We start from the raw sequence: 57352 nt of genomic DNA on the forward strand, positions 1-57352 counted from the left end.
AAAACCCCTTAACTGATTGTTTCCAAAAACCGGGCCGGGTGGGTATTTTTTTGTTGGGGCCCCTTGTGCCCCAAAAACGACTTAATCCCCTCCGTCCCCTTTTTCTTGCTTACAGCTGAATCTGCTGGAAATTCTCGACCCGCTCGTGGCCGTTGGCGGCCTGGCCGGTGCGCGGCAGCGGGTAGTCATCCAGGCGATCAATCAGGCGGGTCTGCAGGCCGGCTTCGCGGGCGGCATCCAGTTCTTCCACCACATCCGACAGGAACAGGATCTCGCCGGCCGGCACGCCAATGGCCTGCACGATGCGGCGGTAGCTGTCGGCCTCGCGCTTGCCGCCGACTTCGGTGTCGAACCAGCCCGACACCAACGGGCTGAGGTCACCGGCGTCGCTGAAGCCGAAGAACAGCTTCTGCGCCGGCACCGAGCCGGAGGAGTACACGTACAGCGGCAGGCCGGAGGCGTGCCAGCCCTTCAGCACCGGCGCCACTTCCGGGTAGAAGTGCGCGGTGTAGTCGCCGCGGCGGTAGCCTTCGTCCCAGATCAGGCCCTGCAGCGCCTTCAGTGCGGTGTGCTTGCGGTCCTGGTCGATCCAGCCCTGCAGCGTCTCGGCCACCAGGCTGTCCTGGCAGGCGCCGCCGATCTCGGTGGCCACCGCATCCAGCCAGCGGCGGACTTCCGGCTGCTGGCCGTGCTCGGCGACGAACGCGGGCAGCGCCTTGCGGGCATAGGGGAACAGCACGTTCTTGACGAACGAGATGCTGCTGGTGGTGCCTTCGATGTCGGTCAGGATGACGCGGGGCTGCATGGATCAGGACGCCTGGGTGGGTACGTAACGGGGGAACTTCTGCGCGATGTCGGTGCCGGTGAAGTGACCGACCCAGCCATCCGGTTCGGTGAAGAAGCGGATCGCCACGAAGCTGGGCTCGTCGCCCATGTCGAACCAGTGGGTGGTGCCATCGGGTACGGCGATCAGGTCGTCCTTCACGCACTCGATCTCATAGACCTTGTCACCCACGTGCAGGGTGAACAGGCCGGAACCCGCGACGAAGAAGCGCACCTCGTCTTCCTTGTGGAAGTGTTCGTCGAGGAACTTCCTGCGCAGCTCGGCGCGGTTCGGGTTGTCCGGGGCGATCGAGGCCACGTCCACGCTCTTGAAGCCGCGCTCGGCAACCAGGCGGTCGATGTCGGCGCGGTAAGCGGCGAACACTTCATCCTGGCTGGCGCCCGGTGCGACCGGTGCGGTGGCCTGCCAGCGCTCGAAGGTGACGCCGATCTTCTGCAGCTCGGCAGCGATGACCGCGCCGTCCTGGGTGTCCAGCAGCGGTGATTCGGGGCGGGTGTCGTCGTAGATGCGCAGTCGGCTCATGGCGGCAGCTTGAACGTCTCGGGGGGAAGACAGGGTAGCAGGGTGGGCACGAGGTGCAGATTCCGGATCGGCATCTGCACCTGCGTGCGGGTTCAGCCGCGCAGCTTGCGCAGTTCCAGCTCGCAGTGGAACAGGAACTCGAACGCTTCCAGGTGGCGGCGTGCCTCGGCCATGTCGCGGCCCCAGGCATACAGGCCGTGGCCGTCGATCAGGTAGCCCCACAGGTTCTGCCGGTCGAGCAGGTCATCGACCTGCTTCGAAAGCACGTTCATGTCCTGGGTGTTGGCGAACACCGGCACGTCGATGGCCATCTCGTGGGTGCTGTTGCCGGCGAAGGCCTTCAGCAGCTCGTAGCCTTCCAGGCGGATGTGGCCCTGCGGCGCGTACAGGCGCGAGGCGATGGTCTGCACCGGCGAGTGGGTGTGCAACACGCAGCCGATCTCCGGGAAGCGGCGATACAGCTGGGTGTGCAGCAGGGTTTCGGCGGACGGGCGCAGCGGGCGGCCGACGGCCAGGCCGTCGAAGTCCACCACCATGATGTCGTCCTCGATCAGGCGGCCCTTGTCCTTGCCGGAGACGGTGATCGCGGCGTGGCGGTCGTCCAGGCGGTGGGAGAAGTTGCTGCTGGTGGCCGGCGTCCAGCCGGCGTGGGCCAGCTCGCGGACGTTGTCGATCAGCAGCTGGGCCAGTTCGCTCAGGCGCGCGGTGTCGTACGGGAAGGTGGGGGCGTTCATGCGGGCGATTTTACTGGATTCGGCCAACGGCTGAGCCCCTCGTGGCTGTCTCGCCGGGCTGGATTTCTTGCTTTGGCCGGGCGGGTGGGCTGTGCAGGGGACGCCGTAGACCCTTCCTTGGGGGCTTGGCCGCGGCATCCATGCCGCGGACACCCCTGCACAACCCACCCGCCCGACCACGGACAGGTTCCGTGCGCGTCAGCCACGGAGTGAAGAAGGAAAGGCAGAAGCGGGTCGCGGCGCTGCGCTTGCTCGGAGCCGAGCATGGCTCGGCTCTACAGAGAATTCATTTCCCAGACCGAATTCATCCACGCATGGCGTGGATCCACCGGACGCGCCGGGAGAGTGTCAGGGGCGGGGAGGCATGGGTTCGCGGGGGTATCCGCGCCATGGATGGCGCGGCTAAGCCTCCATGGACGGATTCACGGCGTCCCCGCGAACCCATGCCTCCCCGCCAAACCTTCAGCCCAGCTGTTGCCGTTGCTCCGGGCGGGTGCAGGGCCGCAGGCCCTGCAATGCAAAAACCTCACTTACCCCGCAGCCGGCTGTGCCTGAAGCCGTAGCAGAAATAGATCACGAAGCCGACGAACGTCCACACCCCCATCAGCATCCAGTTGTGCATCGTCATCGCCGACAGCAGGGCAAGGCAGCTCAGTACGCCCAGGCTGCAGATCAGCCACGCCATCGGCATGCGGAACGGACGCGGCAGGTCCGGCTGGGTGCGGCGCAGGATCAGCACGCCGGCGCACACGGCAGCGAACGCGATCAGCGTGCCCATCGAGGTCAGCTCGCCGAGGATGTCCAGCGGGAACAGCGCCGCCAGCAGCGCGATGCCGATACCGGTGATCACCGTGTTGATGTGCGGGGTACGGTACTTCGGGTGGATCTTGGTGAACACCGGCGGCAGCAGGCCGTCGCGGCCCATGATCATGAAGATGCGCGGCTGGCCGATGATCATCACCAGCACCACCGAGGACAGGCCGACCAGTGCGCCGACCTCGACCACCCAGCGCAACCAGCCCAGCTGCGGATGCGCGGCCACCGCGGTCACCACCGGCTCGTCGGTGCCCAGCAGTTGGAACGGCACCAGGCCGGTCATCACTGCGGCCATCGCGATGTACAGCACGGTGCAGATCACCAGCGACAGCATCATGCCGAACGGCATGTCGCGCTGTGGATTCTTCGATTCCTGCGCCGCCACCGACACCGCCTCGAAGCCGATGTAGGCGAAGAACACCATCGCCGCGCCACGCAGCACGCCTTCCATGCCGTACTTGCCGGGGCCTTCGTTGGCCGGAATGAACGGGGTCCAGTTGCTGGTGTCCACGTACTTCCAGCCGACCACGATGACCAGCACGATCAGGCCGGTCTTGAGCACGACCATCGCCATGTTCATCGCCGAGGACTTGCTGATGCCGACGTAGCACAGCCAGGTCAGCAGCAGCACCAGTGCGGCGGCCGGCAGGTTGGCGATCGCGCCGGTGGGGCGCAGCTGTGCATCGAGTGGGGCACTGACCAGCGCCGCCGGTAGATGGATGTCGAACTGGCTGAGCAGGCTGAGGAAATAGCCGGTCCAGCTGACCGCGACCGCCGAGGCGGAGACGCCGTATTCGAGCACCAGCATCCAGCCGATGAACCAGGCCGAGAGCTCGCCGAAGGTGGCGTAGGTGTAGGTGTAGGCGCTGCCGGAGACCGGCACCATCGAGGCGAACTCGGCATAGGCCAGCGCGCAGAAGGCGCAGCAGATGGCGGCCAGTACGAAGGACAGCATGATGGCCGGGCCGGCGTGGTTGGCGGCGGCCTGGCCGGTGATGACGAAGATGCCGCCGCCGATCACCGCGCCGATACCCAGGGCGGTCAGGCCCCAGGGGCCGAGGTGGCGGCGCAGGCTCAGGCCGTTGGCGTCTTCATGGGCGGCATGCGGGTGCTTGGTGGCCCACAGTTGCTTGAACATGTGTGGTGGTCTTGTCGAAGCGCGCCACGGGCGGCGCGCGGGGAAAACGGACGGGCCGGCACGAGGCCGGCCCGTAGGCGGATCAGGGCGACTTGGCCAGCTTGCTGTTGCGGATGCCGTAGCCCAGGTAGATCAGCAGGCCGAGCAGCGTCCAGCCGACGAACAGGTGCCAGTGCACCACGAACGCCTGCCAGAACAGGAACAGGCAGGTAGCCGCGCCGAGCGGGCAGATGATCCACACCGCCGGCACGCGGAACGGGCGGTGGATCTCCGGCTTGGTATAGCGCAGCACCAGCACGCCGATGCAGACCGTGGCGAAGGCCAGCAGGGTGCCCATCGAGACCAGTTCCCCCAGCACGTTCAGCGGTACCAGGCCGGCCAGTGCGGCGGCGATCACGCCGACCACGATGGTGGCGACGTACGGGGTGCGGAAGCGGGCGTGGACCCTGCCGAAGAACTTCGGCAGCAGGCCGTCGCGGGAGATGGTGTAGGCGATGCGGGTCTGGCCCATCATCATCACCAGCACCACCGAGGACAGGCCGGCGATGGCGCCGATCTCGACCAGGGTCTTCAGCCAGGACAGGGTCGGGTAGGGTTCCAGCGCGGTGGCCACCGGCTTGTCGGTGCCTAGCAGGTGGTACGGCATCATGCCGGTCAGCACCGCGCAGACGATGATGTAGACGATGGTGCACACGGCCAGCGAGCCGAGCAGGCCGATCGGCATGTTGCGCTGCGGGTCCTTGGTTTCACCGGCGGCGGTGGAGACCGCATCGAAGCCGATGTAGGCGAAGAACACGATGGTGGCCGCACGGAACACGCCGCTCCAGCCGAACTCACCCGCCACGCCGGTGTTTTCCGGGATGAACGGCTGCCAGTTGGCCGGGTCGATGTGGGCCGCGCCGATGCCGATGAACAGGCAGATGACGGTGACCTTGATCGCCACGATGATCGCGTTGACGAAGGCCGATTGGGTCACGCCCACGTACAGCAGGCCGGACACCGCCGCCACGATCAGTACTGCAGGCAGGTTGAACAGCTTGCCTGAGGCGATGAACTCGCTGCCGGTCCAGGCGATCGGGGCTGCGCTGAGCGCATCCGGGAACGGCATGTGCAGCGTGGTGGTGATGAAGCTGATCAGGTACGCCGACCAGCCCACCGCGACCGAGGCCGAGGCGAACAGGTATTCCAGCACCAGGCACCAGCCGATGAACCAGGCCATGCCCTCGCCGAGGGTGGCGTAGGAGTAGGAGTAGGCGCTGCCGGAGACCGGCATCATCGCCGCGAATTCGGCGTAGCACAGGCCCGCCAGGGCGCAGGCGAAACCGGCGATGACGAACGACAGCATCACTGCCGGGCCAGCGTGGTTGGCCGCAGCCTGGCCGGTCAGCACGAAGATACCTGCGCCGATCACCGCACCCACGCCAAGCAGGATGAGGTGTTTAGCCGTGAGGGTCCGTTTCAACGTGGCTTCGCCGTCCAGGCTGCCTTCGATGGGTTCGCCAGCATCGACGTGCCCGGCCGGTTCAACCGGCTTGACCCTCAACAGAGCTTTCAGCATGCAGTACTTCCTAGTGATCGGATTGGGTGGGCCGCCGATACGTTGCCGGCAACCCTGGAATGGTGAAGGCCGCGCGAACGGCCCGCTGTACCTTAGCCAAAGCTGAAGCCAACGCACAAGCGCAATCGCAACAATGAACGGCGATAATGAGCAGTATTTTTCCAAACGCCGCCCATTCATGAGCCAGACCGCCGAAACCCTTGCCGTGCTTGACGATCGCCTGCGTGGCCTGCTGCGGGACTACGCCCGCCGCGAGCCCGCCCACGACGCATTGGCTGCCGAATTCGGCACATTGTTGGACGATCCGGAAGATCCGTTCCGGCGCGAACGGCTGGCCGGCCACTTCACCGCCAGCTGCTGGCTGGTCAGTGCCGACGGCCAGCGCCTGCTGCTGACCCATCACCGCAAGCTGCAGCGCTGGCTGCAGCTGGGCGGCCACGCCGACGGCGACCGCGACCTGGCCCAGGTGGCGCTGAAGGAAGCCGAGGAGGAGTCGGGCCTGAGCGGCCTGGTGTTGGAAGACCCGGCCATCTTCGATCTGGACAAGCATTGGATTCCGGAGCGCAAGGACGTGCCGGGGCACTGGCACTACGACGTGCGTTTCGTGATCCGGGCGCTGGGTGGCGAGGCCTTCGTGCTCAGCGAGGAATCGCTGGAGCTGGCCTGGCGGCCGGTGACCGAGGTCGCCGCCGATCCGGAATCGGACGAATCCATGCAGCGCATGGCGCGCCGGTGGCTGACGCGCTGAAGAAAAAGGGGACGGAGGGGATTAAGTCGTTTATGCCGCATGTGCCGCAAACGACTTAATCCCCTCCGTCCCCTTTTCTCAGTACAGGATGCGCGTGCGCAGCGTGCCCGGAATCGCGGCCAGCTCGTCGCGCACGGCGGCGGCTTGTTCCTCGCTGGCGGTGATGTCGATCACCACGTAGCCCACCTTCGGGTCGGTGCGCAGGAACTGGCCGTCGATGTTGACGTTGTGGCGCGAGAAGATCTCGTTGACCTTGGACAGCACGCCCGGCACGTTCTGGTGGATGTGCAGCAGGCGCAGGCTGTCGGCGTGCTCGGGCAGGGTCACTTCCGGGAAATTGACCGCCGACAGGGTGCTGCCGTTGTCGCTGTAGCGCACCAGCTTGGCCGCCACCTCCACGCCGATGTTGTCCTGCGCCTCCAGCGTGCTGCCGCCTACGTGCGGGGTCAGGATCACATTGTCGTGGCGGGTCAGCGGCGATTCGAAGATATCGCCATTGCCCTTCGGCTCGACCGGGAACACGTCCAGCGCGGCGCCGCCGACGTGGCCGCTGGCCAGCGCCGCGTCCAGCGCATCGATGTCGACCACGGTGCCGCGCGCGGCGTTGATCAGGTGCGCGCCCTTGCGCATCTTCGCCAGCTCGGTGCTGCCGATCATCCACTGCGTGGACGGGGTCTCCGGCACGTGCAGGGTGACGATGTCGGCGCGGGCCAGCAGGTCGTCCAGGCTGGCCGCAGCACGCGCATTGCCCAGCGCCAGCTTGGTTTCCACGTCGTGGAAGATCACCTGCATGCCCAGCGATTCGGCCAGCACGCCGACCTGGGTGCCGATGTGGCCATAGCCGATGATGCCCAGGGTCTTGCCACGCACCTCATGGCTGCCGCTGGCCGACTTGGACCAGCCGCCGCGATGGCACTCGGCATTCTTCTGCGGAATGCCACGGGTCAGCATGATGGCCTCGGCAATCACCAGCTCGGCCACGCTGCGGGTGTTCGAATAGGGCGCATTGAACACCGGGATGCCGGCCAGCTCGGCCGCGTCCAGGTCGACCTGGTTGGTGCCGATGCAGAAGCAGCCCACCGCGATCAGGCGCTTGGCCTCGGCCAGCACTTCGGCGCTGAGCTGGGTGCGCGAACGGATCCCGACGATGTGCGCCTCGGCGATGCGCGCCTTCAGTTCGTCCTCGGGCAGCGCCTTGGTGTGCGCTTCGATCTGGCTGTAGCCGGCGGCGCTGAATACCTCCACGGCGGTCTGGCTGACCCCCTCCAGCAACAGCACGCGGATATCCTGCTTCGGGAACGAGGTCTTCTTCGGCGACATGGGGCGACACGGCCAGTGGGACAGGGGCTGACCACTATGCCAGATCGCAGCGACCATGGTGCAGTGCGCAATTGGTTGCATCCGTAGCTATCTGCACGGCTGCGGGGCTGGACGCTGGCGCGTGCCGCTGGCACGCTTGCCCGTTCTTCACGCACCGCGCTGGACCGTCATGACCGATTCCCGCATTGCCTCGCTGCAACAAGCCTGCCCCGGCCTGAAGCTGAAGACCGATCCGTCCGACCTGGAGCATTACGGGCGCGACTGGACCCGGCGCTGGACGCCGGCGCCGCTGGCGATCGCACTGCCGGCCACGGTCGAGGAAGTGCAGGCGGTGATGCGCTGGAGCGCAGGCGAGGGCGTGGCCGTGGTGCCGTCCGGTGGCCGCACCGGCCTCTCGGGTGGCGCGGTGGCCGCCAACGGCGAGCTGGTGCTCAGCCTGGAACGGATGAACAAGGCGCTGGCCTACGACGCGGTCGATCGCACCCTGGTGGTGCAGGCCGGCATGCCGCTGGAAGCCGTGCACAATGCCGCGCTGGACCATGGCTTGATCTACCCGGTGGATTTCGCCGCGCGCGGGTCCTGCTCGATCGGCGGCAACATCGCCACCAATGCCGGTGGCATCCGCGTGATCCGTTACGGCAACACCCGCGAGTGGATCGCAGGGCTGAAGGTGGTCACCGCTGACGGCGAGTTGCTGGAACTCAACAAGGGGCTGATCAAGAACTCCAGCGGCTATGACTTCCGCCAGCTGCTGATCGGCTCGGAGGGCACGCTGGGTGTGATCGTCGAAGCCACAGTGAAATTGACCGACCCGCCGCCGGCCAGCAACGTGATGCTGCTGGCAGTGCCGAGCTTTGAAGTTCTGATGCAGGTGTTCGCCGCGTTCCGCGCGCGCCTGCAGCTGCAGGCCTTCGAATTCTTCACCGACCGGGCGCTGGAGCACGTGCTGGCACATGGCGCACAGGCACCGTTCGACGAGGTGCATCCGTACTACGTGGTGACCGAGTTCGCCGCGGGCGACGAGGCCCAGGAAGCGGCGGCGATGGCCGCGTTCGAGGACTGCATGGGCAATGGCTGGGTCAGCGATGGCGTAATCAGTGCCAGCGACGCGCAGGCCGCGCAGCTGTGGCGCCTGCGCGAAGGCATCACTGAGTCGCTTGCCCGTTACAAGCCCTACAAAAACGATGTTTCGGTGCGGATCTCGTCGATGCCGGCGTTCCTGGCCGAGACCCAGGCGCTGATCGGGCAGGCCTATCCGCATTTCGACGTGGTCTGGTTCGGCCACATCGGTGACGGCAATCTGCACATCAATGTGCTCAAGCCGGACGACACCAGCGACGCTGATTTCGTGGCGCAATGCGAGCACGTAACCAAGCTGTTGGCGCAGGTGCTGGCCCGCTTCGATGGCAGCATCTCGGCCGAGCACGGCATCGGCCTGGTCAAGAAGGGCTACCTGGACAGCACCCGCGGCCCGGCCGAGATCGCCCTGATGAAGGCGGTCAAACGCGCGTTCGATCCCCAAGCGCGGCTGAATCCCGGCAAGCTGTTCGACGTTTGAGCCGGGCAAATCCTTCACGCACCCGTTACGCTCCACGCTTCCTAACAACCGGCTTCGAACCGATGACCCGTCCGCTTCTGCTGCTCGCCCTGCTGTCCCTGCCGCTGGCCGGCTTCGCTTCCAGCTTCGCCGGCACGTCGGCCGGTTCGGCCACGGGTGCTTCCTCCGGTTCCTCGGGCAGCAGCTCGGGTGACGACAAGGTGGTGATGGCTGCACGCGACGATGCCGCTGCGTTCGTCGCCAGCGACGGCCAGATCCGTGGCGCTCGCCTGCAGGCGGCGCTTGTCCACCTGCGTGAGCAGAGCACTGCCGCACAGCAGCAGAGCGACCTGGAACTGGCCCGCGCGCTGCTGGCGCGTTGATCCCGCCTTCGGGTAGTGCCGGCCGCTGGCCGGCAACGCCATGACATCTGCACGGAACGCAGCCACGCACGGCGTGGCTCTACTGCTGATCGCTCATGTCGCGCACGCGGCTGATCGCCTGCAGCTCGATCCTGCGGGGCTGAGCCCTGCACAGCAGCAGGTGGCGACGCAGACCCTGACCGACGTACAGTCACTGCTGCCGGAGGGTCTGCTGCGCGCCCTGCCGGCGCAGGTGCAGGTGCGCTGGAGTGATGGCCTTCCCGCCGAGGTGCATGGCCGCGCCTTCGCCGGCCGCATCACGTTGCGCCGCGATCTGCTGGATGATGCCGTGCCCGGTGCGCGCCGCGCACGCCGCAGCGCGCTGGTACACGAACTGAGCCATGTTGCCGACCGTACGGCGGCGAACTGGTCGCGCAGTGTGCGCTGGCGTGATCTGGCCGGATGGCAGCGCAAGCCCTGGCATCTCGGCCGTGGCGGCAATGACTTCCGAGACCGTAGTCCCGATGCGTATGAACTGAAAGATCCGGCCGAGTACCTGGCAGTGAACGCCGAGCATTTCGTGCTCGACAGCGAGTTTGCCTGCCGGCGCCCGGCACTGGCGCAGTGGTACCAGGCCCATTTCGGAACCCCGCCATCGCTGCCGCAGTCGCACTGCGCGACCACGCTGCCGTTGCTGCAGGCTGAATCGGAAGAGGGCGCGGCGTCGTTGCTGCAACTCGACCCGGCACGCGTCTACGCGGTGGACTACCTGTTTGCCGAAGGCAGCGCGCAGCCGATGAGCCGCTGGGGCCACAGCATGCTGCGGCTGGTGATCTGCCGGCCGGGCCGTGCGCCGGGGCCGGACTGTCGACTGGACCTGGAGTACCACCGGGTGCTGTCGTTCCGTGCCTTCGTTGGTGACGTGCAGATTTCCAACTGGCGTGGCCTTACCGGTGGCTACCCGTCGCGACTGTTCGTGCTGTCGCTGCAGCAGGTGGTGGATGAGTACACCAAGGTGGAACTGCGCGGGTTGCAGTCGCTGCCGTTGCAGTTGTCGCCCGGCGAGATCGCCAGCCTGCTCGAGCGCACTGCGCAGGTGCACTGGAGCTATGACGGGCGCTATTACTTCGTCAGCAACAACTGCGCGGTGGAAACCGCCAAGCTGCTGCAGGCGGGTGTGCCGCGGCTGGGGGAGGCCGGGCTGGCCCAGCTGAGTCCGCGTGGTTTGAAGCGTCGGCTGTCGCAGCTGCATGTGCTGGACGAGCAGGTACTCACGGACCGCAATGCAGCACAGGCGCAGGGTTACTACTTCGCCTCGGCACGCGATCACTACCAGCAGTTGTTCGGCGTGGCGGCAGCCCAGCTGGCATTGCCCGCACGCGACGTACGCGGCTGGTTGAAGCTGCCCGCACAGCAGCGTGCGCTGTGGTTGCTGCAGGGCGACCTGCGCGCAAGCGCCGGCCTGCTGCTGCTGGAACAGGCTGCGCAACGCCGCGCCGAGCTGCGCGCGCGCGATGTGCTGAAACGGCGCCTGCTGGCCGCACCGGACAGTGCCGAGACCCGGGGCCTGCGCCAGTTGCTGGAGCAGGGTGGGCAATGGCTGCGCCCGGGTACGCTGCTGGCGGACGGCGGCTACGGGTTGCCGCTGGCCGATGAGCAGGCGGTGCTGGCCGAAGCGGTTGCCACCGCCAGCGCACAGGCGGTACCGGCCTGGCAGGCGCTGCGCGTACAGCTGCGTCAGCAGCTGCCGGAGAAGCAGCGCAACGAAATGGATGCGATCGACGCCAACCTCGCTGCGCTCGGTGCCCGCCTGCGGGAACAGGCCGCTGCACCGGCTACTGGCGCGGCAGTTCGATGACGAAACGGCTGCCCCCGGCACTGCCCGGCGAGCAGTAGACGCGGCCGCCGTGCGCGTCTGCGATGGCCTTGACCACCGCCAGGCCCAGCCCGCTGCCGCCGCCCTGGCGTGAGCGCGAGCCATCGGCGCGCATGAACGGGGTGAAGATGTCGGCGTGCAAGGTCGGGTCGATGCCCGGGCCCTCGTCCTCGATCGCCACCTGCACATGGCCCGGTGTGTCATGCACGGCAATCCGCACCTTGCCCGGGCTGGCATAGCGGCGCGCGTTCTCCAGCAGCGCCAGCAGCGCCTGGCGCAGGCGGGTCGGGTCGCAGTGCGCGTTGTGTTCTTCGCGGCTGGTTTCCAGCTCCAGCACGAAGCCGGCGGCGCGGAACTGGGGATCGACCAGGGTCATCACCGAATGCACTTCGGCCACCACGTCGGTACGTGCGCGGCGCACGTCCAGCCGCGCATTGTCGGACAGGCTCAGCACGCGCAGATCCTCGATCAGTCTTGACAGGCCCTCGACCTGGGCGAGCAGGCTGCGGAACTGTGATTCGTCCGGCTGGAAGACGCCCTCGGCCAGGCCCTGCAGGCGGCCGCGCAGGATCGTCACCGGCGTCCGCAGTTCATGGGCGATGGCTGCATGCCACATCGCACGCTCGCTCTCCACGTGCTGCAGCCGCCGCGCCATGGCATTGAAGTCCTCGACCAAGGTGGCCACTTCGCCCGGCGAGTTTTCCTCGACGCTGGCACGAGCACCGAGGTCGCCGCCCGCGAGCGCGCGCACGCTGTCCACCAGCGAATTCAACGGCGACAGGATGCGATGGGCAAGACGGAACGAGGCGGCGATGGCCAGCGCCAGGCCGGTCAGGATCACGCCGACCATCCATGCCAGTTCAGGGCCGGTCGGCAGCCAGCTTTCCGGTTCCTCGGTAGTGCCGGGGAAGAATTCGACCAGCACCGCATACAGCAGCCAGGACGACAGGATCATCATCACGATGACGCCGATCACCATCAACGACATCGAGACGATGATGTGGCGGCTGAGCCCGGAGCGGCGCAGGCGGGCCATCAGCGGTCGGCCATCAACCGGTAGCCGACGCCACGCACGCTGGCCGGCACGTTGACCATGCCCACTTCATCCAGCTTGCGGCGCAGCTTGCTGACATGGCTGTCGACCGTGCGCTCCAGCGCCTCGCTTTCCGGCAGGCATTCGTGCATCAGTTCACTGCGGCTGAAGATGCGGGTCGGCGCCAGCGCCATGCAGTGCAGCAGCTTGAACTCGGTGAGCGTGAGCAGCACTTCGTGGCTGTAGCCTTCGCCTTCCACGTGTACGGCGTGGGTGGCCGAGTCGATCAGCAGCGGGCCCGCCCGCAGCGCGGTCGGGGCGTCCACGCGCGAGGCGCGCAACGTACGCCGCAGCACGGCGCGCACGCGCGCCGCCACTTCGGCCGGATTGAATGGTTTGACCACGTAGTCATCAGCGCCCATGCGCAGTGCGGTCAGCTTGTCCAGGTCCTGGTCCAGTGCGGTCAGCATGATCACCGGCGTCTCGCCGCGCTGGCGCAGCTGGGTCAGCACGCTCCAGCCATCCAGCCGCGGCAGCTGCACGTCGAGCAGGACCAGGTCGGGGCGGGCACTGCGATGCAGGTCCAGTGCGCTGTGGCCGTCGGCGGCGCGCAGCGTACGCAGTCCTTCGCGTTCCAGATAGGCGGTAAGAATGTCGGCGATCTCGGCCTCATCCTCGACGATCAGGACGAGGGCGGCGAGGGCAGGGGCGGCATGCATGCAGGGGCGGGGCCTTAAGGTGCTTGCCTCCATCGTATCTCCACAGTTCCTCCATCGAAACCCCATCATCGCCACGCACACTGGGTTCTTCAGAACCTATCAGCCGCCCGCGCGGCATTGTGCACAGCAATGAGAACCTTCAGGACTCCGGTCGCGTTGATCGCGGCCCTCGCCCTGGCCATGACGGCCTGCTCCACCCCCGAAGCCACGCCCGAAGCCGCACCCCGCGTGAGCGTGGTTACCGTCGGCCCGCAGGTGGTGCAGCGTGACGACGAACTGCCTGGCCGCGTGGCCGCCGTGCGCACCGCGCAGATCCGAGCGCAGGTGGGTGGCATCGTGCAGCGCCGGCTGTTTGACCAGGGCGCGGAAGTAGACGCCGGCCAGGCCCTGTTCCAGATCGATCCGGCGGCCTTCCGTGCCGATGTCGATTCGGCACTGGCCGCGCTGCAGCGCAGTGAGGCCGCCCTGGGCCGCAGTCGCGTGCAGTCGCAGCGCCTGCATGCACTGGCCGCGGCACAGGCCGTCAGCCAGCAGCATCGCGACGATGCCAGTGCCGAGTACGAACAGGCCCGTGCCGCGGTGAATGAAGCGCGCGCGATCCTGGCCCGTCGCCAGCTCGACCTGCGCTATGCCACGGTCAGCGCGCCGATTGCCGGCCGCATCGATCAGGCGCTGGTGACCGAAGGTGCACTGGTCGGCGTGGCCGATGCCGAGCCGATGGCGGTGGTACAGCAGATCGACCAGGTCTACGTCGATGTGCGCCAGCCGGCGGCCCAGCTGGAATCGCTGCAGCGCAGTGCTGCCGGTGGTGGCGAGCTGCCGGTGACGATCATCGGTGCCGCCGGCAAGCCGCTGCCCGAGCGTGGCCAGATGCTGTTCTCCGGCATCAACGTCGATGCGCGTACCGGTGATGTGATCCTCCGCATCCTGGTCGACAACCCGCAGCGCCAGCTGCTGCCCGGCATGTATGTGCGCGCGAAAGTGCCGCGGGGTGCACCGGCCAGTGCGCTGACCGTGCCGCAGCAGGCCGTGCTGCGCAGCGCCGGTGGCCAGGCTTATGCCTGGGTGATCGGGGGCGATGGCAAGGCGGTGATCCGCACGCTGGAGGTCGACGGCAGCGTTGATCGCCAGTGGCTGGTGCGCACCGGTCTGAAGGCGGGCGAAAAGGTGGTGGTCGAGGGCCAGGAACGCCTGCAGGAAGGCGTGGTGGTCGATGCGCGCGACTGGCAGGTGCCGGTCGCCAGCGCCGGCGCGGTGCAGGCCGGCAGCAAGGGCTGAGCCTTTCCCGGGCCAGCCCCTCCAGGAAAATCCAACATGGCACGTTTCTTCATCGATCGCCCGGTGTTCGCCTGGGTGCTGGCGATCTTCATCATCCTGGCCGGCGTACTGGCGATTCCGCGCTTGGCCGTGGAGCGCTATCCGGCGGTCGCGCCGCCCAGTGTCAGCATCTATGCCAGCTACCCGGGGGCCAGCCCGCAGACGCTGAATGATGCGGTGGTCGGGCTGATCGAGCGCGAGCTGTCCAGCGTCAAGCACCTGCTGTACTTCGAATCGTCGGTGGACACCTCCGGCGAAGCCTCGATCACTGCGACCTTCAAGCCCGGTACCAACCCGGAGCTGGCGCAGGTGGACGTGCAGAACCGGATCAAGGCGATCGAGCCGCGCCTGCCGCGCAGCGTGCGCCAGAACGGCCTGTTCGTGGAGGCCGCCGATTCCGGCTTCCTGATGCTGGTCGGCCTGCGTTCGCCGGATGCCAGCGTCAGCGAGGCCGCGCTGGGCGATTTCATGGCGCGCAACATCATCGAAGAGCTGCGCCGCATCGATGGCGTCGGCCGCGTGCAGCTGTTCGGTGCCGAACAGGCGATGCGCGTTTGGCTGGACCCGACCCGGTTGACCGGCTACGGCCTGACCATGGGCGATGTGGCCACCGCCATCGAGCAGCAGAACCTGGAGATCTCGCCCGGACGCATCGGTGATTCGCCGGGTGTTCCAGGCCAGCGCATCACCGTGCCGCTCAGCGCCGATGGGCAGCTGTCCACGCCGGAGCAGTTCGCAGCCATCGTGCTGCGCGCCGGGGCAGACGGTTCACGGGTGGTGCTGGGCGATGTCGCCCGCGTCGAACTGGGCGCGCAGAGCTATGCGTGGGGCACCCGCGAGGATGGCCACCCAGCGACCGCCGCCGGGGTGCAGTTGCGTCCTGGCGCGAACGCAGTGCGCACCGCGTCGGCGGTCCGTGAGCGCATGGCCGAACTGGCGCCGCTGCTGCCGCGCGGCGTGGAGTCGAGCATTCCGTTCGACACCGCACCGTTCGTGAAGATCTCGATCCAGAAGGTGGTGCAGACGCTGCTGGAGGCCATGCTGCTGGTGTTCGCGGTGATGTACCTGTTCCTGCAGAACTGGCGCTACACGCTGATTCCGGCGCTGGTCGCACCGATCGCGCTGCTCGGCACCTTCGCGGTGATGCTGGCACTGGGCTTCTCGATCAACGTGCTGACCATGTTCGGCATGGTGCTGGCGATCGGCATCATCGTCGACGACGCCATCGTGGTGGTCGAGGGCGTGGAACGGATCATGGCCGAGGAAGGACTGCCGCCGCGCGAGGCCACCATCAAGGCGATGCGCGAGCTGACCGGTGCGGTGATCGGCATCACCCTGGTGCTGACCGCCGTGTTTATTCCGATGGCGTTGGCCAGCGGCTCGGTGGGCGCGATCTACCGCCAGTTCACCGTGGCGATGGCGGTGTCGATCCTGTTCTCGGCGCTGCTGGCATTGAGCCTGACGCCGGCGCTGTGCGCGACCCTGCTGCGCCCGAATACCCATGGACACCATGGTCGTGTCGGGCTGTTCGGTGCCTTCAATCGTGGCTTCGAGAAGATGACCGGGCGCTACCAGCGTGGCGTGGCCTCGGTGCTGCAGCGCAGTGGGCGGGTGATGGGCGTGTTCGCCGCACTGGTGGTGGCGCTGCTGCTGGGCCTGCACTGGTTGCCGGGCGCATTCCTGCCGGAAGAAGACCAGGGCTATTTCATGACTTCGATCCAGCTGCCGGCCGAAGCCACCGCCGAGCGCACGCTGGCCGTGGTCGAAGCCTACGAGCGGCACGTGGCCTCGCGTCCGGGCATCGGCTCCAACCAGTCGATCCTTGGCTACAGCTTCTCTGGCTCCGGTCCGAGCGCGGCGCTGACCTACACCATGCTCAAGGACTGGAGCGAGCGTGCAGGCGCCACCGCGGCCGGCGAGGTGGAGGCCGCGCAGAAGGCGATGTCCACGATTGCCGAGGGCGAGGTGATGAGCGTGATGCCGCCGGCGATCGACAGCCTGGGCCGTTCGTCCGGCTTCTCGCTCGCCCTGCAGGCGCGTACCGGGCAGAGCCAGGCCGAACTACGCGCGGCCCTGCAGCAGCTGCTGAAGCTGGCCGAGGCCAGCCCGCTGCTGTCCGAGGTGCATGCCGATGGCCTGCCGGCCGGCACCAGCGTGCGGCTGGACATCGACCGGGCCAAGGCCGAGGCGATGGGCGTGGGCTTCGAACACATCAGCAGCACGCTGTCGGCTGCGATGGGCTCGCAGTACGTCAATGACTTCCCCAACAAGGGCCGGTTGCAGCAGGTGATCCTGCAGGCAGACGCCTCGCACCGGATGGAACTGGAGGACGTGCTGAAGCTGTACGTGCGCAACAGCGAGGGCGGCATGGTGGCGCTGTCCGAACTGGTGACCCCGCACTGGACCGAGGCGCCGCTGCAGCTGCAGCGCTATCTCGGCTTCCCGGCGCTGAATCTGTCCGGCGCCCCGGCCTCCGGCGTGTCGACCGGTCAGGCGATGGCGGAGATGGAGCGGTTGGCGGAGAAGCTGCCGTCTGGCTTCGCCCTGCAATGGACCAGCCAGTCGCTGCAGGAGCGCGAATCCGGTGCGCAGGCGCCGTGGCTGTTGCTGCTGTCGATGCTGGTGGTGTTCCTGGTGCTGGCGGCGCTGTACGAGAGCTGGTCGATTCCGCTGGCGGTGATGCTGGTGGTGCCGCTGGGCCTGCTCGGCGCGGTCGCCGCCGTGTTGTTGCGCGGCATGCCCAACGACGTGTTCTTCAAGGTCGGCATGATCACGGTGATCGGGCTGTCGGCGAAGAACGCGATCCTCATCGTCGAGTTCGCACGCCAGCTGCAGCAGCAGGGCCGTGGCCTGGTCGAAGCGGCCTTGGAGGCGGCACGGCTGCGCCTGCGGCCGATCGTGATGACCTCGCTGGCGTTCGCGCTGGGCGTGGTGCCGCTGATGCTGGCGCAGGGCGCATCGAAGGAAACCCAGCAGGCGATCGGAACCGGCGTGTTCGGCGGCATGGTCAGTGCGACCGTGCTGGCGGTGTTCTTCGTGCCGGTCTTCTATGTAGTAGTGCAGGGTGCGCGGCAGTGGATCGCGCAGCGCCTGCGCAGGCGCCGGCCGATGCCGGAAGGAATCGTGGATGGAACGGAACATCGTTGAAGATCTGCACGAGCAACAGTTGATGGCGCTGGAGCAGCGCCTGTGCGCAGCGCTGCTGGAAAATGATCACGATGCGCTGACCGCGCTGGTATCGCCGGCCTTGTTCATGATGGACGGCCATGGCGGCCGCATGCTCGACCTGCCGTGGCTGGGCGATTGGCTGGCCGGTGGCCTGCAGGTACGGAACCTGCAGTTGCACGCGGTGGAAACGCTGCTGTGCGGACGCCTGGCATTGTTGTCCAGTGACGTGCGCTTGTCGGTGCGCGGGCAGGGCCAGGAGCGCGAGCTGAAACTGCGCCTGCTGCGGGTCTGGACCTGCAGTTCCGGCGACAGTGGCGCACAGTTGCTGTCGATGGCGGTGCTGGCCGCGTGAGTGCGGTCAGGCCGCTTTCAGGCCCCGCTCACCGGCAGGTGGTAGGGTCGAAGATCTCTGTAGTGTCGACAAGGAGTCGAGCCATGCGTGTAGTCCCCAGTCTGTTGGCAGCCTCCCTCGGGTTGGTCCTGGCCGCGTGCCAGCCGGCACAGCCACCCGCTGCGGGCGGCACTGATGCCGCGCCGCCGGCCGCGCCCGAACCGGCTGCCAGCACCGGCGCCGGTACCGGCAGCGAGACCATGTACCGGTGTGGTGATCTGAACGTGCGCGCGACCTTCAATGGCGAGGATGCGGCGACGGTAGTGATCGGCGAACGTACCTTCGCCATGACCTCCGAGCGTGCGGCGTCGGGCGCGAAGTATGGCGATGGCCAGGGCAACAGCTTCTGGACCAAGGGCAGCGATGACGGCCTGTTGAGCCTGAAGGGCGAGGCCGATCGCGAGTGCCATGCGGTCGAAGCCACCGAAGGCGATGGCAGCGCCGGCAATGCCGCGTTCCGTGCCACCGGCAATGAACCCGGCTGGCTTGCAGTCGTTGACGGCGATGCGCCGGGCCTGCAGGTGGAAGTCGATTACGGCGAGCGCCGCTTCGATGTGGCCAAGCCCGCCGAGGGGGCCGACGGATGGAGTGGCAAGGCGTCCGACGGTACCGACGTCAAGCTCAGCTTCCAGCGCACCACCTGCCAGGACGACATGAGTGGTGAGGCGTTCGAGGCCAAGGTGAACCTGACCATCGGCACCCGCCAGTACCACGGCTGCGGCAATTTCGGCGCGAAGCAGCCGTAAGCTACCTGTAGAGCCGAGCCACGCTCGGCTGCAGTCCCTGTCCAACGCACAGCAGCCGAGCGTGGGCTCGGTGCTACCCGACTGCTACATCCGATGGCCTGCCTGCGGCGAGTACGCCGCAGGCAGGGACAGGCAGCCGATCAGCGCGAGGCGCTTAGTCGGCACGGCCAGCGAATTCGCCGGTGGCGGTGTTCACCAGCACGCGCTCGCCGTTGACGATGTACTCCGGCACCATGATTTCGATGCCGGTGTTGAGCTTGGCCGGCTTCGGGCGCTTGGTGGCGGTGCCGCCCTTCAGTTCCGGCGGGGTTTCAATCACTTCCAGCACCACCGAGGCCGGCAGCTGGATCGCCACCGGCTGCTCGTCGATCACCTGCACGTAGATGCCGGTCAGGCCGTCGGTGATGTAGCCGGCGTCGTCGCCGATCACGTCCGCGTCCAGGGTGTACGGGGTGTAGTCCTCGTCATCGAGGAACACGAACGCATCGCCGTCCTTGTACGAATAGGTGGACTGGCGGCGCAGCAGTTCGACCTCGACCAGGTTGTCGTCGGCATCGAAGCTGGCATCGAGCTTGTTGCCGCCCGGCACGCTGTACATGATGAAGCGGAAGCGGACGTTGCCGCCGCGACCCTGCGGCGAGCTGCGCTCGATGTCGCGGATCTGGTACACGCCGTTGTTGTACTCGACGACGTTGCCCTTCTTGATGTCGTTGGCTTTCATGGTGATCTAGGTCGTTGGGGGAGGGCGCCGTCCCGGCGCCCGGGGGGAATCACTTCGGAGCGAGGCGGGTAGCGCCGTCCAGGCGGATGGTCTCGCCATTGAGGTAGGTGTTGCCGAGGATGAAGCCGACCAGGCTGGCGAAGTCTTCCGGCTTGCCCAGGCGCGACGGGAACGGGATCGACGCGGCCAGCGACTGCTGCACCGCCTCGGGCATGCCGTCGACCATCGGCGTCCAGAACACGCCTGGAGCAATCGTATTGACGCGGATGCCGAAGCGCGACAGTTCGCGCGCCATCGGCAGCGTCATCGACACCACGCCGCCCTTGCTGGCGGCATACGCGGCCTGGCCAATCTGGCCTTCATAGGCGGCGATGCTGGCGGTGTTGATGATCACGCCGCGCTCGCCGTCGGTGCCGGCCTCGTTGTGCTGCATGCGGTTGGCCGCGGCCTTTGCAACGTTGAAGCTGCCGACCAGGTTGACCATCACCGTGCCCTGGAAGCCGGCCAGCGGCATCGGGCCTTCCTTGCCCAGCACGCGGCCAGCGCCGAGGATGCCGGCGCAGTTCATCGCCACGTTCAGGCCGCCGAGGAAATCGTGGGCCTGGTCGATGGCTGCCGAAACGGCCGCTTCATCGCTGACGTTGACGTTGAAATAGCGGGCCTTGTCGGCACCCAGCCCGGCAACGGCGGCTGCGCCCTTGTCGTCGTTGAGGTCGAACAGGGCCACCTTGCCGCCCTGGGCGACGAGGTGCTGGGCCACGGCCAGGCCGAGGCCGGAGACGCCGCCAGTGATCACGGCACGTACGGAAGACAGCTGCATTGAACGGTCCTGCAGGTTCGAGAACCGCCGATTCTAACGGAAGCCGTGACCGCCGCTGTTGTGCACTGCGCCGCCGGTGCAGGGCGGCGCAGTGCAGCGGTCAGCCGGCGGCGGCCAGTGCCTGGCCGGTGCGGCTGGCAGTGGCGCGGCCGAGCAGACCGGCCAGCCAGCGGCCGGTCTCGGCCAGTGCCGGCAGGTCTACGCCGCTGTCCAGGCCCAGGCCCTGCAGCAGGTAGACCACATCCTCGCTGGCGACGTTGCCGCTGGCGCCCTTGGCATACGGGCAGCCACCGGCGCCGGACACCGCGCTGTCAACCACGCGCACGCCTTCTTCCAGGCAGGTGGCGATGTTGGCAATGGCCTGGCCGTAGGTGTCGTGGAAGTGCACGGCCAGTGCCGCCATTGGAATCTCGGCGGCAACCGCCTGTAGCATCGCCCGTGCCTTGCGCGGGGTGCCGACGCCGATGGTGTCGCCCAGCGAGATTTCGTAACAGCCCATCTGGTGCAGGGCGCGCGCCACCCGCACCACGTCGGCCAGTGGCACCTCGCCCTGGTAAGGGCAGCCGAGTACGGTGGACACGTAACCGCGCACGCGCACGCCATCGGCGGCGGCGCGGCGCAGGATCGGCTCGAACCGGGCCAGCGATTCGTCGATGCCGGCATTGGTGTTGGTGCGGTTGAACGCCTCCGAAGCGGCGGTGAACACCGCCACTTCCTCCACGCCCACCGCACGGGCGCGGTCGTAGCCCTGTTCGTTCGGTACCAGCACCGGGTAGTGGATGCCGGCCCGGCGCTGGATGCCGGCGTAGACCTCGGCGGCATCGGCCAGCTGCGGGATCCACTTCGGGCTGACGAAGCTGGTCGCCTCGATGCTGCGCAGGCCGGTGGCCGACAGGCGGTTGATCAGTTCGATCTTGTCGGCGGTGGACACCGACTGCTTTTCGTTCTGCAGACCGTCACGCGGGCCGACCTCGACGATGCGGACGTAGTCGCTCATGCGGCCACCTCGTCGGCAGGGCGGTGGCAGACCGCCTCGATGTTGTTGCCATCCGGGTCGAGCACGAAGGCGCCGTAGTAGTCGGGGTGGTACCACGGGCGCAGGCCCGGCGCGCCGTTGTCGCGACCGCCGGCGGCGAGGGCAGCGGCATGGAAGGCGTCCACCTGGGTGCGGCTGGCGCAGGCGAAGGCCACGTGCACGCCGTGGCTGGCGGTGCCGCCATTGCCGAGCCAGAAGAACGGCTTGCCCTCGCTGCCGAAGCCGATGTGGTCGTGCGCGCCGGTCTGTTCGGCGGTGACTTCCATCACCACGCCGATCTGCAGCGGCGCCAGCGCCTGCAGGAAGAAGGTCTTGCTGCGCGCCAGGTCGGCGCTGGTCAAACCAAGATGATCGAGCATGTTCAGGCTTCCGTGACCCAGTGGGGCGCGCGCTTGTCGAGGAAGGCGCCCAGGCCTTCCTGGCCCTCGGCGGACACCCGCAGGCGCGCGATCAGGGCGGCATTATCGCGATCCAGGGCATCGCGGTCATGGCTGTCACGCACCTGCCGCACCAGCTGCTTGGCGCTGGAAGAAGCGATCGGGCCGGCCTTGTCGAGCAGGGCCAGCTGGCGCTGCACGGCCTCGTCCAGGCGTTCCGGCTCGACCAGCTGGTGGACCAGGCCGATGCGCAGCGCAGTCTCGGCGTCGAAATGCTCGCCGGTGGCGAACCAGCGACGGGCCTGGCGCGGGCCGATGGCCTCGATCACGTAGGGCGAGATCACCGCCGGCAGCAGGCCGAGCCGGCTTTCGGTCAGGCCGAAGCGGGCCGCGGTGCTGGCGATGGCGATGTCGCAGCAGGCGACCAGGCCGACGCCGCCACCGAAGGCCGCGCCGTGGACCCGGGCCAGGGTCGGCTTGGGCAGCTCGTCCAGGGTGCGCATCAGCCGCGCCAGGGCCAGCGAGTCCTCGCGGTTGTCGGCCTCGCTGGCGGCGGCCATGCCACGCATCCACTGCATGTCGGCGCCGGCCGAGAAGGAGGCGCCGTGGCCGGCCACCACTACCGCGCGCACCGCGTCGTCGCGTCCGGCGGCTTCGAGGGCGGCGGTCAGCCGCGCTATCAAGCCGGCGTCAAAGGCATTGTGCAGCTCGGGCCGGTTCAGCCAGAGGGTGAGGACGGCGCCGCTGCGCTCGATCTGCAAAGCATCGTTCATGGGATTCCAGGGTCACTCCATACCTGTATGGATCATAGCGGGCCATTGGTCATGGGCCATGACGCGACGCGGGAATGTTAGAATCGAGAACCATTTACATCCAGCAGAGAATGCGCTAGATGACGCTGTCCGAACTGCCGCTGCACGCCTCGGCCGTGGTCGAGTCCGTGCAGGACCTCCATGCCAACGATGCCATCGCCCGTCGCCTGCGCGAGCTGGGTTTCGTGAAGGGCGAGGAAGTGCGCCTGGTGGCCAAGGGCCCGGTCGGTGGCGAGCCGCTGCTGGTGCAGGTCGGGTTCACCCGGTTTGCGCTGCGGATCAGTGAAGCCAAGCGCGTCGTGGTCGACGCCAACCGCCAGGAGCGTCGCGCATGACCGCTGCAACTTCTACCGCGCCCCTGCGCATTGCGCTGGTCGGTAACCCCAACAGTGGCAAGACCGCGCTGTTCAACCAGCTGACCGGCAGCCGGCAGAAGGTTGCCAACTACACCGGCGTCACCGTTGAGCGCAAGGAAGGCCGCCTGCGCGCGCCGTCCGGCCGCGAGTTCGCCGTACTCGACCTGCCCGGTGCCTACAGCCTGCACCCGGCCAGCCTGGACGAGGCGATCACCCGTGACCTGTGCCGGGGCTTCTACCCGGGCGAGGCTGCACCGGACGTGCTGCTGTGCGTGATCGACGCCACCAACCTGCGTCTGCACCTGCGCTTCGCGCTGGAACTGCGCGAGCTGGGCAAGCCGATGGTGGTTGCGCTGAACATGGTCGATGCGGCCCAGCGCCGTGGCATCCAGGTGGACGTGGCCGCGCTGGAGCGCGAGCTGGGCGTGCCGGTGGTGGAAACCGTGGCGGTGCGCAAGCAGGGCGCCAAGGCCCTGGTCGAGCGCCTCGATGCGATGGTGCCGCACCTGGATGCGCCGGTGCCGGGCCCGGAAGGTGGCATCGACTACCACGCCAAGGTGCGCGAGATCCTGTCAGTGGCCGTGCGCATGCCGGCACGGACCGCCAAAGTCGACGACGCGCTGGACCGCTGGCTGCTGCACCCGGTGTTCGGCCTGATCAGCCTGGCGGTGGTGATGTTCCTGATCTTCCAGGCGGTGTATGCCTGGGCGACACCGTTGATGGACGGCATCGAGGCCGGTTTCGCCTGGCTTGGTGCCTTCGTCGGCAGCGTGCTGCCGGAAGGCCCGCTGGCCAGCCTGCTGACTGACGGCATCATCGCCGGTGTGGGTGGCGTGGTGGTGTTCCTGCCGCAGATCCTGATCCTGTTCTTCTTCATCCTGGTGCTGGAGGAATCCGGCTACCTGCCGCGTGCGGCGTTCCTGCTCGACCGCATGATGGCCGCCGCCGGCCTGTCCGGCCGCTCGTTCATCCCGCTGCTGTCCAGCTTCGCCTGCGCGGTGCCGGGCATCATGTCCACGCGCAGCATCCAGGACCCGCGTGACCGCCTGGCCACGATCCTGGTGGCGCCGTTGATGACCTGCTCGGCGCGGCTGCCCGTGTACGCGCTGCTGATCGGTGCATTCATTCCGCAGAAGACGGTGTGGGGCGTGTTCAACCAGCAGGGCCTGGTGCTGTTCGGCCTGTACGCGGCGGGCATCCTCAGTGCGCTGGCGATGTCGTGGATCATGAAGAAGTGGCGCCGCGACAAGAGCGAGCACCCGCTGATGCTGGAGCTGCCGTCATACCGCCTGCCGCACGTGCGCGACCTGGCGGTCGGCCTGTACGAGCGCGGCATGATCTTCCTCAAGCGTGTCGGCGGCATCATCCTGGCGCTGACCATCCTGCTGTGGGTGCTGCTGTCGTTCCCGGCGGCGCCGGTCGGCGCCACCATGCCGGCCATCGATTACAGCTATGCGGGCCAGATCGGCCATGCGATGGCGGTGTTCTTCGCGCCGCTGGGCTTCAACTGGCAGATCTGCATTGCGCTGATTCCGGGCCTGGCCGCGCGCGAAGTGGCGGTGTCCTCGCTGGCGACCGTGTACGCGCTGTCCGCAGCCGATGACGATGCCGCCAGCCAGGCGCTGACCCCGCTGATCAGCGATGGCTGGTCGCTGGCCACCGCACTGTCGCTGCTGGTCTGGTACATCTATGCCCCGATGTGCATCTCGACGCTGGCCACCATCAAGCGCGAGACCAACTCGTGGAAGCAGATGGGCTTCGCTGCGTTCTACCTGTTCGCGGCGGCCTACGTGGCGGCGCTGATCACCTACCAGGTGACCAAGGCACTGGGAGGCGGCTGATGGATACCGGCCTGCTGCTGCAGTACCTGATCATCGCGGTGGCCGTGCTGGTCAGTGCCTGGGTGGTGCTGAAGAAGCAGTTCCCCGGCACCGTGCGCAGGCTGCGCGGGGCGCTGGCGCTGGCCCTGCTGAAGCCGGGCCGCGCTGCCTGGCTGCAGGCGCTGGGGCGGAAAATCGCGCCGCCGGCGACGGGCGGTGGTGGTGCCTGTGGCGGTTGCGACAGCTGCGGGCCGACGCCGCCGAAGCAGCACTGACGCTGCTTTTCCTGCCCTGGTGGGTGCGAACCTTGGTTCGCACGCTTGCGGGCTTCATCCACGCATGGCGTGGATCTACTGTGGGTTTTCCGCCACGCATGGCCGCCACGCATGGCCGCCACGCATGGCGTGGATCTACCGGACCTCGGCTGGATTCAAACCTCTCTACGGATGATCGCGCGGAAACTTCCGTCCTGATTCAATCGCCGCACCGACTCCCTGTTTCCATGGGTTGTCGCGAAGCCCGCCACGTCGGCAAGGGCATCGAGCAGCAGGCATTTCATCCCATCGCGATTGCCGGCCTCCAGCAGATCATCCAGATCCTGCTGGATAAAAGCCCGGCGCAGGCCGGGCGTCTCTTCGATCCGCCAGTCGACATGAGGCGTGGGAATGCTGGAGCGGTATCTGAAGGCGGTTTCAAGGTCGTCAGGCGCGAGGGGATACGCGAGCAGTTCTGGAAAGTAGAGCCCGGCATTCACATAGAAGCCCCGGCTTTCGCTGGCGCGTTGGTGATTGACGACAAGCAGGGCGGCATCCAGCAAGCGGTAGCGGGTCGTCGACGTGCCGGAAAAGCCGGTCTTCCTGGCGCACTTGCTGAAGACAGTCGAGGATTTCATGGGCTTTGCCTGGGCCGTAAGAAGTGCCTACAGCCTTGAGGCGCGGTGCCTGGCGGTCAATTGGCAAACGCGACACATGGAATGTGGCCGGCATTTCATCCACGCATGGCGTGGATCTACCTGGCGCGTGAACCCAGCTCTGCTGCCAACGCCAGCCACTTGCTGCGTTGTGCTGGGGTACTGCTGCGCACCGCACCGAGACGGCTGACCCGCACAGGGCGGATGCCGCAGAATTCCAGGAGGGGGGCGCGGATCTGGGTGATGCCCGGGTCGCGGTAGATCCAGCGGTAGTACCAGGGCGGCGTATCCAGCGTGGTGATCACCCGTGCGCTGCGCCCGGCCAGCAGCCGGTCCCACCACACCGAATCGCGCCGGTAGCGGAAGGCGTACCCCGGCAACAGCACGCGGTCGAAGAAGCCCTTCAGCAGGGCCGGCATCGCGCCCCACCAGGTGGGGTAGACCAGGACCAGATGATCGCAGGCTTCAATCGCATCGGCGGCATCCTGCAGATCGGCTTCCAGTGGCTGGATCTGGCGGTAGCCGTGTCGCAGCACCGGGTCGAATTCAAGGTCGCCCAGTGCGATCAGGCGCACCCGGTGGCCGGCGTTCTCGGCGGCCGTGGCATAGCGCTGGGCGAGCGCGCCGCACAGGCTGTCGCGGTCGGGATGGCCGAGCAGGATCAGGATGGAACGGGACACGGCAACCTCGGGCAATGGAAAGTGCGCGAGGCTGCGGTCTGCCCCAAGGGCAGAGTCAAGCCTGGGTCGTGCAGCCGCTGGGTTCCAGCACGCAGTCATTGCTGCCGGAGAGCAGCCACTGCTGCAGTTCGTCGCTGACCTGCTGCAGGTCGAGCTCGACCTGCGCCAGCCGTGCCCGCTCGCTGGCAATGCGGCTGCGCTGCTGCTCAAGCAGGGTCAGCACTGCCTGCCAGTCGAGCCGCCCGTCGCGGCCCTGCAGGCGCGAGATTGCCGCCAGCGTGATACCCAGCCCCAGCGCCTGGCGGATCAGCTGCACCCAGGCCACGTCCTGTTCGCTGTAGTCGCGGTAGCGGTTCAGTCGTGGCACCGGCGGCAGCAGGCCGCGCGCCTCGTACAGTCGGATGGCCTTGGCGCTGGCACCGGTCAGGCGGCTGACCTCGGAGATGCGCATCGGCTCAGTCCCGCACCAGTCCGCCATCCACCACCAGGTTCTGGCCGGTCACCGCGCGTGACCACGGGCTGGCGAAGAACAGCGCGGCATCGGCGAATTCGGTCGGGGTGGTGACGCTGCGCAGTGGGGTGTTGGCGGCGATGTAGTCGAATACCGCTTCGGGTGTGGCGGCGCTGGCATCGGTGGTGCGCAGCAGGCCGCCGGACAGCATGTTGACGGTGATGCCGTGCGGGCCGAGGTCGCCGGCCAGGGTGCGGGTCAGCGACAGCAGTGCGGCCTTGGCGGCGGTGTAGTCGTGGTAGGGCACCACCGGGTTCTGGAACAGGTTGGTGCCGATGTTGATCACACGGCCGAAGCGGCGGGCCTGCATACCGGGCAGGGCGGCCTGCACGGTGTTCAGCGCGCCATGCACGCTGCCCTCGAACTGCGCCTGGAATGCCGGCCAACCGATTTCCGCGGCGCCGTCGCGGGCATCGCCATTGAACGAGAAAGCGGCCAGCGCGTTGTTGACCACGGTGGTGACACCTTGGCCGAAGTGGGCCAGCGCGTGCTGCAGCATCGCATCGACCTGGGCGCGGTCGGTGACATCGGCCGGCAGCGCGATCGCCTGGCCACCCAGCTCGCTGGCCAGCGCGCGTGCGCCGGCCTCGCTGCGGTGGTAGTTGATGATGACGCGGGCGCCCTGGGCGGCGAAGGCGCGGGCGATGTGCTGGCCAAGGCCGCGACCGGCGCCAGTGACCAGCACCAGCTGTTCGCTGATCTGCATGAAGGAGCTGCCATCCATTGCATGAAAGGGCATGCAGCGTAGCAGCGATGGCGCTTGCCGGAGCGGGCGTGCTGCCGCTAGCCTGCAGGCATGAACCAGACTCCCCTGCGATTGCTCATTCACGGTGCCTCCGGGCGCATGGGCCAGGCCCTGCTGCGGCTGGCCGCCGAACATCCCGAAACCCTGCAGATCGTGGCTGCAGTGACCGGCCGTGCGCCGGCACAGCGCGTGGTCGACGGCGTGCCGTTCTTCGGCGCCAGCGAACTGCCTGGCGCGCCGGTGTTCGATGTGGCGATCGACTTCAGCCTGCCGGAGGGCTTCGACCCGATGCTGGCGCTGTGCGTGGAGCGGGGTGCGGGCCTGGTCTCGGGCACTACTGGCATCTCCAGCACACAGCGGCAGGCGCTGGAGGCCGCGGCGGCGTCCATCCCGCTGGTCTGGGCGTCGAATTTCAGCCTGGGCGTGGCGGTACTGGACGAGCTGGTCGAGCGCGCGGCGCAGGCGCTGGCCGGCTGGGACTGTGACATCGTCGAATCGCACCACACGCAGAAGAAGGACGCGCCGTCGGGCACCGCGCTGACCCTGGGCGCGGCCGCGCAGCGGGGCGGGGCGGAGCCGCATTACGCCAGCCTGCGTGCCGGTGACATCGTCGGCGAGCATCTGGTGCAGTTCACCGGCCTGGGTGAGCGCATCGAGCTGGTGCACCGGGCCACCAACCGCGACATCTTCGCCCGCGGCGCCCTGTTTGCCGCCCGCCAGCTGCAGGGCCGCGCCCCGGGCAGCTACCGGGTGCGGGACCTGCTGGACGGCCCCCGGTAACGGTCCAGGCCGATGGTAGATGCCAACCTTGGTTGGCAGGCTTTCCGGGAAGCGCCAACCAAGGTTGGCGTCTACCAGGGTCATGGCGGCCCGCATACGCCGCCGGATTGAAATGAATGCGCAATCGCCTGTTCATGAAGTGCGATAACCGCTGGCGCGAGCGCCCCGGCAGCGCTACAATTCGCACTCGCCGAATCACGAAAGCCGGACCGGTCCCAGACCGCACGTCCGCGCTTTTTTGCAACCGGATTTCCGTGAAGCGCAGGCGTGACTTCGGCAGCCCCCTCGGTAGCCAAAGTGAGATTCCCGTGACCCAAGCCGCAATCCTCGTCCTCGAAGACGGCACCGTATTCGAGGGCGAATCCGTAGGCGCGCCCGGCCTGTCCGTCGGTGAGGTGGTGTTCAACACCGCCATGACCGGCTACCAGGAAGTGCTGACCGACCCGTCCTACGCCCGGCAGATGGTCACGCTGACCTATCCGCATATCGGTAACACCGGCATGACCGACCAGGACAATGAAGCGTCCAAGGTGTGGTCGGCCGGCCTGATCGTGCGCGATGTTCCCCGCCGTCCCAGCAACTGGCGCAGCCAGGTGTCGCTGCAGGACTGGCTGATCCAGCGCGGCGTGGTCGCCATCGCCGGTATCGACACCCGCAAGCTGACCCGCATCCTGCGCGAGAAGGGCGCGCAGAACGGTGCGCTGATGGCCGGTGACATCGACGTGGAAAAGGCACTGGAAGCCGCCCGCAAGTTCCCGGGGCTGAAGGGCATGGATCTGGCCAAGGTCGTCACTACCGAGAAGACCTACGTCTGGACCGAGGGCCAGCTGGACCTGGATGCCAACGCCTTCGTCAGCGTGCCGGCCAAGTACAAGGTCGTGGCCTACGATTTCGGCGTGAAGACCAACATCCTGCGCATGCTGGCCGAGCGTGGCTGCGAAGTGACCGTGGTGCCGGCACAGACCCCGGCCGCCGAAGTGCTGGCGCTGAAGCCGGATGGCGTGTTCCTGTCCAATGGCCCGGGTGACCCGGAACCGTGCGACTACGCCATCGAAGCGATCAAGACCTTCATCGACGTGAAGATCCCGACCTTCGGCATCTGCCTGGGCCACCAGCTGCTGGGCCTGGCCTCGGGCGCACAGACCATGAAGATGGGCCACGGCCACCACGGTGCCAATCACCCGGTGCAGGACCTGGACAGCGGCCGGGTGATGATCACCTCGCAGAACCACGGCTTCGCGATCGATGAAGCGACCCTGCCGGCGACCCTGCGCGTGACCCACCGCTCGCTGTTCGATGGCACCAACCAGGGTGTCGCCCGCACCGACGTGCCGGCGTTCTCGTTCCAGGGCCACCCGGAAGCGTCGCCGGGCCCGACCGATGTCGGTCCGCTGTTCGACCGCTTCGTGGTGCTGATGGAGCAGGCCAAGGCGTGATCAGTACGCCGCCGGCCCCCCGGTGGCGTCGCGATGGACCGTAAACCCCGCAACGCTGCTGCCGCTGGCGCGGCGCTGCGGATCAAGATTCCTGATCGACAGCGTGCGATCACCCCCCTTGTCACGCTGTACTGACTTAGAGAAGAAAATGCCCAAGCGCACTGACCTCAAGACCATCCTCATCATCGGTGCTGGCCCGATCGTCATCGGCCAGGCCTGCGAGTTCGACTACTCCGGCGCCCAGGCCTGCAAGGCCCTGCGTGACGAGGGTTACCGCGTGGTGCTGGTCAACAGCAACCCGGCCACGATCATGACCGACCCGGAGATGGCCGACGCCGTCTACATCGAGCCGATCAACTGGCAGACGGTCGAGAAGATCATCGCCAAGGAAAAGCCCGATGCGCTGCTGCCGACCATGGGTGGCCAGACCGCGTTGAACTGCGCGCTGGACCTGGCCGACAACGGCGTGCTGGAGAAGTACAACGTCGAGCTGATCGGCGCCAAACGCGAAGCGATCCGCATGGCCGAAGACCGCGAGCTGTTCCGCGTCGCCATGGGTGAGATCGGCCTGGAATGCCCGACCGCCGCTGTCGCCCATACCCTGGACGAAGCGCTGGAAATCCAGACCCGCGTCGGATACCCGACCATCATCCGCCCCAGCTTCACCCTGGGCGGCAGCGGTGGCGGCATCGCCTACAACCGCGAAGAGCTGGTCGAGATCGTCAGCCGCGGCCTGGAACTGTCGCCGACCACCGAAGTGCTGGTGGAAGAGTCGGTGCTGGGCTGGAAGGAGTTCGAGATGGAAGTGGTCCGCGATACCGCGGACAACTGCATCATCGTCTGCTCGATCGAGAACCTGGACCCGATGGGCGTGCACACCGGTGACTCGATTACCGTGGCGCCGGCGCAGACCCTGACCGACAAGGAGTACCAGCGCCTGCGCGATGCCTCCATCGCCGTGCTGCGCAAGATCGGCGTCGATACCGGTGGCTCGAACGTGCAGTTCGGCATCAACCCGAAGACCGGCCGCGTGGTCGTCATCGAGATGAACCCGCGCGTGTCGCGTTCCTCGGCGCTGGCCTCCAAGGCCACCGGCTTCCCGATCGCCAAGGTCGCCGCCAAGCTGGCCGTGGGATACACCCTGGACGAACTGAAGAACGAAATCACCGGTGGCCTGACCCCGGCCTCGTTCGAGCCGTCGATCGACTACGTCGTCACCAAGATCCCGCGTTTCGCTTTCGAGAAGTTCCCGGCTGCCGACGCCCGCCTGACCACCCAGATGAAGTCGGTGGGCGAGGTGATGGCGATGGGCCGTACCTTCCAGGAGTCGGTGCAGAAGGCGCTGCGTGGCCTGGAAACCGGCAAGGTCGGCTTCGACCCGACCGGCCTGGACCTGAGCAATGAAGAAGACCTGCAGACCCTGCGCCGCGAGCTGAAGGCCCCGGGCCCGGAGCGCCTGTTCTTCGTCGCCGATGCGTTCCGTGCCGGCATGAGCGTGGAAGAGATCTACGCACTGTCGTTCATCGATCACTGGTTCCTGGACCAGATCGAGGAAATCATCGCGGCCGAAGCCGACGTCGCTGCCGGTGGCATCGACGCGCTGGACGCCGCCCGCCTGCGCAAGCTGAAGCGCGCTGGCTTCTCCGACGCGCGCCTGGCGCAGCTGACCGGCACCAACGAAGCCGCCATCCGCGCGCTGCGTCGTGCGCACAAGGTGCGCCCGGTCTACAAGCGCGTGGATTCCTGCGCCGGTGAGTTCTCCACCGGCACCGCCTACCTGTACTCGACCTACGAGGACGAGTGCGAGGCCGCGCCGAGCAACCGCGACAAGATCATGATCCTGGGTGGTGGCCCGAACCGCATCGGCCAGGGCATCGAGTTCGACTACTGCTGCGTGCACGCGGCACTGGCGCTGCGCGAGGATGGCTATGAAACCATCATGGTCAACTGCAACCCGGAAACCGTGTCGACCGACTACGACACCTCCGACCGCCTGTACTTCGAACCGCTGACCCTGGAAGACGTGCTGGAAATCGTCGAACTGGAACAGCCGAAGGGCGTGATCGTGCAGTACGGCGGCCAGACCCCGCTGAAGCTGGCGCGCGCGCTGGAAGCCAACGGCGTGCCGGTGATCGGCACCAGCCCGGACTCCATCGACCTGGCCGAAGACCGTGAGCGCTTCCAGCAGCTGGTCGACAAGCTGGGCCTGAAGCAGCCGCCGAACCGCATCGCCCGCAACGACCAGGAAGCCCTGCTGCTGGCCCGCGAGATCGGCTACCCGCTGGTGGTGCGCCCGAGCTACGTGCTGGGCGGCCGTGCGATGGAAATCGTCTACGGCGAAGCCGACCTGGCCCGCTACGTGCGCGACGCGGTGAAGGTGTCCAACGATTCGCCGGTGCTGCTGGACCGCTTCCTCGACAATGCCGTGGAGTGCGACGTCGACATCATTGCCGATGCCCAGGGCAACGTCCTGATCGGCGGCGTGATGGAGCACATCGAAGAAGCCGGCGTGCACTCGGGCGATTCCTCGTGCTCGCTGCCGCCGTACTCGCTGTCGGCTGAAACCCAGGCCGAGCTGCGTCGCCAGGTGGTGGAACTGGCCAAGGCCCTGAACGTGGTCGGCCTGATGAACACCCAGTTCGCGATCCAGACCAGCGATGAAGGTGCCGACACCATCTACCTGCTGGAAGTGAACCCGCGTGCTTCGCGCACCGTGCCGTTCGTGTCCAAGGCCACCGGCATGCCGCTGGCCAAGATCGCCGCCCGCTGCATGGCCGGCAAGACCCTGGCCGAGCAGGGCGCGACCAAGGAAATCGTGCCGGACTACTACTCGGTGAAGGAGGCGATCTTCCCGTTCGCCAAGTTCCAGGGCGTCGACCCGATCCTCGGGCCGGAGATGCGCTCCACCGGTGAGGTGATGGGCGTCGGCCGCACCTTCAACGCTGCCTTCGCGCGTGCGCAGGAAGCCGGTGGCATCAAGGCACCGCCGGTCGGCAAGGCCTTCGTCTCGGTCCGCGATCCGGACAAGAAGCGCGTTCTGCCGGTGGCCAAGGCGCTGCTGGCGCGTGGCTACAGCCTGGTCGCCACCCGTGGCACCGCCGCGTGGCTGCAGCAGCACGGCATGGACTGCGAGATCATCAACAAGGTGGTCGAAGGCCGTCCGCACATCGTCGACTCGATCAAGAACGGCGAGATCGTCTACATCGTCAACACGACCGAAGGTCGTTCGGCGATCAACGACTCGTTCTCGATCCGTCGCGAGGCGCTGCAGCATCGCGTCACCTACTCGACCACCATTGCCGGCGCCAAGGCGCTGGTGGATTCACTGGAATTCCGCGGCACCGGCCCCGTCTGGTCGCTGCAGGAGCTGCACAAGGAGTTGAATGCATGAGAGCCCCCATCACGATGAAGGGCGCGCAGAAGCTGCGCGACGAACTGGATCACCTGAAGTCGGTCAAGCGCCCGAAGGTCATTGCGGCCATCGCCGAAGCGCGTGAGCATGGCGACCTGAAGGAAAATGCCGAGTACCACGCCGCGCGCGAGGAGCAGGGCTTCATCGAAGGCCGCATCAAGCAGCTGGAAGGCGAGCTGTCGCACGCCGAGATCATCGACGTGAGCAAGCTCAATGCCGGCTCGAAGGTGGTGTTCGGCGCCAGCGTGACCCTGGCCGACGTGGAAACCGACGAAGAGAAGAAGTACCAGATCGTCGGTGACCTGGAAGCGGACATCAAGCTGGGCCTGATCGCCATCTCTTCGCCGGTGGCGCGCGCGATGATCGGCAAGCTGGAAGGCGATTCGATCGTGATCGACGCCCCGGCCGGCCAGCGCGAGTACGAGATCGTCAGCGTCAGCTACGTGGACTGACCCGGTGGCAACGGCGACCCTGCTGTTGCCCGCGCGCAGCCGCTTTGCCGCGGCTGCGCTGCCTGATGACGTGGCGCGTGCCCTGGGCCGCGCCAACGCCTCGCAGTTCGAAGCCGGCGAGCGGGCACAGCTGCAGCGCCATTTCACGGTCGCCGCGCCGCACTGGCCGGTGGCCGCACTGAGCCGCCAGCGTGACGTCGGCGATGCTGCCGGCGCGTGCTGGCTGCGTGCCGATCCGGCCTGCATGGTGCCGGACATGCACGGCGCGCGGATGATGGCCTACGGCGAAACGTTGCGGCCGACCCTGGCCGACTGCCTGGCCCTGCTGCCGGTGCTGCAGCCGTTGTTCGCCGATGCCGGGTTCGTGCTCGACGCACCGGACCCTTCGCGCTGGTACCTGCGGCTTCCGATCGACCTGACCCTGCCGGACTTCGACAGTCCGGACGAGGTGCTGGGCGATGACCTGTTCTCGCACCTGCCGGAAGGCGAGGGTGGCCGCCGTTGGCGGGCGCTCATGACCGAAGCGCAGGTGCTGCTGCACAACCATTCCTGGAACCAGCAGCGCGCCGCGCAGGGACAACAGCCGATCAATTCGCTGTGGTTCTGGGGTGGCGGCGTGATGCCAGTGTCGGTCAGCACGGCGCATGCGCAGGTGCGCAGTCGTGATGCCCTGCTGCAGGGCCTGGCTCTGGCGGCGGGCGTGGCCGTGGATGGCGAGCAGGCGGTGGATGCACTGGTCGACCTGCGCCAGCTGCGCTCCCTGCAGCAGCTCGGCAATGATGCGATCCGGCCACTGCTGGCCGCGCTGAAACGCGGCGAGCTGCAGCGACTGGTGCTGGATTTCGAGGATGGCCTGCAGTTCCAGCTGGATCGTGGCCAGCGCTGGCAGTTCTGGAAAAAGCCGCGGCAGCTTCACGATTGAGCGGGATCGGATCCGTTTTCCATCGGAAAACGGCTCTGACCCTGGACGTTTGCCGGGGTTGCCGGCCAGCGGCCGGCACTACCGCAGGAGCCGGGCGCAATCCCGCCAGCCTCTCCCACGCGCGGTATCATCCCTCTGTCTTTCGTAACCGGCGATGCCGATGTCCCTTGCCGCCGATGCTGCGCATTCCTCCTCTGATACGCCGATGATCCGCCGCCGCGATGCGGTCGCGCCCGGCAGCTGGCCGGAGGGCACGCTGCCGCTGCTGGCGCGGCTTTACGCCAGTCGTGGTGCAGGCACACCCGAACTGGCGCTGCCGAAGCTGGGCAGCCTGCATGCGCCCGAGCTGCTGACCGGCGTCGACGATGCAGTGAGCCTGCTGGTCGAAGCCATCGCCAACGACAAGCGCATCCTGGTGGTCGGCGATTTCGACTGCGATGGCGCCACCGCCTGTGCGGTCGGCGTACGCGGTCTGCGCATGCTTGGCGCACGGCATGTCTTCCACGCGGTGCCGAACCGCATGGTGCACGGCTACGGCCTGTCGCCGTCGCTGGTGGAGGAGCTGGCCGAGCTGCAGCCGGACCTGCTGGTCACGGTCGACCACGGCATTGCCTGCCATGCGGGTGTGACTGAGGCCAAGGCGCGTGGCTGGCAGGTGCTGGTCACCGACCATCATCTTCCCGGCCCGCAGCTGCCGCCGGCCGATGTCATCGTTGATCCGAATCTGGATGGCGATGCCTTCCCCAGCAAATCGCTGGCCGGTGTCGGCGTGATCTTCTACGTGCTGATGGCGTTGCGCCGGCAGATGCGCGAGGCCGGTGTCTTTGCCGATGGCAAGGGGCCTGACCTGACCACGCTGCTGGACCTGGTGGCGGTCGGCACCGTCGCCGACCTGGTGGCGCTGGATCCGAACAACCGTGCACTGGTCAGCGCGGGCCTGCGCCGGCTGCGCGCGGGGCAGGGCTGTGTCGGCCTGCGTGCGCTGATCGAAGCGAGCGGCCGTGACGCCACGCGACTGACGGCCACCGATATTGGTTTCGCACTCGGCCCACGCCTGAACGCGGCGGGCCGGCTGGAAGACATGGCGCTGGGCATCGCGCTGCTGCTGACCGAAGACCCGCGCCAGGCGCGCGAGATCGCGCAGACGCTGGAGCAGATCAATTCGGAACGGCGCGCCGTGCAGCAGTCGATGACTGACGACGCCGAGCAGGCGTTGACCCGCGTGGTGCTGGACATGGCCGGCCAGCGACCGGTGGCGGCCTGCCTGTTCGACGCCGATTGGCACCCGGGCGTGGTCGGCCTGGTCGCGTCGAAGATGAAGGATCGCCTGCATCGCCCGGTGATCGCCTTCGCGCCGGCCGAACCCGGTGCCGACACCCTGCGTGGTTCGGCGCGCTCGATTCCCGGCCTGCACATCCGTGACGCACTGGCGCTGGTCGATGCGCGCCACCCGGGACTGATCGAACGTTTCGGTGGGCATGCCATGGCGGCTGGCCTGAGCATGCGGCTGGATCACGTCGATGACTTCAAGACCGCCTTCATCGCCGTGGTGCTGGAGATGCTCGACCCCGCGGCATTGCAGCAGCAGGTTCTCAGCGACGGCGAACTGGCCGCCGACGAGCTGGACCATCGCCACGCCGATGCGTTGCGCCTTGCCGGACCGTGGGGCCAGGGCTTCCCCGAGCCGCTGTTCGACGGCCACTTCGAAGTGGCCAACTGGCGCGTCCTGAAGGAACGCCACCTCAAGCTTGAATTGCGCCTGCCAGGCGTACCCGGCACGATCAACGCGATCCACTTCGGCGGCTGGCACGGCAACGCACCCGGCCGTCATGTGCATCTGGCCTATCGGCTGGCCTGCGATGACTATCGTGGCGGCAGCGCCATCCAGCTGATCGTCGAGCACTGCCTCCCTGCATGAAAAAAGGGGACGGAGGGGATTAAGTTGCTTGTGCCTTGTTTGCCACTTGCGACTTAATCCCCTCCGTCCCCTTTTTCTGTGGCGTCAGCGGACCTCGCTGACCAGCATCGGCAGTTCCCAGGTGCCACCGGGCACGCCCCGGCATAGACCCGGTGCCACCTCGGACGTCGCGATGAAGTTCGTCCCGTCCCACGTCCAGGCAGCGTGCGACATGCAGTCAGCGAGGCCGCGGCCCTTCTGCGCGGCAATGATCTGGCCGTCGGCGTAGTCGATCGCATCGCTGGTCACCCATTGCGCCTGGAACGGCGCCTGCGGGCTGGCGACCCAATAGCCATCGCCGATGTTGTAGGCCCCGCGCCAACACGGGACCGTGACCAGCACATGCTGCGCGTCCAGGCGCCGGACCTGCAGCGGGGAGTTGCTGAGCGGAACGTCGGCATCAGTTTCCTGCAGGCCTTCGCAGCTGTCGTCCTCCAGCGTGGCGCGCAGTGCTGCGCGCAGGGCGGGTGAGGCGGCCAGCCGAGCAAACGCGGGATCATCCGGAGTTGAGTCCAGGGTAGCGGCCTTGCGCACAACCGGCACCGGCAGTGCGGCGGGGACGCTGGATTCAGGCGTGCTGCCCTTGCGCATCACGGCGCCGGGCGTGCCGAGGCGGCCCTGGTACTCATCGATCTTCAGCAGTACCGCCGCGGCACCCTTGTCCGACAGCGGCCAGCGATGGCCAGCGCCATCGGTCACGCTGATTCCACCGCCGCGCACCAATGCGTAAAGCAGTGCGCTGGTCTGCGCAGCAGTCAAGCTGTGCCTGCCTGCGCTCTTCAAGGGAGCAAGGACACCCAGGTCCTGTTGCTGGATGCGCAGATGCAGCGCGCCCTTGGGCTGGGTCTGGCCTTCTTCCGGCTGCAGCGTCAGGCGGCCCTGGATGGCCTGATCCGGGCCGCCCTTGCGGGTGAGCAGCACACTCAGGGTGCTGTCATCGTCGGTGGCGTAGCCGGCGGCGCGGCAGGTCAAGGTGTTGTCACAGGCCACGACCCAGTCGTGGTGCTGGAAATACAGGCTTTTGGCCGGAGCCGCAGCAAGGGCCGTCAGGGGGCAGGCCAGTGCCAACAGAGTGGCCAGCAGGGGCAATCGCATCGGCATCCTTGCGCGTGTGGGAGCGTGGGGCATGGTGCCTGTGGATGGGGGCAAAGAAAAGCCGCGCACGGTCCAACCCCATTCCGGCTGTCCGTGCGTTCAAATGTCCACGATCCCTCTGGAGCCCTGTCATGGTCTTCGTCCGTTGCTGCGCTGTGTTGTTGCTGGCCCTCGCGGCCGGGCCTGTCGGCGCTCAGTCGCCACGCATTGCCAGGCCGCAAGCCACCACCCCGCTGTTGATTGCGCCCGCCGCCGAACAGCCGGTGCAACTGCAGCGCGCCCGCATCGAAGGCGAGGTCCAGGCCGGCGTCGCCCAGACCCGGATCACCCTCGAATTCCATAACCCGAACCGGCGCGTGCTGGAGGGCGAGCTGCAGTTCCCGCTGGCCGATGGCCAGCAGATCACGGGCTTCGCGCTGGACATCAACGGTGAACTGCGTGACGCCGTGCCGGTGCCCAAGGACCGTGGCCGCCAGGTATTCGAGGAAATCGCCCGCCGCGGTGTCGACCCGGGCCTGCTGGAACAGACCGCCGGCAACCAGTTCCGCCTGCGCATCTATCCGCTGCCGGCCGGTGGCAGCCGACGCGTGCAGCTGGTGATTCGCGAACCGCTGGCCTTCGCCGGCCAGGGCTGGCAGTGGACGCTGCCGCTGCAGTTCGCCGCTGGCGCTGCATCGGTTGAGCTGAAGCTGCAGGCGCCGGAAGCGGCCACCGCAGGTACGGCTCCGTTCCGTATCAACGCAGGCCGGCTGCAGTGGCAGGGCAGGGGCGCGCAGTTGCCGGCGCAGCTGCAGTGGAGCCTGCCGGCGGCACGTCAGGCACAGGTGCAGGTGGCACCCTGGCAGGATGGTCACTTCCTGCTGGCGCAGCTGCCGGTGACGGTCAGCCGCACGCCGCGCACGCTTCCCAGCGAAATCGGCCTGCTGTGGGACGGTTCCGGTTCGGCGGGCCAGCGCGATCGCACACGTGAGTTCGCCTTGCTGGATCGCTATTTCGCAGCGCTGGGTGACGGCACTGTGGCATTGACCGTGCTGCGTGACCGTGCCGAACCGATGCGTCGCTTCCGTGTCCGTGCAGGCAACTGGAGCGAGCTGCGTGCAGCACTGCAGGCCGTACGCCCTGACGGTGCCAGCGCGCTGGCGCAGTGGCAGCCGCAACCGAGCGTGAAGGAATACCTGCTGGTCAGCGATGGCCTGCTGACCTATGGACCGGAAGCACTGCCAGCACTCGCACCGCAGCAGCGCCTGTTCGCGGTCAGCAGTGCTGGTGCGCGAACCGATGTAGTGCGCCTGCGCGGCTGGAGCGAAGCGCATGGCGGTCGCTTTGTCGCGCTGGGCAAGGATGTTGATGCGGCCGCTCGCGAACTGCTGTCGTCGCCGTTGGACGTGCAGGTCGATGCGGGCCGTGGCGTACAGGATGTTGTGATCGATCGTCGCAGCGAGGCCGAAGGCTGGCTATGGCTGCATGCCCGCCTTGCGGCGGACGGCGTGCCGATGCGGGTGCGCGTGGGCGGCGGTGAATGGCAGGCGCTGCCGGCAACGCAGAAGAGTGACGACGGTGAGCTGCTGGCCGGCTTGTGGGCGCAGGCCCGTCTGCAGCAACTCGGCGCCGACCGCCGAGGCAACCGCGAGGCAATGCAACTGCTGTCGCAGCAGTTCGGCCTGGTCGGACCGGACACCTCGCTGATCGTGCTGGAAACCCTGGACGACTACCTGCGCTACGCGATCCGCCCGTCCGGCAAACTGCGCGCCGAGTACGATGCCCGCTTCGCACGGCAGGTGAGCGATCGCGCCGCCGCCGATCGCCAGCGCCTGGACCAGGTTGCCGCACGCTGGAAGGAGCGCCAGCAGTGGTGGAACCGCAGCTGGCCGAAGGGAGCGCCTCCACAGTTGAAAGGCGGGGCGCTGGAAGTTGCATCCGCGGACTACGCGATGGACTCGGCGCCGGTGGCGATGCTCGCTGCGCCGGCCCCCGCGGCACCGCCCGCGCCGGCACCGATGGCCGCAGCCGCCGAGCAGCGTATGGAAGCCAGCAGCGCGCGCGCACGTCGCTCAGCGTCCGCATCGAACAAGGCCCTGGATTCAATCACGGTCACTGGTGGTCGTGTCGCTGCGCCCGCTGCCGCCAACGAGGGCGAGCTCGGCATCCAGCTGGCGGCCTGGCAGCCGGATTCGGCCATCGCCCGGCGGCTGCGCCAGGGCCCGGCGTCGCAACTGTATGACCGCTACCTGGCCGAGCGCGATGCATATGCCGACAGCAGCGCGTTCTTCCTCGATGTGGCCGATCTGTTGCTGGAGCAGGGCCAGCGCGAACTTGCACTGCGCGTGCTGTCGAACCTGGCCGAGATGGACCTGGACAACCGCCACCTGCTGCGTGTGCTCGGCTACCGGTTGATGCAGGCGGATGCCCCCGCGCTGGCGGTGCCGGTGTTCGAGCAGGTGCTGGCGATGGGCCAGGAAGAACCGCAGAGCTTCCGCGATCTTGGCCTGGCACTGGCGGCTGCGGGCAAGCCGCAGCAGGCGTTGGCGCCGCTGTATCAGGTGGTGGTGCGGCCGTGGGACAACCGCTTCGACGGCATCGCCCTGATCGCGCTGGATGAGCTGAATAACCTGGTGGCACGCAGCACGCCACGGCTGGATACCCGCAGCATCGACCCGCGCCTGCTGCAGGCGATGCCGCTGGACCTGCGCGTGGTGCTGTCGTGGGATGCCGACAACAGCGACATGGACCTGTGGGTGACCGACCCGAACGGCGAGCGCGCGTACTACGGCAACCGCCTGACCTACCAAGGCGGGCAGATGTCGCAGGACTTCACCGGCGGCTATGGCCCCGAGCAGTTCTCGCTGCGCAATGCCAAGCCCGGCAAGTACAAGGTGGAGGCCAATTACTTCGGCAGCCGCCAGCAGCTGGTGACCGGTGCGACGACCCTGATGCTGCGGCTGACCACGCACTGGGGCACGCCGAAGCAGAAGGACCAGATGGTCACGATGCGGCTGAAGGACCGCGCCGAGACCGTGCTTGTGGGCGAGTTCGAGGTGAAATGATCGATCCCGGGCTTTTGTAGAGTCGAGCTTGCTCGACTGCCTCAAGGTGGAGCCGAGCCTCGGCTCACGGCAGAAGCAGCCGAGCGTGGGCTCGGCTCTACAACGGCACCGAACTCAGCGCGCCGTTGCGGCGCGTGCAATCGGCGACGCTGGCGGATCGGCACGCAGGCCGAACAGCGGCCGCAGCCAGCGCGAGCGGCGGATCAGCAGCTCGTGGATCAGCAGGCAGCCGCTTATCGTGCCAGCCACCAGTAGTGCAGGTTCCAGCCACGGGCCCAGCTGCAGCGGGCGCAGCGCGTACAGCAGAACGATCAGCACAGTCTGATGCAGGATGTACCAACTGAACACGGCTTCGCGGCAGTAGTTCAGCCCGGGCCAGGGGCGGTCCAGCAGCACGCGTGCCCAGCCGAACAGCGTCAGCAGCATGCACCACGTATACAACGCGCGGCCGACGCGTTCGGTCTGGGCCCACGGCAGTGCCAGCACCCACGCATCCAGATCGCTCACATGCGGCAGGCGGGCCAGCGCGCGGATGCCCAGCTCCAGGCAGAGCCCCAGCACCGCCAGGGCCAGGGTCAGGCGACGCCCGCGCACCAGCAGATCCCAGCCGCGCTGCCAGCGTGCCGCCAGGAAGCCGCCGAGGAACAGTGGCAGCGACTCGGCATGCACATACACGTCGTCCAGCAGGGCATGGGTGGGTGGCCAACGCGGCATCAGTACCAGCAGGGACCAGGCCAGCCAGGCTACCGGCAGCGCCAGCAGCAGGGTGCCCAGCAGGCGATCACCGGGTTGCCAGCGCGGCAGCGCCCTGCGCAATGGTCGGAGCAGGCTGGCCAGCACGACCGCCAGCACCGTGTAGGGCAGAAGGTAGGCCAGGTACCAGAGATGATTCCAGGTGAAGCCGTAGGCGGCACCACTGAAGTGCGCGCCCGGCCACGGCCGGAACTGCCAGTAGCGCCACAGGAAATGGCCCAGCCCCGGTGCCACGTCACCCTTGTCCAAGGCCTCGCAGTAGGCCTGCAGGGACACCACCGCGACGATACCGAAGACCAGGGGCAGCAGCAGGCGCCAGCTACGGCGGAGCGTGTGCTGCAGTCGCCCGTGGTCTGGCAGGGAAAGGCCCAAGGCGATACCACTGATGGCAAACAGCAGCGGCATGCGCCAGCGGTTCAGCGCGATCATCGGCCACTGCAGCCATTCGGCGGTGTAGGCGCTCTTGAGGTGGAAGTCCCAGCCGGCCACATAGGCCATGGCGGCGTGGTAGAGGATCAGCAACGCGAAGGCGGCGATGCGCAGGGTGTCCAGATCGTGGCGACGGTGCATGGCAATGGGCGTCAGGAGGATGCTTCACCTTCTGCCGCAAGGCTCAGCGTCGCCAGCGGATAGGGTGCAATGGCAGCCTTGCAGGGTCCAATGGAGGGGTTGTTGGGACCAATGGCCGATGCGGAAAGGGTCGGATGGGCAACAATGGCGGCATGGAAAATGGAGATCCGGCGGTCGATCCCGCCCTTGTTGCAGATCGTCCCAACCGCGCGGGCATGGCTGCAGTGTTCTGGTCGCTGCTGTTCCTGTGTACCGCTGCGGGCAATGTGCTGGCGCAGTGGATGCGGGCATTGCGGGACGCCCAGCCATTCCCGGGCCTTGCGGCTTCGATCGAGGAGTTCAGCAGTGCGCTTGCCAGCCTGGGCCTGCTGGCACTTCTGCATGCCGCCGCTCACCGGTGGCCGTTGCATGCAGACACCTGGCGGCGCCGGGTCGGCTTCTACGTGCTGGGTGGCGTTGCCTGGTGGCTGTTGCATGTCAGTGCCATGGTGCTGATGCGCAAGCTGGCCTTCGCCCTGATTGGCCAGCACTACACCTATGGCGCCTGGCCGGCGCAGTGGTTCTACGAGTTCTTCAAGGACGTGCAGACCTACAGCCTGCTGGTGATTGCCGTGCACGCCGTGGCCTGGTTCGGCCGCCAGCGGCAGGGTGAAGCGCACCTGCTGGCCGAGCCCGATGTCGGCCCGCCGGTGGAGCCGGTCGAGCGCCCCCAGCACTTCCTGGTGCGCAAGCTGGGCAAGGAGTTCCTGGTCGCCACCGCCGACGTGGAGTACGCCCAGGCGGCGGGGAACTACGTGAACCTGCGGGTACGCGGCCACGACTACCCGCTGCGGATCACCATGGCGGTACTGGAACAGCGGCTGGACCCGGGCGAGTTCCTGCGTCCGCACCGCAGCTGGCTGATCCATCGGGGCCAGCTGCGCTCGATCGAGCCGCTGGACGGCGGCGAGGCCCTGCTGCACATGGCCGACGGGGCGAAGGTGCCCTGCAGCCGGCGCCAGCTACCGCTGCTGCGGCAGGCGCTGGGGGCAGGGTGAGGCCCTCATTCCGGGCATCCCCGGCCTGCGGTATCATTACCAGTCATCTTTTGAATGCATAACCGCCGACATGATCGAACTGAATCCTGTCCGCCAGCGCATCACCGATCTGACCGATCGCGTGCTGTCGCTTCGGGGGTATCTTTGACTACGACGCCAAGAAAGAGCGTCTTGAAGAAGTAACGCGGGAGCTGGAAAGCCCCGACGTCTGGAACAACGCCGAATACGCCCAGAACCTGGGCCGCGAGCGTTCCAGCCTGGAAAAGACCGTGGGCGGCATCGCCTCGGTGTTGGACGGCCTGGCTGATGCCACCGAACTGCTTGAGCTGGCCGAGTCTGAGCAGGACGAGGACACCGCGCTGGCCGTGGTCGCCGACCTGGACAAGCACCAGTCGCACGTCGAGAAGCTGGAGTTCCAGCGCATGTTCTCCGGCGAGATGGACAATGCCGCTGCGTTCGTCGACATCCAGGCCGGTGCCGGTGGCACCGAAGCCCAGGACTGGGCCGAGATCCTGCTGCGCATGTACCTGCGCTGGTGTGAATCGCGCGGCTGGAAGACCGAGCTGATGGAAGTCTCCGGTGGCGACGTCGCCGGCATCAAGTCGGCTACGCTGCGCGTGGAAGGCGACTATGCCTACGGCTGGCTGAAGACCGAGACCGGCGTGCACCGCCTGGTGCGCAAGTCGCCGTTCGACTCGGACAACCGACGCCACACCAGCTTCACCTCGGTGTTCGTGTCGCCGGAGATCGATGACAACATCGACATCACCATCAATCCGGCCGACCTGCGTACCGACGTGTACCGTTCGTCCGGTGCCGGTGGCCAGCACGTGAACAAGACCGAGTCGGCGGTGCGTATCACCCACATCCCGACCAACATCGTCGTGGCCTGCCAGACCGGCCGCAGCCAGCACCAGAACCGCGACAACGCGATGAAGATGCTGGCCGCCAAGCTGTACGAGCTGGAGATCCAGAAGCGCAACGCCGAAAAGGACGCGGTGGAAGCCACCAAGTCCGACATCGGCTGGGGCAGCCAGATCCGCAATTACGTGCTCGACCAGAGCCGTATCAAGGACCTGCGTACTGGCATCGAGCGTTCGGATACGCAGAAGGTGCTGGACGGCGACCTGGACGAGTTCGTCGAGGCCAGCCTGAAGGCCGGCCTGGCTGTGGGCTCCAAGCGCGTCGATGCCTGATCGACGTGCCTGCGCGGAGATTGTCACCCTCGCGCGCAACGCCGAGGGTGGTTGAACCGTTTTTGTGTAGAGCCGAGCCATGCTCGGCTGCTTTTCGCGAGCTGGTGGATGCGTCGAGCATGGCTCGACGCTACAAAGTGTAGGACGGGCCGATGATGCGCAGCGAAAGTGAACGCAAGGAACTCGGCGGCTTCCTCAAGGCCTGCCGCGCCCGTGTCGACCCCGCCACGCTCGGCCTCCCGGCCGGGCGCCGGCGCACCCCGGGCCTGAAGCGCGAGGAAGTGGCGCTGGCGATCGGGGTCAGCGTCAGCTGGTACACCTGGATCGAACAGGGCCGCGAAGTGCGCGCTTCGCCGGAGGTGCTTGAGCGCCTGGCGCAGGTACTGCGCATGAGTGACGACGAACGCGCCTATGCGTTCGCGCTGTCCGGCTACGGGGTGCCACTGGAATCTCCCGACGAGACAGTGACCGATGGCCTGCGCCAGCTGGTCGAAGCGATGCAACCGATCCCGGCCTACGTGCGCAATACCCGTTACGACATCCTGGCCTGGAACCCGGCCATCGCCGACCTGTTCGTGGACTACAGCCAGCTGGCGCCACATGAGCGCAACACGCTGCGGCTGATGTTCCTGTACCCGCCGTACCGCACGTTGATCCTCAACTGGGAAGAAATGACCCGCGGCCTGCTGGCCGGCTTCCGCGCGGCGATGGCGCAGGCGCCGGACAAGGCCCCGTTCCTGGCGCTGGCCGAGGACATCGCTGCGCACAGCGAGGAGTTCCGCCAGTGGTGGCCGGAGCACGACGTGCGCCGGTTCGACGAAGGTGCGAAGAAGCTGAACCACCCAACGCGCGGGTTGCTGGACCTGCAGTACGTGGCGTTGGTGCCGGAGAGCCGGCACGACCTGTCACTGGTGACCTACCTGCCGCGTAGGTAGGGGGTTGTTCGGCAGGGCTTGCAGCCCTGCACCTGCTTCAAGCCGAAGCAACGGCAACAGCAACAGCGAGCTATCCGTGGCGTGGCGGGGCGGTGTCGGAGTGCGGGGACGCCGCAAGTACGTCCGTGTAGGCTTGGCAGCCGCATCCATGCGGCTGACACCCCGCACCCCGACACCGCCCCGCCTTTGACAGTTTCTCGTGATCTGGTAGATCCACGCCATGCGTGGATGGTTTTCGATCTCAATTGGAGATATTTGATTCCGAAAGAGATTCAGCCACGAACGACGTGGATCTACTGTGGCGACCGACTCGCGTCTGGGGCAGAGCCCCCTGAGTCAGGGGGCGGCCGCGAAGCGGCGGGGGTCTGGGAGCTGGTAAGTGGGGCCCGCGGTTCGCGTAGCGAAGCGTGGGAGCGGCAGCGCGCATGCGATGGCGCGTACCCAGGGCGCAGCCCTGCCGATAACCCCATTCAGGCAGGTAAGTGCAGGTCACAGGATAAGCAGACGCCTTGTTGTGCCCGTCGATCGGGTCCACATTCCTGTGCAGGAGACGGGCCGCCGCCCGTTGTCGAGACACCAGGAGACCTGCATGTCCGCTGCCCCCAGCACCGCCATTTCCCGCGATCCGGCCACCGGCCAGCAGATCGCCAGCCATCCCTTCGCCACCGACGCCGAACTGGAAACAATCCTGGATCGCGGCCAGGTCGGCTTTGCGGCCTGGAGCGCCAGGAGCCTTGAACAGCGTGCAGACGTACTGCGTGCGATGGCGGTGGTACTGCGCCGTGACCGTGAAAAGCTGGCCGCGCTGGCCACCGCCGAAATGGGCAAGGTCCAGGCCGAGTCGCTGGCCGAGATCGAGAAGTGTGCCGTGCTGTGCGACTGGTACGCCGACCACGGTGCGCAGTTCCTGCGCGACGAACCGACCCAGGTGCCCGACGACAAGGCCTACGTGTCCTACCTGCCGCTGGGCGTGGTGCTGGGCATCATGCCGTGGAACTTCCCCTACTGGCAGGTGATGCGCGCGGCGGTACCGATCCTGATGGGCGGCAACGGCTTCCTGCTGAAGCCGGCCGAGAACATCGTCGGTACCGCGCAGCTGCTCGACGCCGCCTGGCGCGATGCCGGTCTGCCGGAAGGCACCTTCATCGCCGCCAACATCAGCCGCGACGGCACCAGCCGCGCGATCGCCGATGACCGCATCGCGGCGGTGACCCTGACCGGCAGCGTGGCCGCCGGCCGTAGCATCGCCGCCCAGGCCGGGCAGGCGCTGAAGAAGGTGGTGCTGGAACTGGGTGGCTCGGATCCGTTCATCGTGCTGGCCGACGCCGATCTGGACGCTGCGGTCGATGCAGCGGTGGCTTCGCGCTTCCAGAACACCGGGCAGGTCTGCATCGCCGGCAAGCGCATCATCGTCGAAGACGCGGTCTACGACCGGTTCGTGGCACAGTTCTGCCAGAAGGTGCAGGCGCTGACCATCGGCGACGGCCGTGAAGCCGGCAACCGTATCGGCCCGATGGCACGCCAGGACCTGCTGGAGCAGCTGGACGCGCAGGTACGGGCCTCGGTGGACGCGGGCGCGAAGCTGCTGGTCGGCGGCCATCAGCTGGATCGCCCGGGCGCGTTCTACGCCCCCACCGTGCTGGCCGACGTGGAGCCGGGCATGCAGGCTTTCGATACCGAGACCTTCGGGCCGGTGGCCTCGATCAGCCGCGCCCGCGATGCCGACCATGCGGTGGAACTGGCCAACCAGAGCGAGTTCGGCCTCAGCGGCAACCTGTGGAGCGGCGACCGCGCACGGGCCATGCAGCTGGCGCGCCGGCTGCAGACCGGCGGCGTGTTCGTCAACGGTTTCTCCGCCTCTGACCCGCGCGTGCCGATCGGTGGCGTGAAGAAGAGCGGCTTCGGCCGTGAGCTCTCGCACTTCGGCATCCGCGAATTCGTCAACGCGCAGACGGTGTGGTTCGACAAGCGTTGACGCGCAGCTTCCATCCTTCCTGCAACGATCCATCATCAGTCCAGCGAAAAGGACGGCATTCCAATGTCCAAGGGTTCAGATCTGCTCGTCGCCGCGCTTGAGAACGAAGGCGTCGAGCGTATTTTCGGTATTCCCGGCGAAGAGAATCTCGACGTGGTCGAGTCGCTGCGCCATTCCAGCATCGAGCTGGTCATCACCCGCCACGAACAGGCGGCCGTGTTCATGGCGGCCACCTATGGCCGCCTGACCGGCAAGCCGGGCGTGTGCCTGGCCACGCTTGGCCCGGGCGCGCTCAACTTCACCACCGGTGCCGCCTACGCGCTGCTGGGCGCGTGGCCGGTGATCATGATCACTGGCCAAAAGGGCATCGTCGCCAGCAAGCAGGCACGCTTCCAGATCGTCGACATCGTAAGCACGATGAAGCCGCTGACCAAGCAGGCGCGGCAGATCGTGTCGGCGCGCACCATTCCGACCATCGTCCGCGAGGCATTCCGTACCGCGCTGGAAGAGCGCCCGGGCCCGGTGCTGCTGGAGCTGCCCGAAGACATCGCGGCCGATGAGGTCGGGGACGTGGCGCTGATTCCGCCGCACGCGGTGGATCGTCCCATTGCCAGTCCGGAAGCACTGGACCGCGCGGCGGAGATCATCCGCAACGCCAGGCGCCCGCTGCTGATGATCGCCTCGGCGGCGTCGCGGCCGCAGTCCAGCGAAGCGCTGTCGGCGTTCGTGCTGCGTGCCGGCATTCCGTTCTTCACCACGCAGATGGGCAAGGGCGCGGTGGCCGGTGGTTCGGGCCTGTACATGGGTACCGCGGCGCTGACCGAGCGAGACTATGTGCACATGGCGATCGACCAGGCCGACGTGATCGTGACCATCGGCCACGAGGTCACCGAGAAGCCGCCGTTCGTGATGCGCCCGGGTGGGCCGACCGTGATCCATATCGGCTATTCGCAGGCAGCGGTGGAGCAGGTGTACTTCCCGCAGGTGGAAGTGATCGGTGACATCGGCCGTTCGCTGACCCAGCTGGCCGACCGTATCGAAGGTGCAGTGCCGAACGCCGACGCGCTGCTACCGCTGCGCGCGACCATTCTGGAACACCTGGCTGACCGTGCCGAGGAAGCTGGATTCACCCCGCAGCGGCTGGTGCACGACGTGCGCCAGGTGATGCCGCCGGACGGCATCGTGGCGCTGGACAACGGCATGTACAAGATCTGGTTTGCGCGCAATTACCGCACCCAGGTGGCCAATACGCTGCTGCTGGACAACGCGCTGGCGACGATGGGCGCGGGCCTGCCGTCGGCGATCATGGCCTCGATCCTGTACCCGCAGCGGCGGGTGCTGGCGGTGTGCGGCGATGGCGGTTTCATGATGAACAGCCAGGAGCTGGAGACCGCGCGTCGGCTGGGCCTGAACCTGGTGGTGCTGATCCTCAACGACGGCGCCTACGGGATGATCCGCTGGAAGCAGGCGGTGGATGGCTTCACCGACTACGGCATGACATTCAGTAACCCGGATTTCGTGAAGTATGCGGAAGCCTATGGCTGCAAGGGGCATGAGGTGACGGCCATCGAGCAGTTCATCCCGACGCTGGAGGCGGCGTTCAACGAGGGTGGGGTGCACCTGGTATCGGTGCCGATCGACTACTCGGAGAACCAGCGGGTGCTGGTGGACGAGCTGCGGCAGGCGTTTCCCGGGAACGGTTGACGCCTACCGGGGCATCGGTTCCCCGGAATCCGGTAGGTGTCGACCTTGGTCGACACGCGGACCGCCAACCAAGGTTGGCGGCTACCAGAGCGGCGGGCAGCGGACCTGGTAGGTGTCGACCTTGGTCGACACGATGGAGCGCCAACCAAGGTTGGCGGCTACCAGGCGGCGGGCAGTGGGCCTGGTAGGTGTCGACCTTGATCGACACACGGACCGCCAACCAAGGTTGGCGACGACCAGGCAGGGGCCCGGCCCAGGGCTGGGGCGGGGCGGTTTTGGTATGCTGGGCAACCGGCTGTGCCGGGCGCAACATCCCCCCTCACTACACGATTCCCGCAGATCCATGAGCGAAGCTACCGATACCCCCCCCGTTGACGAAAACAAGTTGATCGCCGAGCGCCGCGAGAAACTCAAAACGCTGCGTGGGCAGGGCATCGCGTACCCGAACGACTTCCGTCGCGAGGACTTCGCCGGCCGCCTGCAGGAAGAATTCGCCGACGCCGAGCAGTGGACCGCCGAGGCCCTGGAAGGCAACGGCCGCCAGGTGAAGATGGCCGGTCGCCTGATGGCCAAGCGCATCATGGGCAAGGCCAGTTTCGCGCAGATCCAGGACGAGTCCGGCCGCATCCAGCTGTTCCTGCAGGGCACGGTGCTGGGCGATGCCTACACCGCCTTCAAGGGCTGGGACGTGGGCGACATCATCGCCGTCGAAGGCGGCCTGACCCGTACCAAGACCGGTGAGCTGTCGGTCAAGGCCGAATCGATCCGCCTGCTGACCAAGTCGCTGCGCCCGCTGCCGGACAAGTGGCATGGTCTGGCCGACGTCGAGCAGCGCTACCGCCAGCGCTATGTCGACCTGATCGTGACCCCGGAGTCGCGCGCGGTGTTCATCAAGCGCTCGAAGATCATCCGCGCGATGCGCGCGTGGCTGGACAACCGCGACTTCCTGGAAGTCGAAACGCCGATGATGCATTACATCCCCGGCGGCGCGGCGGCCAAGCCGTTCACCACCCACCACAATGCGCTGGACCTGGACCTGTACCTGCGCGTGGCGCCGGAGCTGTACCTCAAGCGCCTGACCGTGGGTGGCCTGGAGCGCGTGTACGAGATCAACCGCAACTTCCGCAATGAAGGCGTCAGCACCCGCCACAACCCGGAATTCACCATGATGGAGCTGTACGAGGCCTATGCCACGTACAACGAGATCATGGACCTGACCGAAGGCGTGATCCGTGACGTGGCCACGACCGTCAACGGTTCCACCGAAGTGGAGTGGGACGGCGCGAAGATCGACCTGGGCCCGGCGTTCCGCCGCTGGCGCATGGACGAGGCTGTGCGCCACCACAACCCGGAAATCTCTGCTGCCGACTGCACCGACCGCGAGGCGCTGCTGCGCCATTGCGAGCGCTTGAAGATCCGCGTCAAGCCGTCTTACGGCTGGGGCAAGCTGCTGCTGGAGATCTTCGAAGCCACCGTCGAGCACACCCTGATCCAGCCGACCTTCATCACCGACCATCCGGTGGAGGTCTCGCCGCTGGCCCGTGCCAATGACAACGACCCGGGCTACACGGATCGCTTCGAGCTGTTCGTCAACGGCAAGGAGCTGGCCAACGGCTTCTCCGAACTGAACGACCCGGAAGACCAGGCCCAGCGTTTCCAGGCCCAGGTGGCCGCGAAGGAGGGCGGCGATGACGAGGCGATGCACTACGACGCCGACTACATCCGTGCGCTGGAGTACGGCATGGCCCCGACCGGCGGCCTCGGTATCGGCGTCGATCGCCTGGTGATGCTGCTGACCGGCAGCAGCTCGATCCGCGATGTGCTGCTGTTCCCGTACATGCGTCCGGAGCAGTAAGTCGTCTTTTTGACTCCTGTTTGTGCGCGCCGTCGCGAAATGAGACGGCGCGATTGACGCCTCCCGCACTCGGCGTATCGTTAATGCACTACCTTGACGTCTGTTGTGGCTTGATCGGCGCCAGGGGGAGTGCGCACTGTGGAGAGTCCGCTTCACAATGTGATGACGATCATGAACCGGGACGCATGACACGGGAGTCAGGCCGATGCAGGGTGCGAGCGTTCGCAGCGGCAGGGTATCCTCGCCTGCTGATGATCCAGCATGGTCGAGAAACCAGGCAGAGTACGCGTTGAACATCGTCATTGTTGACGACCAGACGTCCGCCCGGACGATGCTGCGTCACGTCATCGAAGATATCGCGCCGGAACTGAGCGTGTATGACTTCGGTGATCCGTTGACCGCATTGGCCTGGTGCGAGGCGCATCCGGTCGACCTGCTGCTGCTCGATTACCGCATGCCGGAAATGGACGGGCTGGAGTTCGCCCGCCGTTTCCGTCGCCTGCCCAAGCATCGCGACATTCCGGTGATCCTGATCACCGTGGTCGGCGACGAGCCGATCCGTCAGGCGGCGCTGGAAGCGGGGGTCATCGACTTCCTGGTCAAGCCCATCCGCCCGCGCGAACTGCGTGCGCGCTGCTACAACCTGCTGCAGCTGCGCCAGCAGACCGAGAACGTGAAGCAACGCGCCTTGTCGCTGGAGCAGCGCTTGCTGGCCAGCATGCACGAGGTTGAAGAGCGTGAGCGCGAGACCCTGTCGCGATTGGCTCGGGCGATCGAGTTCCGTGATGCTGGCACCAGTGCCTACCTCGAACGCATGGCGCGCGTGGCAGGGCTGATCGCCGAGCAGCTCGGCCTGCCCGAAGACGACGTGCGCCTGATCGAGATGGCCGCGCCGCTGCATGACATGGGCAAGATCGCCATTCCCGATGCAGTGCTGCTCAAGCAGGGCAAGCTCAACGACGAGGAGCTGGCGATCATGCGGCGGCACCCACGCATCGGCCATGAGCTGCTCAGTGGCAGCCAGAACCGCTTCATCCAGGTCGGCGCATTGATCGCGCTGCGCCACCACGAACGTTACGACGGCAGCGGCTACCCGGATGGGCTGGTCGGTGAGGCGATTCCGCTGGAAGCGCGCATCGTCGCCGTGGCCGACGTCTTCGACGCACTCATCTCACCCCGTCCGTACAAGGAAGCATGGACCATGGAAGCCACACTGGCCTATCTGTATGCCCAGCGTGGCCGCCTGTTCGATCCACGCTGCGTGGATGCGCTGATGCGCGGCCACCAGCAGTTGATGGATATCTGCGCCCAGCACTCGACGGCATCGACGCGACCGGGTGGGTGACATGCAGGACCTGTTCGCACGCGTGAAGCGCCGGTTGGCGCAGCGTCCGGATTCGGAGCATGGCCAGGCGATCGTGCGGGTGGCGCTGATCTCGCTGATCCTGGTCTATGTGCTGCTGTCCGGTGCCCGTCTGCATCGGCTGGATCAATACCAGGGCGTGCTGGCAACGGTGCTGACCGGGCTGGGCCTGTCACTGCTGCTGATTGGCTGGTTGCTGTGGAAGCCGGAGCGCTCCGATCCGCGGCGGGTGGCCGGGATGCTGGCCGACTACGGCCTGATCGCGGTCGGCATGATCCAGATGGGTGAGCCGCTGGCGTGGGTGTATGCGGTGGTGATGTGGGTCACGGTGGGCAACGGCCTGCGCTTCGGGCCGCGTTACCTGGCCGCTGCCATCGTGCTGGCGATGGTCAGTTTCGGCACCACCGTGCTGTTGACCCCTTACTGGCAGGCCAACCTGGGGCTGGCCATTTCCCTGTGGTTGGGGTTGCTGGCAGTACCGTTGTGCTGCTCCTCCCTGCTGCGCCGAAGGATGCGACATCCGACCATGGATACGACTCCCGCCGCTGGCTCCGACAAGCGCTCGCTGCTGGCACGCTTCAAGCAACGCCTGTCCGGGCGCGAGGACAGCGAGCACGCGCAGAACCTGATCCGCATCATCATCACTGCGCTGTTCATCAGCTATCTCGGCTGGCGCTCGCTGAGCGGCGGCGGTGAGGCATTGACTGCGACGTGGCTGATCCTCGCCTTCGAGCTGACCATTTCCGCCGGCCTGCTGACCGCGATCCTGGTCAATCCGGGTGTGTCGCATGTGCGCCGGGTGATCGGCATGCTGACCGACTACACCTGCATGGCCTGGATCATGACCATCCAGGGTGAGCCGGCGGCACCGCTGTATGCGGTGATGCTGTGGGTCACGATCGGCAACGGCATGCGCTACGGCAGCACCTACCTGCGCGTGGCCACGGCCATGGGCTGCCTGGCCTTCCTGTGCACGGTGATGCTGTCGCCGTACTGGCGCGGCCACGACTATCTGGGCTGGGGCCTGCTGCTGGGCCTGGGCGCGATTCCGCTGTACTTCGATTCGCTGCTGCATGCCTTGACCCGGGCGGTGGCAGAGGCGCGCCAGGCCAACGAAGCCAAGAGCCGTTTCCTGGCCAACATGAGCCATGAGTTCCGCACGCCGTTGAACGGGCTGGCCGGCATGACCGAAGTGCTGGCCACCACCCGCCTGGACGACGAACAGCGCGAGTGTCTGAACACCATCCAGGCCTCGACCCGCAGTCTGTTGGCGCTGGTGGAAGAGGTGCTGGACATCTCCGCGATCGAAGCCGGCAAGGTGCGCGTGGAGTGGCACGAGTTCGCGCTGGCCGACGTGCTGCAGGCGATCAACCTGATCCTGACCCCGCAGACCCGTTCCAAGTCGCTCGATTATCGCGTGCAGGTGGATGACAACGTGCCGCCGCGCCTGCTGGGTGATGCCGGTCATCTGCAGCAGATCCTGCTCAATCTGATGGGTAACGCGGTCAAGTTCACCGACAGCGGCTACGTGCATCTGCGCGTGTCCAGCCCCGATGTGCTGGGCAGCGAGCGGATGCGCCTGCGATTCGAGATCGTCGACAGCGGCATCGGCGTGCCGGTGGCGCTGCGCGGCCGGCTGTTCAATGCCTTCGAGCAGGGCGATGTCGGCCTGGCCCGCCGGCATGAAGGCACCGGTCTGGGCACCGCCATTGCCAAGGGCCTGGTCGAGTCGATGGGCGGGCAGGTCGGTTATGCGCCGAACAGCCCGCGTGGCAGCGTGTTCTGGGTCGAGATCACGCTGGACGTCGCAGACACTTCATCAGCCCCGGCGGTTCCGTCCGAGGTGGCTGAAGCCGGCAATGTCATCGCGTTCTCCAATCCCTTCCTGCGCCATCGTGCGCGCGTGCGCAGCCTGCGGGTGCTGGTGGCCGACGACCACGAAGCCAACCGCATGGTGCTGCAGCGGTTGCTGGAGAAGGCCGGCCACAAGGTCACCTGCGTCAATGGCGGCGCCGAAGTGCTCGATGCGTTGGAGCAGGCCAGTTACGACGCAGCGATCGTCGATCTGCACATGCCCGGCATGAGCGGACTGGACCTGCTCAAGCAGTTGCGGGTGATGCAGGCCAGTGGCATGCCTTACGTTCCGGTCATGGTGCTGAGCGCGGACGTCACCCCCGAGTCCATCCTGCGTTGCGAGCAGGCCGGTGCCCGCGCCTTCCTTGCCAAGCCCGTGGTGGCCACCCGTCTGCTGGAAGTGCTGGCCGATGTCGCCGCCAACACCCGCGCCGAGTCCGGCATCCAGTCGGTGCCGGCATTGCCGGTTGGCGATGGCGTGCTCGATACCGCGGTGCTGGACGAGCTGGCGTCGCTGGGTATGGGCGATGGCTTCGAACGCAAGTTCATCGACCAGTGCCTGGCGGACGTCGACGCGAGCATGGGCCAGCTGCAGGGCTGCGGCGAGCGCCAGGCCTGGGAGGATTTCCGCGAGCACGCACACGCGCTGCGCGGTGTGGCGAGCAACCTGGGGCTTGTCCAGGTTGCCGCCTCCAGTGGCGAAATCATGCGCATGGCGGACTGGCAGCTGAAGGGGGAATGGAACGCCCGCCTCGGCAGCCTGGCGACCGCCCTGCGCAACGGCAGGAATGCGTTGGCTGCCCGTAGTGCGGGAGCATCGCACCGCGACGACAGCGAGCGCAGCCCGTCCTGACCCGCCAGACGGTCAGGCCGGGTCGCCATTGCGCCGGGCCTGCGCCCGTACCAGCCGATCCATGGTGCGCAGGGACTTCTCGCCGAGCTGCATCGCAGTGTCTACCCAGATCTCGGTGATCCGCATCATTTCATGCAGCGGCACCATGGTGGCGATCTCGTTTACCTCACGCATCGCCGCCCAGGCGTGCGGGATGCGTCGGCTTTCCTTGATCACCTGTTCGACTGCGGCAACACCTTCGCCCACCGGCACCACGATGTCGACCAGGCCCATTTCCTTCAGCTGGCTGGCGGTGTAGAGGTTGCCTTCCAGCATGATCTTCTCCGCCAGCCGCGGGCTGATCCGCTGGCACAGGAAGGAGTAGGCGCCCATGCCCGGGAACAGGTCGAACAGCACCTCGGGCAGGCCCATCAACACGCCTTCCTCGGCGACGATGGTGTGGCAGCTCAGTGCGGCCTCGAAGCCGCCACCCAGTGCATTGCCCTGGACCAGGGCGATGCTGTGGGCACGGGTGCCCAGGCCGGCATGGAAGGCATGCACGCCGCGCACGCAGCGTTGGGCATAGTCGAGCAGGCGGGCACGGTCGCCCTCGCGGATCAGGCGGCAGAACAGTTCGAGATCGCCACCCAGGTTGAACACGTCGCTGTCCGAGGCAAGAACGACATGGGGTGACAGAGCGTGCGAGGCGCTGAGGCGATCGCCCAGTTCGCGCTGGTAGTCGACGATGTCATCGACCAGACGCGAGGCGAAGCACGGCCGGCCCGGCTGGTTGACCAGGTTGGCGTGCATGTGGATCCAGTAGACATCCCGCTCGGGTTCTTCGGTGATACGCAGGGTAGGGTGCTGCGAGGGACGGGTGATGATGGGGCGTACTGCGGACATGGGAGTTCTCCGTGTGACCGTCCGGCCAACCGCAGAGCGGACGGAGAGGAGTGAGGGGGCGGGCTGAACGTGCGGCGGCGACTGATTCTATGCACCCGTCGTGAACCGCCCGCAAGCGCTGTACCGGCCATGTTCCGGTAATAAAAAGACCCCGCCGTCTCCGGCGGGGTCCCTGTACTCTCCCGTTGCCCGGAAACCCTTACTGGGCGGGCGTATCACGCAGCTCGCGACGGAGGATCTTGCCGACGTTGGTCTTCGGCAGCTCCTTTCGGAATTCTACGATTCTGGGGTGCTTGTAACCGGTCAGGTTTGCCCGCGCATGTTCCTTGACCATTTCTGCGGTCAGGTTCGGGTCCTTCTTCACGATCACGACCTTGACCACTTCGCCGGACTTTTCGTCCGGGACACCGACGGCGGCGACTTCCAGCACGCCCGGCATCATCGCGATGACGTCTTCGACCTCATTCGGGTACACGTTGAAGCCGGACACCAGGATCATGTCCTTCTTGCGGTCGACGATGTAGAAGAAGCCCTGTTCGTCCATCTTCGCCATGTCGCCGGTGTGCAGCCAGCCGTCCGCATCGATGGCGGTGGCGGTTTCTTCCGGACGCTGCCAGTAGCCCTTCATCACCTGCGGGCCCTTGATGCACAGCTCGCCCACTTCGCCCAGCGCCAGGATGTTGCCGTTGTCGTCCTTGATGCAGGCATCGGTGGACGGGATCGGCAGGCCGATGGCACCGTTGTACTCGGGCAGGGTGAGCGGATTGATGCAGGCCGCGGGCGAGGTCTCGGTCAGGCCATAGGCTTCGACCAGGGTCACGCCGGTGACCTTCTTCCAGCGTTCGGCCACGGCACGTTGCACCGCCATGCCGCCGCCCAGGGTGAATTTGACCGAAGAGAAGTCGATCTCGTCGAAGCCCGGGGTGTTGAGCAGGCCGTTGAACAGCGTGTTGACGCCGGTGATGGCGGTGAAGCGGGTGCCCTTGAGCTCCTTGACGAAGCCCTTCATGTCGCGTGGGTTGGTGATCAGGTGGTTGCAGCCACCGAACTTCATGAAGACCAGGCCGTTCGCGGTCAACGCGAAGATGTGGTACAGCGGCAGGGCAGTGATGATCACTTCCTTGCCCGGCTCGATGCCCGAGGTGGACAGCCACGCCGACGCCTGCTGCATGTTGGCGATCAGGTTGCGGTTGGTCAGCATCGCGCCCTTGGCCACGCCGGTGGTCCCGCCGGTGTACTGCAGGAAGGCAATGTCGTCGTGGTCGATCTCGACCGGCGGAAGCGCGTGGCGGCTGCCCAGCTTGAGCGCCTGCTTGAAGCGGACGGCGCCCTTGATGTGGTAGTTGGGCACCATCTTCTTGATGTACTTCAGCACGAAGTTGACGATCGCGCCCTTGGCGCCGAGCAGGTCGCCCAGGCCGGTGGTGACCACGTGCTTGACCGGTGTATCGGCGATGACCTGTTCGACGGTGTCGCCGAAGTTGTCGACCACCACCAGGGCACTGACGCCGGCATCAACCAGCTGGTGCTTGAGTTCGCGCGCGGTGTACAGCGGGTTGACGTTGACCACGGTCAGGCCGGCGCGCAGCACGCCGAAGGTGGCCACCGGGTACTGCAGGCAGTTGGGCATCATCAGGGCGACGCGGTCACCCTTCTTGAG

47 protein-coding genes (1 of these 47 cut by a window edge) are annotated in these 57352 nt (G+C 66.9%); 26 read left to right on the plus strand and 21 right to left on the minus strand.

Features of this window, described 5'->3' with window-relative positions; translation table 11 throughout:
- Nucleotides 1-109 precede the first annotated feature (109 nt).
- From mtnC to ABE423_RS05335, 5 genes are all read right to left on the minus strand, one after another.
- On the minus strand, nucleotides 110-805 hold the full coding sequence (mtnC, locus tag ABE423_RS05315; protein ID WP_043397315.1) for an acireductone synthase: 696 nt from the start codon (nucleotides 803-805) through the stop codon (nucleotides 110-112).
- Between the two features lie 3 nt (nucleotides 806-808).
- A complete protein-coding gene (locus ABE423_RS05320; RefSeq protein ID WP_014037028.1) occupies nucleotides 809-1366 on the minus strand; it encodes an acireductone dioxygenase in 558 nt (185 codons plus the stop codon).
- 92 nt (nucleotides 1367-1458) lie between these two features.
- A complete protein-coding gene (locus ABE423_RS05325; RefSeq protein ID WP_049434984.1) occupies nucleotides 1459-2100 on the minus strand; it encodes a methylthioribulose 1-phosphate dehydratase in 642 nt (213 codons plus the stop codon).
- Between the two features lie 526 nt (nucleotides 2101-2626).
- Nucleotides 2627-4054, minus strand: coding sequence for an amino acid permease (locus tag ABE423_RS05330; protein WP_032128776.1), 1428 nt, complete (start codon nucleotides 4052-4054; stop codon nucleotides 2627-2629).
- An 82-nt stretch (nucleotides 4055-4136) separates the two neighbouring features.
- Nucleotides 4137-5612 (minus strand): amino acid permease, encoded by a 1476-nt coding sequence (locus tag ABE423_RS05335; protein ID WP_121503164.1) that lies wholly within the window; start codon nucleotides 5610-5612, stop codon nucleotides 4137-4139.
- Nucleotides 5613-5745: 133 nt separating this feature from the next.
- Between ABE423_RS05335 and ABE423_RS05340 the strand changes: the two genes are divergently transcribed.
- Nucleotides 5746-6360: an NUDIX hydrolase gene (locus ABE423_RS05340; protein ID WP_125895397.1), complete on the plus strand. Its 615-nt coding sequence runs from the start codon at nucleotides 5746-5748 to the stop codon at nucleotides 6358-6360.
- A gap of 78 nt (nucleotides 6361-6438) precedes the next feature.
- Here ABE423_RS05340 and serA read toward each other — a convergent pair whose 3' ends face one another.
- On the minus strand, nucleotides 6439-7680 hold the full coding sequence (gene serA, locus ABE423_RS05345; protein WP_014037034.1) for a phosphoglycerate dehydrogenase: 1242 nt from the start codon (nucleotides 7678-7680) through the stop codon (nucleotides 6439-6441).
- A gap of 169 nt (nucleotides 7681-7849) precedes the next feature.
- On the opposite strand from serA, the gene ABE423_RS05350 reads away from it, so the two are divergent.
- From ABE423_RS05350 to ABE423_RS05360, 3 genes are all read left to right on the plus strand, one after another.
- Nucleotides 7850-9238, plus strand: coding sequence for an FAD-binding oxidoreductase (locus ABE423_RS05350; RefSeq protein WP_049400143.1), 1389 nt, complete (start codon nucleotides 7850-7852; stop codon nucleotides 9236-9238).
- A 62-nt stretch (nucleotides 9239-9300) separates the two neighbouring features.
- Nucleotides 9301-9600, plus strand: coding sequence for a DUF2388 domain-containing protein (locus ABE423_RS05355; protein ID WP_125895394.1), 300 nt, complete (start codon nucleotides 9301-9303; stop codon nucleotides 9598-9600).
- A gap of 40 nt (nucleotides 9601-9640) precedes the next feature.
- Nucleotides 9641-11437: a DUF4105 domain-containing protein gene (locus tag ABE423_RS05360; protein WP_125895393.1), complete on the plus strand. Its 1797-nt coding sequence runs from the start codon at nucleotides 9641-9643 to the stop codon at nucleotides 11435-11437.
- Here the strand turns inward: ABE423_RS05360 and ABE423_RS05365 are convergent.
- Entirely contained in the window at nucleotides 11415-12491 is a 1077-nt protein-coding gene (locus ABE423_RS05365; RefSeq protein ID WP_293796823.1) for an ATP-binding protein, read from the minus strand. The two genes, ABE423_RS05360 and ABE423_RS05365, sit on opposite strands and share 23 nt — an antisense overlap.
- Nucleotides 12491-13207 (minus strand): response regulator, encoded by a 717-nt coding sequence (locus tag ABE423_RS05370; protein WP_020424480.1) that lies wholly within the window; start codon nucleotides 13205-13207, stop codon nucleotides 12491-12493. Before ABE423_RS05370 ends, ABE423_RS05365 begins: the two co-directional genes overlap by 1 nt.
- Nucleotides 13208-13336: 129 nt before the next feature.
- Between ABE423_RS05370 and ABE423_RS05375 the strand changes: the two genes are divergently transcribed.
- From ABE423_RS05375 to ABE423_RS05390, 4 genes are all read left to right on the plus strand, one after another.
- On the plus strand, nucleotides 13337-14485 hold the full coding sequence (locus ABE423_RS05375; RefSeq protein ID WP_125895391.1) for an efflux RND transporter periplasmic adaptor subunit: 1149 nt from the start codon (nucleotides 13337-13339) through the stop codon (nucleotides 14483-14485).
- A gap of 36 nt (nucleotides 14486-14521) precedes the next feature.
- Nucleotides 14522-17671 (plus strand): multidrug efflux RND transporter permease subunit, encoded by a 3150-nt coding sequence (locus tag ABE423_RS05380; RefSeq protein WP_346485283.1) that lies wholly within the window; start codon nucleotides 14522-14524, stop codon nucleotides 17669-17671.
- Entirely contained in the window at nucleotides 17652-18044 is a 393-nt protein-coding gene (locus ABE423_RS05385; protein ID WP_293796829.1) for a nuclear transport factor 2 family protein, read from the plus strand. Before ABE423_RS05380 ends, ABE423_RS05385 begins: the two co-directional genes overlap by 20 nt.
- An 83-nt stretch (nucleotides 18045-18127) precedes the next feature.
- On the plus strand, nucleotides 18128-18829 hold the full coding sequence (locus tag ABE423_RS05390) for an MliC family protein (RefSeq protein WP_346485285.1): 702 nt from the start codon (nucleotides 18128-18130) through the stop codon (nucleotides 18827-18829).
- A gap of 154 nt (nucleotides 18830-18983) precedes the next feature.
- Here ABE423_RS05390 and yeiP read toward each other — a convergent pair whose 3' ends face one another.
- From yeiP to ABE423_RS05415, 5 genes are all read right to left on the minus strand, one after another.
- Nucleotides 18984-19550, minus strand: a complete 567-nt coding sequence (gene yeiP, locus ABE423_RS05395; RefSeq protein ID WP_005409468.1) for an elongation factor P-like protein YeiP — start codon at nucleotides 19548-19550, stop codon at nucleotides 18984-18986.
- Between the two features lie 49 nt (nucleotides 19551-19599).
- The gene (locus ABE423_RS05400; protein WP_049457458.1) at nucleotides 19600-20370 is read right to left on the minus strand and encodes an SDR family NAD(P)-dependent oxidoreductase; all 771 of its coding nucleotides are present in this window, start codon (nucleotides 20368-20370) and stop codon (nucleotides 19600-19602) included.
- A gap of 100 nt (nucleotides 20371-20470) precedes the next feature.
- Nucleotides 20471-21367 (minus strand): hydroxymethylglutaryl-CoA lyase, encoded by an 897-nt coding sequence (locus ABE423_RS05405; RefSeq protein WP_049400129.1) that lies wholly within the window; start codon nucleotides 21365-21367, stop codon nucleotides 20471-20473.
- Nucleotides 21364-21765, minus strand: a complete 402-nt coding sequence (locus ABE423_RS05410) for a VOC family protein (RefSeq protein ID WP_132810027.1) — start codon at nucleotides 21763-21765, stop codon at nucleotides 21364-21366. Before ABE423_RS05410 ends, ABE423_RS05405 begins: the two co-directional genes overlap by 4 nt.
- Nucleotides 21766-21767: 2 nt before the next feature.
- Nucleotides 21768-22556, minus strand: coding sequence for an enoyl-CoA hydratase-related protein (locus tag ABE423_RS05415; protein ID WP_107432688.1), 789 nt, complete (start codon nucleotides 22554-22556; stop codon nucleotides 21768-21770).
- A 119-nt stretch (nucleotides 22557-22675) separates the two neighbouring features.
- On the opposite strand from ABE423_RS05415, the gene ABE423_RS05420 reads away from it, so the two are divergent.
- From ABE423_RS05420 to ABE423_RS05430, 3 genes are read left to right on the plus strand one after another with little or no spacing between them, the layout of a single operon-like run.
- Nucleotides 22676-22930, plus strand: a complete 255-nt coding sequence (locus ABE423_RS05420; RefSeq protein ID WP_032128790.1) for a FeoA family protein — start codon at nucleotides 22676-22678, stop codon at nucleotides 22928-22930.
- Nucleotides 22927-24792 (plus strand): ferrous iron transporter B, encoded by a 1866-nt coding sequence (locus ABE423_RS05425; RefSeq protein WP_346485288.1) that lies wholly within the window; start codon nucleotides 22927-22929, stop codon nucleotides 24790-24792. Before ABE423_RS05420 ends, ABE423_RS05425 begins: the two co-directional genes overlap by 4 nt.
- A complete protein-coding gene (locus ABE423_RS05430; RefSeq protein ID WP_253144509.1) occupies nucleotides 24792-25046 on the plus strand; it encodes a DUF6587 family protein in 255 nt (84 codons plus the stop codon). Before ABE423_RS05425 ends, ABE423_RS05430 begins: the two co-directional genes overlap by 1 nt.
- Nucleotides 25047-25201: 155 nt before the next feature.
- Here ABE423_RS05430 and ABE423_RS05435 read toward each other — a convergent pair whose 3' ends face one another.
- The 4 genes from ABE423_RS05435 to ABE423_RS05450 all read right to left on the minus strand — a co-directional run bounded on the left by ABE423_RS05435 (nucleotide 25202) and on the right by ABE423_RS05450 (nucleotide 27596).
- Nucleotides 25202-25663, minus strand: a complete 462-nt coding sequence (locus tag ABE423_RS05435) for a DUF4304 domain-containing protein (protein WP_346485290.1) — start codon at nucleotides 25661-25663, stop codon at nucleotides 25202-25204.
- 116 nt (nucleotides 25664-25779) lie between these two features.
- Complete coding sequence (locus ABE423_RS05440; protein WP_253144514.1) at nucleotides 25780-26361, minus strand: NAD(P)H-dependent oxidoreductase; 582 nt, start codon at nucleotides 26359-26361, stop codon at nucleotides 25780-25782.
- 55 nt (nucleotides 26362-26416) lie between these two features.
- Nucleotides 26417-26812 (minus strand): MerR family transcriptional regulator, encoded by a 396-nt coding sequence (locus tag ABE423_RS05445; RefSeq protein ID WP_032128795.1) that lies wholly within the window; start codon nucleotides 26810-26812, stop codon nucleotides 26417-26419.
- 4 nt (nucleotides 26813-26816) lie between these two features.
- Nucleotides 26817-27596, minus strand: coding sequence for a 3-oxoacyl-ACP reductase (locus ABE423_RS05450; protein WP_253144554.1), 780 nt, complete (start codon nucleotides 27594-27596; stop codon nucleotides 26817-26819).
- A gap of 120 nt (nucleotides 27597-27716) precedes the next feature.
- Here ABE423_RS05450 and ABE423_RS05455 point away from each other — a divergent pair, with 120 nt between their 5' ends.
- The 6 genes from ABE423_RS05455 to recJ all read left to right on the plus strand — a co-directional run bounded on the left by ABE423_RS05455 (nucleotide 27717) and on the right by recJ (nucleotide 36537).
- Nucleotides 27717-28397, plus strand: coding sequence for a dihydrodipicolinate reductase C-terminal domain-containing protein (locus tag ABE423_RS05455; protein WP_346485321.1), 681 nt, complete (start codon nucleotides 27717-27719; stop codon nucleotides 28395-28397).
- 308 nt (nucleotides 28398-28705) lie between these two features.
- Nucleotides 28706-29833 (plus strand): glutamine-hydrolyzing carbamoyl-phosphate synthase small subunit, encoded by a 1128-nt coding sequence (carA, locus tag ABE423_RS05460; RefSeq protein WP_125895379.1) that lies wholly within the window; start codon nucleotides 28706-28708, stop codon nucleotides 29831-29833.
- A 148-nt stretch (nucleotides 29834-29981) separates the two neighbouring features.
- Nucleotides 29982-33224 carry a carbamoyl-phosphate synthase large subunit gene (carB, locus tag ABE423_RS05465; RefSeq protein ID WP_071229307.1) on the plus strand — a complete coding sequence of 1081 codons (3243 nt, stop codon included), beginning with the start codon at nucleotides 29982-29984 and terminating at the stop codon, nucleotides 33222-33224.
- A gap of 8 nt (nucleotides 33225-33232) precedes the next feature.
- The gene (gene greA / locus ABE423_RS05470; RefSeq protein ID WP_026347191.1) at nucleotides 33233-33697 is read left to right on the plus strand and encodes a transcription elongation factor GreA; all 465 of its coding nucleotides are present in this window, start codon (nucleotides 33233-33235) and stop codon (nucleotides 33695-33697) included.
- A gap of 4 nt (nucleotides 33698-33701) precedes the next feature.
- Nucleotides 33702-34619: a phosphoglycerate mutase gene (locus ABE423_RS05475; RefSeq protein WP_346485294.1), complete on the plus strand. Its 918-nt coding sequence runs from the start codon at nucleotides 33702-33704 to the stop codon at nucleotides 34617-34619.
- A gap of 160 nt (nucleotides 34620-34779) precedes the next feature.
- Entirely contained in the window at nucleotides 34780-36537 is a 1758-nt protein-coding gene (recJ, locus tag ABE423_RS05480; RefSeq protein ID WP_346485296.1) for a single-stranded-DNA-specific exonuclease RecJ, read from the plus strand.
- Between the two features lie 84 nt (nucleotides 36538-36621).
- Here recJ and ABE423_RS05485 read toward each other — a convergent pair whose 3' ends face one another.
- On the minus strand, nucleotides 36622-37671 hold the full coding sequence (locus ABE423_RS05485) for a DUF1176 domain-containing protein (RefSeq protein WP_346485298.1): 1050 nt from the start codon (nucleotides 37669-37671) through the stop codon (nucleotides 36622-36624).
- 131 nt (nucleotides 37672-37802) lie between these two features.
- Here ABE423_RS05485 and ABE423_RS05490 point away from each other — a divergent pair, with 131 nt between their 5' ends.
- Nucleotides 37803-40715, plus strand: coding sequence for a VIT domain-containing protein (locus ABE423_RS05490; protein ID WP_346485299.1), 2913 nt, complete (start codon nucleotides 37803-37805; stop codon nucleotides 40713-40715).
- A 114-nt stretch (nucleotides 40716-40829) separates the two neighbouring features.
- On the opposite strand, the gene ABE423_RS05495 is transcribed toward ABE423_RS05490, so the two are convergent.
- Complete coding sequence (locus ABE423_RS05495) at nucleotides 40830-42038, minus strand: acyltransferase family protein (RefSeq protein ID WP_125895374.1); 1209 nt, start codon at nucleotides 42036-42038, stop codon at nucleotides 40830-40832.
- 134 nt (nucleotides 42039-42172) lie between these two features.
- Here ABE423_RS05495 and ABE423_RS05500 point away from each other — a divergent pair, with 134 nt between their 5' ends.
- The 8 genes from ABE423_RS05500 (at nucleotide 42173) to ABE423_RS05535 (ending at nucleotide 54810) form a co-directional block, all read left to right on the plus strand.
- Complete coding sequence (locus ABE423_RS05500) at nucleotides 42173-43075, plus strand: LytTR family DNA-binding domain-containing protein (RefSeq protein WP_346485302.1); 903 nt, start codon at nucleotides 42173-42175, stop codon at nucleotides 43073-43075.
- Nucleotides 43076-43145: 70 nt separating this feature from the next.
- Nucleotides 43146-44271, plus strand: a protein-coding gene (gene prfB / locus ABE423_RS05505) for a peptide chain release factor 2 (protein WP_097048047.1) whose coding sequence is annotated in 2 segments (ribosomal slippage) — nucleotides 43146-43220 and nucleotides 43222-44271 — 1125 coding nt in all. Because the reading frame shifts where the segments join, the coding sequence is not laid out codon by codon here.
- A gap of 152 nt (nucleotides 44272-44423) precedes the next feature.
- Nucleotides 44424-45206, plus strand: coding sequence for a helix-turn-helix transcriptional regulator (locus ABE423_RS05510; protein ID WP_046985666.1), 783 nt, complete (start codon nucleotides 44424-44426; stop codon nucleotides 45204-45206).
- 589 nt (nucleotides 45207-45795) lie between these two features.
- A complete protein-coding gene (locus ABE423_RS05515) occupies nucleotides 45796-47181 on the plus strand; it encodes an NAD-dependent succinate-semialdehyde dehydrogenase (RefSeq protein ID WP_346485304.1) in 1386 nt (461 codons plus the stop codon).
- 63 nt (nucleotides 47182-47244) lie between these two features.
- On the plus strand, nucleotides 47245-48885 hold the full coding sequence (locus ABE423_RS05520; RefSeq protein WP_097048051.1) for an acetolactate synthase large subunit: 1641 nt from the start codon (nucleotides 47245-47247) through the stop codon (nucleotides 48883-48885).
- Between the two features lie 343 nt (nucleotides 48886-49228).
- Nucleotides 49229-50740, plus strand: a complete 1512-nt coding sequence (gene lysS / locus ABE423_RS05525) for a lysine--tRNA ligase (RefSeq protein ID WP_032129833.1) — start codon at nucleotides 49229-49231, stop codon at nucleotides 50738-50740.
- Nucleotides 50741-50945: 205 nt separating this feature from the next.
- Nucleotides 50946-52085 (plus strand): two-component system response regulator, encoded by a 1140-nt coding sequence (locus tag ABE423_RS05530; protein WP_006364528.1) that lies wholly within the window; start codon nucleotides 50946-50948, stop codon nucleotides 52083-52085.
- 1 nt (nucleotide 52086) lies between these two features.
- Nucleotides 52087-54810 carry a response regulator gene (locus ABE423_RS05535; RefSeq protein WP_258015762.1) on the plus strand — a complete coding sequence of 908 codons (2724 nt, stop codon included), beginning with the start codon at nucleotides 52087-52089 and terminating at the stop codon, nucleotides 54808-54810.
- 12 nt (nucleotides 54811-54822) lie between these two features.
- Here ABE423_RS05535 and ABE423_RS05540 read toward each other — a convergent pair whose 3' ends face one another.
- Both ABE423_RS05540 and ABE423_RS05545 read right to left on the minus strand, forming a co-directional pair.
- Entirely contained in the window at nucleotides 54823-55692 is an 870-nt protein-coding gene (locus ABE423_RS05540; RefSeq protein ID WP_012480080.1) for a crotonase/enoyl-CoA hydratase family protein, read from the minus strand.
- Nucleotides 55693-55891: 199 nt separating this feature from the next.
- Nucleotides 55892-57352: the 3' portion of a long-chain fatty acid--CoA ligase gene (locus ABE423_RS05545; protein ID WP_032129834.1), read on the minus strand. It continues 216 nt past the right edge of the window; only the last 1461 of its 1677 coding nucleotides appear in the window; its start codon lies off the right edge, out of view; its stop codon occupies nucleotides 55892-55894.

Origin of the sequence: Stenotrophomonas sp. TWI1409 (assembly GCF_039673015.1) — a bacterium.
Classification (GTDB): Bacteria; Pseudomonadota; Gammaproteobacteria; order Xanthomonadales; family Xanthomonadaceae; genus Stenotrophomonas; species Stenotrophomonas maltophilia_A.

Bases quoted from the DNA above. Each gene is read 5' to 3' on its own strand.
- ABE423_RS05385 (WP_293796829.1), top strand. From the start codon at position 17,652: ATGGAACGGAACATCGTTGAAGATCTGCACGAGCAACAGTTGATGGCG.
- ABE423_RS05495 (WP_125895374.1), bottom strand. From the start codon at position 42,038: ATGCACCGTCGCCACGATCTGGACACCCTGCGCATCGCCGCCTTCGCG.
- yeiP (WP_005409468.1), bottom strand. From the start codon at position 19,550: ATGAAAGCCAACGACATCAAGAAGGGCAACGTCGTCGAGTACAACAAC.
- ABE423_RS05455 (WP_346485321.1), top strand. From the start codon at position 27,717: ATGGGCCAGGCCCTGCTGCGGCTGGCCGCCGAACATCCCGAAACCCTG.
- ABE423_RS05390 (WP_346485285.1), top strand. From the start codon at position 18,128: ATGCGTGTAGTCCCCAGTCTGTTGGCAGCCTCCCTCGGGTTGGTCCTG.
- ABE423_RS05415 (WP_107432688.1), bottom strand. From the start codon at position 22,556: ATGAACGATGCTTTGCAGATCGAGCGCAGCGGCGCCGTCCTCACCCTC.
- ABE423_RS05375 (WP_125895391.1), top strand. From the start codon at position 13,337: ATGAGAACCTTCAGGACTCCGGTCGCGTTGATCGCGGCCCTCGCCCTG.
- ABE423_RS05325 (WP_049434984.1), bottom strand. From the start codon at position 2,100: ATGAACGCCCCCACCTTCCCGTACGACACCGCGCGCCTGAGCGAACTG.
- ABE423_RS05430 (WP_253144509.1), top strand. From the start codon at position 24,792: ATGGATACCGGCCTGCTGCTGCAGTACCTGATCATCGCGGTGGCCGTG.
- ABE423_RS05400 (WP_049457458.1), bottom strand. From the start codon at position 20,370: ATGCAGCTGTCTTCCGTACGTGCCGTGATCACTGGCGGCGTCTCCGGC.
- ABE423_RS05445 (WP_032128795.1), bottom strand. From the start codon at position 26,812: ATGCGCATCTCCGAGGTCAGCCGCCTGACCGGTGCCAGCGCCAAGGCC.
- ABE423_RS05500 (WP_346485302.1), top strand. From the start codon at position 42,173: ATGGGCAACAATGGCGGCATGGAAAATGGAGATCCGGCGGTCGATCCC.
- ABE423_RS05350 (WP_049400143.1), top strand. From the start codon at position 7,850: ATGACCGATTCCCGCATTGCCTCGCTGCAACAAGCCTGCCCCGGCCTG.
- ABE423_RS05510 (WP_046985666.1), top strand. From the start codon at position 44,424: ATGATGCGCAGCGAAAGTGAACGCAAGGAACTCGGCGGCTTCCTCAAG.
- ABE423_RS05380 (WP_346485283.1), top strand. From the start codon at position 14,522: ATGGCACGTTTCTTCATCGATCGCCCGGTGTTCGCCTGGGTGCTGGCG.
- ABE423_RS05360 (WP_125895393.1), top strand. From the start codon at position 9,641: ATGACATCTGCACGGAACGCAGCCACGCACGGCGTGGCTCTACTGCTG.
- ABE423_RS05540 (WP_012480080.1), bottom strand. From the start codon at position 55,692: ATGTCCGCAGTACGCCCCATCATCACCCGTCCCTCGCAGCACCCTACC.
- ABE423_RS05405 (WP_049400129.1), bottom strand. From the start codon at position 21,367: ATGAGCGACTACGTCCGCATCGTCGAGGTCGGCCCGCGTGACGGTCTG.
- ABE423_RS05485 (WP_346485298.1), bottom strand. From the start codon at position 37,671: ATGCGATTGCCCCTGCTGGCCACTCTGTTGGCACTGGCCTGCCCCCTG.
- carB (WP_071229307.1), top strand. From the start codon at position 29,982: ATGCCCAAGCGCACTGACCTCAAGACCATCCTCATCATCGGTGCTGGC.
- ABE423_RS05425 (WP_346485288.1), top strand. From the start codon at position 22,927: ATGACCGCTGCAACTTCTACCGCGCCCCTGCGCATTGCGCTGGTCGGT.
- ABE423_RS05355 (WP_125895394.1), top strand. From the start codon at position 9,301: ATGACCCGTCCGCTTCTGCTGCTCGCCCTGCTGTCCCTGCCGCTGGCC.
- ABE423_RS05340 (WP_125895397.1), top strand. From the start codon at position 5,746: ATGAACGGCGATAATGAGCAGTATTTTTCCAAACGCCGCCCATTCATG.
- ABE423_RS05490 (WP_346485299.1), top strand. From the start codon at position 37,803: ATGGTCTTCGTCCGTTGCTGCGCTGTGTTGTTGCTGGCCCTCGCGGCC.
- ABE423_RS05370 (WP_020424480.1), bottom strand. From the start codon at position 13,207: ATGCATGCCGCCCCTGCCCTCGCCGCCCTCGTCCTGATCGTCGAGGAT.
- serA (WP_014037034.1), bottom strand. From the start codon at position 7,680: ATGTCGCCGAAGAAGACCTCGTTCCCGAAGCAGGATATCCGCGTGCTG.
- ABE423_RS05435 (WP_346485290.1), bottom strand. From the start codon at position 25,663: ATGAAATCCTCGACTGTCTTCAGCAAGTGCGCCAGGAAGACCGGCTTT.
- ABE423_RS05520 (WP_097048051.1), top strand. From the start codon at position 47,245: ATGTCCAAGGGTTCAGATCTGCTCGTCGCCGCGCTTGAGAACGAAGGC.
- ABE423_RS05410 (WP_132810027.1), bottom strand. From the start codon at position 21,765: ATGCTCGATCATCTTGGTTTGACCAGCGCCGACCTGGCGCGCAGCAAG.
- ABE423_RS05320 (WP_014037028.1), bottom strand. From the start codon at position 1,366: ATGAGCCGACTGCGCATCTACGACGACACCCGCCCCGAATCACCGCTG.
- ABE423_RS05515 (WP_346485304.1), top strand. From the start codon at position 45,796: ATGTCCGCTGCCCCCAGCACCGCCATTTCCCGCGATCCGGCCACCGGC.
- ABE423_RS05420 (WP_032128790.1), top strand. From the start codon at position 22,676: ATGACGCTGTCCGAACTGCCGCTGCACGCCTCGGCCGTGGTCGAGTCC.
- ABE423_RS05530 (WP_006364528.1), top strand. From the start codon at position 50,946: ATGCAGGGTGCGAGCGTTCGCAGCGGCAGGGTATCCTCGCCTGCTGAT.
- mtnC (WP_043397315.1), bottom strand. From the start codon at position 805: ATGCAGCCCCGCGTCATCCTGACCGACATCGAAGGCACCACCAGCAGC.
- lysS (WP_032129833.1), top strand. From the start codon at position 49,229: ATGAGCGAAGCTACCGATACCCCCCCCGTTGACGAAAACAAGTTGATC.
- ABE423_RS05450 (WP_253144554.1), bottom strand. From the start codon at position 27,596: ATGGATGGCAGCTCCTTCATGCAGATCAGCGAACAGCTGGTGCTGGTC.
- ABE423_RS05330 (WP_032128776.1), bottom strand. From the start codon at position 4,054: ATGTTCAAGCAACTGTGGGCCACCAAGCACCCGCATGCCGCCCATGAA.
- ABE423_RS05365 (WP_293796823.1), bottom strand. From the start codon at position 12,491: ATGGCCCGCCTGCGCCGCTCCGGGCTCAGCCGCCACATCATCGTCTCG.
- ABE423_RS05535 (WP_258015762.1), top strand. From the start codon at position 52,087: ATGCAGGACCTGTTCGCACGCGTGAAGCGCCGGTTGGCGCAGCGTCCG.
- ABE423_RS05335 (WP_121503164.1), bottom strand. From the start codon at position 5,612: ATGCTGAAAGCTCTGTTGAGGGTCAAGCCGGTTGAACCGGCCGGGCAC.
- recJ (WP_346485296.1), top strand. From the start codon at position 34,780: ATGTCCCTTGCCGCCGATGCTGCGCATTCCTCCTCTGATACGCCGATG.